The 57,671-nt window shown below is 41.8% G+C and carries 57 protein-coding genes and 1 other RNA gene (2 of these 58 cut by a window edge); 35 read left to right on the top strand and 23 right to left on the bottom strand.

Annotated features, from left to right (window positions below):
* The 4 genes from ACFQ1M_RS00780 to ACFQ1M_RS00765 form a co-directional block, all read left to right on the top strand.
* On the top strand, positions 1-180 hold the final stretch of the coding sequence (locus ACFQ1M_RS00780; protein WP_386402471.1) for a RidA family protein. 195 nt of this gene lie to the left of the window's left edge; the window shows 180 of its 375 coding nt (coding positions 196-375); its start codon lies beyond the left edge, outside the window; the stop codon is at positions 178-180.
* A 60-nt stretch (positions 181-240) separates the two neighbouring features.
* Positions 241-873: a 7-carboxy-7-deazaguanine synthase QueE gene (locus ACFQ1M_RS00775; protein WP_386402469.1), complete on the top strand. Its 633-nt coding sequence runs from the start codon at positions 241-243 to the stop codon at positions 871-873.
* A gap of 4 nt (positions 874-877) precedes the next feature.
* Positions 878-1,330: a DUF1569 domain-containing protein gene (locus tag ACFQ1M_RS00770; protein WP_386402467.1), complete on the top strand. Its 453-nt coding sequence runs from the start codon at positions 878-880 to the stop codon at positions 1,328-1,330.
* 69 nt (positions 1,331-1,399) lie between these two features.
* Positions 1,400-1,939 (top strand): DUF2059 domain-containing protein, encoded by a 540-nt coding sequence (locus tag ACFQ1M_RS00765; RefSeq protein WP_386402465.1) that lies wholly within the window; start codon positions 1,400-1,402, stop codon positions 1,937-1,939.
* Here ACFQ1M_RS00765 and ACFQ1M_RS00760 read toward each other — a convergent pair.
* On the bottom strand, positions 1,923-2,639 hold the full coding sequence (locus ACFQ1M_RS00760) for a class I SAM-dependent methyltransferase (protein WP_386402463.1): 717 nt from the start codon (positions 2,637-2,639) through the stop codon (positions 1,923-1,925). The genes ACFQ1M_RS00765 and ACFQ1M_RS00760 overlap by 17 nt on opposite strands.
* A gap of 83 nt (positions 2,640-2,722) precedes the next feature.
* On the opposite strand from ACFQ1M_RS00760, the gene ACFQ1M_RS00755 reads away from it, so the two are divergent.
* Positions 2,723-3,217, top strand: a complete 495-nt coding sequence (locus ACFQ1M_RS00755) for a YkgJ family cysteine cluster protein (RefSeq protein ID WP_386402461.1) — start codon at positions 2,723-2,725, stop codon at positions 3,215-3,217.
* A gap of 126 nt (positions 3,218-3,343) precedes the next feature.
* Positions 3,344-4,192 (top strand): sterol desaturase family protein, encoded by an 849-nt coding sequence (locus tag ACFQ1M_RS00750; protein WP_386402459.1) that lies wholly within the window; start codon positions 3,344-3,346, stop codon positions 4,190-4,192.
* A 1-nt stretch (position 4,193) separates the two neighbouring features.
* Here ACFQ1M_RS00750 and ACFQ1M_RS00745 read toward each other — a convergent pair whose 3' ends face one another.
* Genes ACFQ1M_RS00745 through ACFQ1M_RS00735 form a run of 3 tightly spaced genes read right to left on the bottom strand, consistent with a single transcriptional unit; the run spans position 4,194 to position 6,191 of the window.
* On the bottom strand, positions 4,194-4,523 hold the full coding sequence (locus ACFQ1M_RS00745; RefSeq protein ID WP_386402457.1) for a hypothetical protein: 330 nt from the start codon (positions 4,521-4,523) through the stop codon (positions 4,194-4,196).
* Between the two features lie 3 nt (positions 4,524-4,526).
* Positions 4,527-4,922: a DUF2721 domain-containing protein gene (locus ACFQ1M_RS00740; RefSeq protein ID WP_386402455.1), complete on the bottom strand. Its 396-nt coding sequence runs from the start codon at positions 4,920-4,922 to the stop codon at positions 4,527-4,529.
* Positions 4,923-4,940: 18 nt separating this feature from the next.
* Positions 4,941-6,191: an exo-beta-N-acetylmuramidase NamZ family protein gene (locus ACFQ1M_RS00735; protein WP_386402453.1), complete on the bottom strand. Its 1,251-nt coding sequence runs from the start codon at positions 6,189-6,191 to the stop codon at positions 4,941-4,943.
* An 8-nt stretch (positions 6,192-6,199) separates the two neighbouring features.
* Here ACFQ1M_RS00735 and ACFQ1M_RS00730 point away from each other — a divergent pair, with 8 nt between their 5' ends.
* The 8 genes from ACFQ1M_RS00730 (at position 6,200) to ACFQ1M_RS00695 (ending at position 17,013) form a co-directional block, all read left to right on the top strand.
* Entirely contained in the window at positions 6,200-7,438 is a 1,239-nt protein-coding gene (locus ACFQ1M_RS00730) for an ABC transporter permease (RefSeq protein ID WP_386402451.1), read from the top strand.
* Positions 7,439-7,607: 169 nt separating this feature from the next.
* Positions 7,608-8,969, top strand: coding sequence for a pyridoxal-phosphate dependent enzyme (locus tag ACFQ1M_RS00725; RefSeq protein ID WP_386402449.1), 1,362 nt, complete (start codon positions 7,608-7,610; stop codon positions 8,967-8,969).
* A 985-nt stretch (positions 8,970-9,954) separates the two neighbouring features.
* Complete coding sequence (locus tag ACFQ1M_RS00720; protein ID WP_386402447.1) at positions 9,955-10,137, top strand: hypothetical protein; 183 nt, start codon at positions 9,955-9,957, stop codon at positions 10,135-10,137.
* Between the two features lie 508 nt (positions 10,138-10,645).
* Positions 10,646-12,427, top strand: coding sequence for a type VI secretion system Vgr family protein (locus tag ACFQ1M_RS00715; RefSeq protein ID WP_386402445.1), 1,782 nt, complete (start codon positions 10,646-10,648; stop codon positions 12,425-12,427).
* A 7-nt stretch (positions 12,428-12,434) separates the two neighbouring features.
* Positions 12,435-13,295, top strand: a complete 861-nt coding sequence (locus tag ACFQ1M_RS00710; RefSeq protein ID WP_386402443.1) for a hypothetical protein — start codon at positions 12,435-12,437, stop codon at positions 13,293-13,295.
* A gap of 30 nt (positions 13,296-13,325) precedes the next feature.
* On the top strand, positions 13,326-13,802 hold the full coding sequence (locus ACFQ1M_RS00705; protein ID WP_386402441.1) for a PAAR-like protein: 477 nt from the start codon (positions 13,326-13,328) through the stop codon (positions 13,800-13,802).
* 7 nt (positions 13,803-13,809) lie between these two features.
* On the top strand, positions 13,810-16,164 hold the full coding sequence (locus ACFQ1M_RS00700) for a hypothetical protein (protein ID WP_386402439.1): 2,355 nt from the start codon (positions 13,810-13,812) through the stop codon (positions 16,162-16,164).
* Positions 16,165-16,239: 75 nt separating this feature from the next.
* Positions 16,240-17,013 carry a hypothetical protein gene (locus ACFQ1M_RS00695; RefSeq protein ID WP_386402437.1) on the top strand — a complete coding sequence of 258 codons (774 nt, stop codon included), beginning with the start codon at positions 16,240-16,242 and terminating at the stop codon, positions 17,011-17,013.
* A gap of 58 nt (positions 17,014-17,071) precedes the next feature.
* On the opposite strand, the gene ACFQ1M_RS00690 is transcribed toward ACFQ1M_RS00695, so the two are convergent.
* The 4 genes from ACFQ1M_RS00690 to ssrA form a co-directional block, all read right to left on the bottom strand.
* Positions 17,072-17,725, bottom strand: a complete 654-nt coding sequence (locus tag ACFQ1M_RS00690) for a response regulator (protein WP_386402435.1) — start codon at positions 17,723-17,725, stop codon at positions 17,072-17,074.
* Positions 17,722-19,593 (bottom strand): tetratricopeptide repeat-containing sensor histidine kinase, encoded by a 1,872-nt coding sequence (locus ACFQ1M_RS00685; protein WP_386402433.1) that lies wholly within the window; start codon positions 19,591-19,593, stop codon positions 17,722-17,724. The genes ACFQ1M_RS00690 and ACFQ1M_RS00685 overlap by 4 nt, the downstream gene beginning before the upstream one ends.
* A 218-nt stretch (positions 19,594-19,811) precedes the next feature.
* Positions 19,812-20,963 carry a lactonase family protein gene (locus ACFQ1M_RS00680; protein ID WP_386402431.1) on the bottom strand — a complete coding sequence of 384 codons (1,152 nt, stop codon included), beginning with the start codon at positions 20,961-20,963 and terminating at the stop codon, positions 19,812-19,814.
* A gap of 281 nt (positions 20,964-21,244) precedes the next feature.
* Positions 21,245-21,646: a transfer-messenger RNA gene (ssrA, locus tag ACFQ1M_RS00675) on the bottom strand.
* 208 nt (positions 21,647-21,854) lie between these two features.
* Between ssrA and ACFQ1M_RS00670 the strand changes: the two genes are divergently transcribed.
* Together ACFQ1M_RS00670 and ACFQ1M_RS00665 are read left to right on the top strand one after the other, a co-directional pair.
* Positions 21,855-23,057 carry an NAD(P)-dependent oxidoreductase gene (locus tag ACFQ1M_RS00670; protein WP_386402429.1) on the top strand — a complete coding sequence of 401 codons (1,203 nt, stop codon included), beginning with the start codon at positions 21,855-21,857 and terminating at the stop codon, positions 23,055-23,057.
* A 110-nt stretch (positions 23,058-23,167) separates the two neighbouring features.
* Positions 23,168-25,237, top strand: a complete 2,070-nt coding sequence (locus tag ACFQ1M_RS00665; protein ID WP_386402427.1) for a tetratricopeptide repeat-containing sensor histidine kinase — start codon at positions 23,168-23,170, stop codon at positions 25,235-25,237.
* Positions 25,238-25,328: 91 nt separating this feature from the next.
* Here the strand turns inward: ACFQ1M_RS00665 and ACFQ1M_RS00660 are convergent, their stop codons facing one another.
* From ACFQ1M_RS00660 to ACFQ1M_RS00630, 7 genes are all read right to left on the bottom strand, one after another.
* A complete protein-coding gene (locus ACFQ1M_RS00660; protein WP_386402425.1) occupies positions 25,329-26,147 on the bottom strand; it encodes an SPOR domain-containing protein in 819 nt (272 codons plus the stop codon).
* A 75-nt stretch (positions 26,148-26,222) separates the two neighbouring features.
* Positions 26,223-26,870 (bottom strand): DUF1361 domain-containing protein, encoded by a 648-nt coding sequence (locus ACFQ1M_RS00655; RefSeq protein WP_386402423.1) that lies wholly within the window; start codon positions 26,868-26,870, stop codon positions 26,223-26,225.
* A 1-nt stretch (position 26,871) separates the two neighbouring features.
* Positions 26,872-27,186, bottom strand: coding sequence for a hypothetical protein (locus ACFQ1M_RS00650; RefSeq protein ID WP_386402421.1), 315 nt, complete (start codon positions 27,184-27,186; stop codon positions 26,872-26,874).
* A gap of 80 nt (positions 27,187-27,266) precedes the next feature.
* Positions 27,267-28,640 (bottom strand): cell envelope integrity protein CreD, encoded by a 1,374-nt coding sequence (gene creD, locus ACFQ1M_RS00645; RefSeq protein WP_386402419.1) that lies wholly within the window; start codon positions 28,638-28,640, stop codon positions 27,267-27,269.
* Between the two features lie 4 nt (positions 28,641-28,644).
* Positions 28,645-29,100, bottom strand: coding sequence for a hypothetical protein (locus ACFQ1M_RS00640; RefSeq protein WP_386402417.1), 456 nt, complete (start codon positions 29,098-29,100; stop codon positions 28,645-28,647).
* Positions 29,101-29,151: 51 nt separating this feature from the next.
* Positions 29,152-29,442: a winged helix-turn-helix domain-containing protein gene (locus ACFQ1M_RS00635; protein ID WP_386402415.1), complete on the bottom strand. Its 291-nt coding sequence runs from the start codon at positions 29,440-29,442 to the stop codon at positions 29,152-29,154.
* 5 nt (positions 29,443-29,447) lie between these two features.
* Positions 29,448-30,056 carry a hypothetical protein gene (locus ACFQ1M_RS00630; RefSeq protein WP_386402412.1) on the bottom strand — a complete coding sequence of 203 codons (609 nt, stop codon included), beginning with the start codon at positions 30,054-30,056 and terminating at the stop codon, positions 29,448-29,450.
* Positions 30,057-30,085: 29 nt separating this feature from the next.
* Here ACFQ1M_RS00630 and ACFQ1M_RS00625 point away from each other — a divergent pair, with 29 nt between their 5' ends.
* A complete protein-coding gene (locus ACFQ1M_RS00625; protein WP_386402409.1) occupies positions 30,086-30,517 on the top strand; it encodes a DUF1801 domain-containing protein in 432 nt (143 codons plus the stop codon).
* Between the two features lies 1 nt (position 30,518).
* Here ACFQ1M_RS00625 and kdsA read toward each other — a convergent pair whose 3' ends face one another.
* Complete coding sequence (gene kdsA, locus ACFQ1M_RS00620; RefSeq protein WP_386402406.1) at positions 30,519-31,337, bottom strand: 3-deoxy-8-phosphooctulonate synthase; 819 nt, start codon at positions 31,335-31,337, stop codon at positions 30,519-30,521.
* Positions 31,338-31,583: 246 nt separating this feature from the next.
* On the opposite strand from kdsA, the gene typA reads away from it, so the two are divergent.
* The 6 genes from typA (at position 31,584) to ACFQ1M_RS00590 (ending at position 37,961) form a co-directional block, all read left to right on the top strand.
* Positions 31,584-33,383: a translational GTPase TypA gene (typA, locus tag ACFQ1M_RS00615; RefSeq protein WP_386402404.1), complete on the top strand. Its 1,800-nt coding sequence runs from the start codon at positions 31,584-31,586 to the stop codon at positions 33,381-33,383.
* Between the two features lie 119 nt (positions 33,384-33,502).
* Positions 33,503-34,258 carry a TylF/MycF/NovP-related O-methyltransferase gene (locus ACFQ1M_RS00610; protein ID WP_386402401.1) on the top strand — a complete coding sequence of 252 codons (756 nt, stop codon included), beginning with the start codon at positions 33,503-33,505 and terminating at the stop codon, positions 34,256-34,258.
* A 47-nt stretch (positions 34,259-34,305) separates the two neighbouring features.
* Positions 34,306-34,539 carry a uroporphyrinogen decarboxylase gene (locus ACFQ1M_RS00605; RefSeq protein ID WP_386402398.1) on the top strand — a complete coding sequence of 78 codons (234 nt, stop codon included), beginning with the start codon at positions 34,306-34,308 and terminating at the stop codon, positions 34,537-34,539.
* A 51-nt stretch (positions 34,540-34,590) separates the two neighbouring features.
* Complete coding sequence (locus ACFQ1M_RS00600) at positions 34,591-35,565, top strand: GNAT family N-acetyltransferase (protein WP_386402395.1); 975 nt, start codon at positions 34,591-34,593, stop codon at positions 35,563-35,565.
* Positions 35,562-36,662 (top strand): DegT/DnrJ/EryC1/StrS family aminotransferase, encoded by a 1,101-nt coding sequence (locus ACFQ1M_RS00595; RefSeq protein WP_386402393.1) that lies wholly within the window; start codon positions 35,562-35,564, stop codon positions 36,660-36,662. The genes ACFQ1M_RS00600 and ACFQ1M_RS00595 overlap by 4 nt, the downstream gene beginning before the upstream one ends.
* Positions 36,663-37,961, top strand: a complete 1,299-nt coding sequence (locus tag ACFQ1M_RS00590; protein ID WP_386402390.1) for an O-antigen translocase — start codon at positions 36,663-36,665, stop codon at positions 37,959-37,961. It begins immediately after the preceding gene.
* On the opposite strand, the gene ACFQ1M_RS00585 is transcribed toward ACFQ1M_RS00590, so the two are convergent.
* Positions 37,932-39,086, bottom strand: a complete 1,155-nt coding sequence (locus ACFQ1M_RS00585) for a glycosyltransferase family protein (RefSeq protein ID WP_386402387.1) — start codon at positions 39,084-39,086, stop codon at positions 37,932-37,934. The two genes, ACFQ1M_RS00590 and ACFQ1M_RS00585, sit on opposite strands and share 30 nt — an antisense overlap.
* 165 nt (positions 39,087-39,251) lie before the next feature.
* Between ACFQ1M_RS00585 and ACFQ1M_RS00580 the strand changes: the two genes are divergently transcribed.
* Complete coding sequence (locus tag ACFQ1M_RS00580; protein ID WP_386402384.1) at positions 39,252-40,352, top strand: glycosyltransferase; 1,101 nt, start codon at positions 39,252-39,254, stop codon at positions 40,350-40,352.
* On the top strand, positions 40,346-40,759 hold the full coding sequence (locus ACFQ1M_RS00575; protein WP_386402381.1) for a sugar 3,4-ketoisomerase: 414 nt from the start codon (positions 40,346-40,348) through the stop codon (positions 40,757-40,759). Before ACFQ1M_RS00580 ends, ACFQ1M_RS00575 begins: the two co-directional genes overlap by 7 nt.
* Here ACFQ1M_RS00575 and ACFQ1M_RS00570 read toward each other — a convergent pair.
* Positions 40,742-41,668 (bottom strand): glycosyltransferase family 2 protein, encoded by a 927-nt coding sequence (locus ACFQ1M_RS00570; RefSeq protein WP_386402378.1) that lies wholly within the window; start codon positions 41,666-41,668, stop codon positions 40,742-40,744. The two genes, ACFQ1M_RS00575 and ACFQ1M_RS00570, sit on opposite strands and share 18 nt — an antisense overlap.
* Positions 41,669-41,880: 212 nt before the next feature.
* On the opposite strand from ACFQ1M_RS00570, the gene ACFQ1M_RS00565 reads away from it, so the two are divergent.
* Positions 41,881-42,600 (top strand): glycosyltransferase family 2 protein, encoded by a 720-nt coding sequence (locus ACFQ1M_RS00565; RefSeq protein WP_386402375.1) that lies wholly within the window; start codon positions 41,881-41,883, stop codon positions 42,598-42,600.
* On the opposite strand, the gene ACFQ1M_RS00560 is transcribed toward ACFQ1M_RS00565, so the two are convergent.
* Positions 42,601-43,284, bottom strand: a complete 684-nt coding sequence (locus tag ACFQ1M_RS00560) for a cell division ATP-binding protein FtsE (RefSeq protein WP_386402372.1) — start codon at positions 43,282-43,284, stop codon at positions 42,601-42,603.
* A 189-nt stretch (positions 43,285-43,473) separates the two neighbouring features.
* On the opposite strand from ACFQ1M_RS00560, the gene ACFQ1M_RS00555 reads away from it, so the two are divergent.
* From ACFQ1M_RS00555 to ACFQ1M_RS00540, 4 genes are all read left to right on the top strand, one after another.
* Positions 43,474-46,500: a tetratricopeptide repeat protein gene (locus ACFQ1M_RS00555; RefSeq protein ID WP_386402369.1), complete on the top strand. Its 3,027-nt coding sequence runs from the start codon at positions 43,474-43,476 to the stop codon at positions 46,498-46,500.
* A 106-nt stretch (positions 46,501-46,606) separates the two neighbouring features.
* Positions 46,607-48,385 carry a TonB-dependent receptor gene (locus tag ACFQ1M_RS00550; protein WP_386402366.1) on the top strand — a complete coding sequence of 593 codons (1,779 nt, stop codon included), beginning with the start codon at positions 46,607-46,609 and terminating at the stop codon, positions 48,383-48,385.
* A 278-nt stretch (positions 48,386-48,663) separates the two neighbouring features.
* Positions 48,664-50,280, top strand: a complete 1,617-nt coding sequence (locus ACFQ1M_RS00545; protein ID WP_386402363.1) for an amidohydrolase — start codon at positions 48,664-48,666, stop codon at positions 50,278-50,280.
* A 3-nt stretch (positions 50,281-50,283) separates the two neighbouring features.
* Positions 50,284-50,787 (top strand): endonuclease V, encoded by a 504-nt coding sequence (locus tag ACFQ1M_RS00540; protein WP_386402360.1) that lies wholly within the window; start codon positions 50,284-50,286, stop codon positions 50,785-50,787.
* Between the two features lie 4 nt (positions 50,788-50,791).
* Here the strand turns inward: ACFQ1M_RS00540 and ACFQ1M_RS00535 are convergent, their stop codons facing one another.
* Positions 50,792-51,604, bottom strand: coding sequence for a methyltransferase domain-containing protein (locus ACFQ1M_RS00535; protein WP_386402357.1), 813 nt, complete (start codon positions 51,602-51,604; stop codon positions 50,792-50,794).
* Between the two features lie 234 nt (positions 51,605-51,838).
* The gene (locus ACFQ1M_RS00530) at positions 51,839-52,384 is read right to left on the bottom strand and encodes a DUF2911 domain-containing protein (protein WP_386402354.1); all 546 of its coding nucleotides are present in this window, start codon (positions 52,382-52,384) and stop codon (positions 51,839-51,841) included.
* 291 nt (positions 52,385-52,675) lie between these two features.
* Here ACFQ1M_RS00530 and asnB point away from each other — a divergent pair, with 291 nt between their 5' ends.
* Entirely contained in the window at positions 52,676-54,343 is a 1,668-nt protein-coding gene (gene asnB / locus ACFQ1M_RS00525) for an asparagine synthase B (RefSeq protein ID WP_386402351.1), read from the top strand.
* An 83-nt stretch (positions 54,344-54,426) separates the two neighbouring features.
* Here asnB and ACFQ1M_RS00520 read toward each other — a convergent pair whose 3' ends face one another.
* On the bottom strand, positions 54,427-54,705 hold the full coding sequence (locus ACFQ1M_RS00520) for a hypothetical protein (RefSeq protein ID WP_386402348.1): 279 nt from the start codon (positions 54,703-54,705) through the stop codon (positions 54,427-54,429).
* 201 nt (positions 54,706-54,906) lie between these two features.
* Between ACFQ1M_RS00520 and ACFQ1M_RS00515 the strand changes: the two genes are divergently transcribed.
* From ACFQ1M_RS00515 to ACFQ1M_RS00500, 4 genes are all read left to right on the top strand, one after another.
* Complete coding sequence (locus tag ACFQ1M_RS00515; RefSeq protein WP_386402345.1) at positions 54,907-56,190, top strand: MFS transporter; 1,284 nt, start codon at positions 54,907-54,909, stop codon at positions 56,188-56,190.
* Between the two features lie 51 nt (positions 56,191-56,241).
* On the top strand, positions 56,242-56,682 hold the full coding sequence (locus tag ACFQ1M_RS00510) for a hypothetical protein (RefSeq protein ID WP_386402342.1): 441 nt from the start codon (positions 56,242-56,244) through the stop codon (positions 56,680-56,682).
* A 36-nt stretch (positions 56,683-56,718) separates the two neighbouring features.
* Entirely contained in the window at positions 56,719-56,928 is a 210-nt protein-coding gene (locus ACFQ1M_RS00505) for a YwbE family protein (protein ID WP_386402339.1), read from the top strand.
* Between the two features lie 79 nt (positions 56,929-57,007).
* Positions 57,008-57,457 (top strand): doxx family protein, encoded by a 450-nt coding sequence (locus ACFQ1M_RS00500; protein ID WP_386402336.1) that lies wholly within the window; start codon positions 57,008-57,010, stop codon positions 57,455-57,457.
* On the opposite strand, the gene ACFQ1M_RS00495 is transcribed toward ACFQ1M_RS00500, so the two are convergent.
* A protein-coding gene (locus tag ACFQ1M_RS00495) for a DEAD/DEAH box helicase (protein ID WP_386402333.1) crosses the window boundary here: on the bottom strand, positions 57,439-57,671 show its 3' portion. 892 nt of this gene lie beyond the right edge of the window; the window shows 233 of its 1,125 coding nt (coding positions 893-1,125); the start codon falls outside the window, past its right edge — the gene reads right to left on this strand; the stop codon is at positions 57,439-57,441. The genes ACFQ1M_RS00500 and ACFQ1M_RS00495 overlap by 19 nt on opposite strands.

The following is a 57,671-nucleotide window of genomic DNA, read 5'->3' as shown; positions in this document are numbered from 1 at the left end:
GGTAGCTCTTTGGGCAAGGTGGTAAAATGTACAGTAATTTTAAGTGATATCAATGATTTTGCTGACTTTAACGAAGTATATACACAATATTTCCCTAACAGACCAGCACGTACCACTTTTGCAGCAGCCGGATTGGCGGTCGGTGCCAAAATCGAGATCGAAGTAGTTGCGGTGAAGTAGATCATAAGAAAACTGTTGACCTTCAATTGAAAACTGCCAACTAAAGAATATCTTTGCCCCATGATCAAAACAGAGACACAGACGTTGGTAGCGAAGGGACTAGTATTGCCATTGATGGAAGAGTTCTATACCATCCAAGGAGAAGGATATCACAAAGGAACTGCTGCTTATTTTATTCGGGTGGGTGGTTGTGATGTTGGCTGCCATTGGTGTGATGTGAAGGAAAGTTGGAATGCCGAGACACATCCACCCACAGCTGTCGAACACATAGTGGAGAACGCAGCCAAGTATTCGGATACGATCGTTGTAACCGGTGGTGAACCCTTGACCTGGAATATGGAGCCGCTCACATCACAGTTAAAGGCGAAAGGCATGCAAACTCATATCGAGACCTCGGGCGCCTATGCCGTGACCGGACATTGGGATTGGTTTTGTTTGTCTCCTAAGAAGATGAAATTACCCGTAGAACAAGCATATAAGGTTGCAAATGAGCTAAAAGTGATCGTTTACAATCATCATGACTTTCAATTTGCTGAAGAGCAGGCTTCCAAGGTTGGGAAAGACTGTATATTGTACTTGCAGCCAGAATGGAGCAAACGAGATAAAATGATTCCAGCAATCGTCGATTATGTTATGGAGCATCCAAAATGGAAAGTATCGTTACAAACGCATAAATATTTGAATATCCCTTAACAATATGGCCAATTATCTTGTTGCGATTGAAAGGCTGATACCTGAATGGAAGAAAGAGAACCCCGCAGTTTCTAAGGTATCTGTCGGGTGGCATCTAGATCATAGTTTGAAGGTGGTCATCGGGGTGTGCAAACAACTTGAAAGGGCAAATCCGAAAGACTATAGACCCAAGTTTTCGTTTTTGGGAGCAGCGATCATGACGATTGGTAAGATTCCACGAGGTAAAGGCAGGGCACCCAAGGCGAGCAGAACAACCGACGAAATTACTCAGGAAACACTGTCTCGACAGCTTGAAAAGGCTCATGAAGAACTATTGAAATTCGATAATTTCCATTCCAATGCCTTTTTTGAGCATCCTTATTTTGGTCATATGAACACAAAGAAGGCCAAAAAGTTTCTAAAAATACATACCGTTCATCATTTGGCTATTGTAAATGATATCTTATCCAAAGAATAAAATTGTTCACGTCTGGAATTCAACAGGCTATGGTTTTTTTGTATTTTTCAATTCAAAATTCGAACGTTTATGAAAACGAGATTATTCTTTTTGGTAGCTATTTTACCATTGATCAGCTTTGCACAGACCAACAGTAGCTCTTTTGTAGATAATACACTTCACTATTTAAGGGTCAATGGCACACAAGAACTGTATGAAGATGCCGTAGATCAGTTATTCGTGCTGCTAAAACAGCAATACGCCTCCCAAAATGTGCCCGAAAGTGTTTGGACCGAATTAAAGGAAAGCAAAACGAAATCCGTGAATGATCTGAAGGCCATCATGGTCTCTGCATATAGGGCGCATTTCAACAATGAGGATATAAAGAACATGATCGCATTCTATGAGTCGGATGCCGGCCAACAACTTAAAGCAGACCGCAGTAAGCTAACCGATGAACAACGGCGTGAAGTTGGGGTTTTTTACAAAACAGTGGCAGGACAGAAGATCATCGATACGCAAGCTGAGTTGACCAAAATTGTAGGTCAGATATCTCAAGATTGGAGTAGTGCGCTTTATCGAGAAATGACGGGTCGCTTGAAAGAAAAGGGATTTACAAGGCCTCAGTAAGCCTAGCTAAATAATCGTAGTGATTACCTTCCTCTATAAGTTCGCAATCAAAGCCATTCGCAATGGCAGCATTTTGTAGGGTATTGTAATCGATATACATCCAATCGAAGGGCGGTTCTACATCGCCTTTATACTTCACAATATAATCCAACTCACCGTAATAGGCCATATCGGCTGGAATTAACCGACCACCATCCTCATCTTCGTCAAACATGTAAATGATGTCGGAAGAATCGAGTAATATCTGTCCGTTGGGTCTCAAAAGTCTTTTCAATTGTTGAAGGAAGGTGGAGATGCGATTTAAACGACCGCACAAACCTGCACCATTCATCAATAGTAAGATGGTGTCAAAGGTTTCCCCTTCCATCTGCATCAGATCTTGGTGTCTTGCATCTTCAACACCTCTTAATTTGCAGGTCGCAATGGCACCTTCAGAAATATCAATAGCAGTAACTTCGAGACCTCGCTCATTTTGAAGATACAAAGCGTGGCTTCCTGCACCACAACCCACATCCAACACCTTTCCTTTTGACAGTTGCAAGGCCTGCTGCTCAATCCTTGGCATTTCAGCATAAGCACGGAAAAGATAGGGTAGCGGCAGGTCATCCTCTTCGGAAATGGAGGTTTCGGTCTTTAGGTCCTCGGTATACTTTCCAAGATGGTAGTCCAAGATGGCTTTTCCAAATAGGTCTTTTGACATTTTGATTGAATTGTCATTCCGCACTTGATGCGGAATCTATTAACTTTGGATTCCTGCTTCCGCAGGAATGACAAAATAATTGTATGGAAGAATTTCAAAAAGAGCTCCCAAAGCTGGCCAAAGATAAGCATCCAGAGAACAAGAAATACTTTGCGAAGTTAAAAAAGAAGCCACCTAAGGATTTGGATTATACGATGCAAGAGATCCATGACGAGGAGTTCGAACGCACCGATTGTCTCAGTTGTGCAAATTGCTGTAAGACCACCGGCCCGCTATTTACCAATGCGGACATCGCTCGCATCTCCAAACACTTCAAAATGAAAGAGCATCGCTTTATAGCGCAATACTTGCATTTTGATGAGGACGATCATTATGTGCTAAAAAGCGTTCCGTGTACCTTCTTGGCAGATGATAACGAGTGTATGATCTACGATGTACGTCCGAAGGCGTGTAGGGAATATCCACATACCGATCGGAAGAAATTCTATCAGATCAGTGACTTGACCTTGAAGAATGTTGCTATATGTCCAGCGGCCTATAACATTGTTGAAGAGATGAAGAAGCGGATCCCAAAGTAATTCAGCCGAGGTGACCTTTTCGTTACATTGGAGCAAGATCTCATTGAAATTTGAGAATGATGCATGCAGAATATTTAGAATTTCGTAATTTTCATCATCAAATTGCCGCTTTAAAGGAAATATGCCATGGAGTCAATTATCAACTACTTTGAAACCATCCCTTCTTCTCACCGAAGCTTGATTCTGATTGGAGGAATCACTTTTTTCTGGTTGCTGGAGTATGGGGTTCCCCTCTTTAAATTCGACTACAAGAAATTTAAACATGCCTGGCCGAATATCTTCTTTACGTTGACAACGATCGTCATCAATTTTGGGTTGGCAGCCATCTTGTTCTTTACCAGTGAATGGGTGGTGAACCATAATTTTGGGATTGTTCAGTGGTTAGAGTTACCACTGTGGGCTACAGCCTTGGTCGGGGTTGCCATATTAGACCTTGTTGGTGCGTATACTGCGCATTGGGTGGAGCATCGGACCAAATTCTTATGGATGTTCCATCTCATCCATCACACCGACAATCACGTCGACACCACCACTGCCAATCGCCATCATCCTGGCGAGAGCGTGATACGCTTTTTATTTACTTGTGTTGCGGTTTTCATCGTTGGAGCACCCGTTTGGATGATCATGTTATATCAATCACTATCCGTGGTACTCTCGCAATTCAACCACGCGAATATCAAAATGCCAAAATGGGTGGATAATGCCATTAGTTGGGTCATCGTCTCCCCAGATATGCATAAGGTGCATCATCATAATTTGCTACCGTACACCGATACCAACTACGGCAATATCTTTTCTATTTGGGATCGCCTGTTTGGTACCTTCGCAAAGATGCGAAATGAGGATATCGTTTACGGAGTGGATTCGTATCCGGACATCAACGATAATTCCAATATCGGAAAATTGCTGAAATTACCCTTTCAAGGTTATCGTCCTCCAACCAACGCCCCGGGCTTTGGTCATAAAAAACAGTGACCTATTTTGGCGGCAATGTTAGTACATATTGATGCGCTTTCTCTAAATAGGAAGCCATTAGATCGGTATTGGTCAGTAATTCTTCAGGAATCAACACATAATCCTTCATCACGGCACCATACGACCTAAAAGGACCAGAACTTGGATATTTTTGCATGAACGCTTTGCCTTCGGTTTTGGAAAGTCGGATGCCAATTTCTCCTGTCTTATTCAATTGTGAGAACATATAGCCATTAGCTGAGGTATACGGCATCGTTTTCCCTTTTCGTTCTATCTTCGGGCAAGCAGCCACGATTTGGTCATATATTTTTAAAGCTTCATCCCGAGTCATATGTTATTTCTTTTCTTCTAGATTATCTAAACGTATCGACAAGGCCCGCGTTGATATCTGTACTTCCATCAGTGATAATAATAGGGAGATCATCAAACAAATGAGACTTATCCCAAAGATGGCGTTTGCCCATGGCATCCATTCTACATACAGGAGAAACATGGTCACGACACTGGTGAAAAAACTGATGATAGCGACGGCTTGCATTCCCTTGATCAGTCGTAATCTTTTCCGCAAGTTGTTGATCTGAAGGGAAATATTCTCGGAAGGACGGTTTGTAAATTCGTCGTGCAATTGCCGTATCAAAGCGGCAATGGCCAAATACCGTGCGTTATACGCGAGCATAGTGAGGGAAATTGCTGGAAAAAGGAGCGCTGGAATGCTCATGTTTAGTGTCATGATTCGAGAGTTTTATAGCTATTCATATATCAAATATTTGGCTCGTATTTTTTTATACCTTTCCAGATCAGGTTGCCAGCTTTCCTTTATCTGCTTGGCGGTCCATCCGGCTTTGATCTGCTCTTCTAATTTTTTGGTGCCTGCCAATCTCGAAAAGTACTTTTGGAAGAAGGGGACACCTTTGTTGTTTTGTTCATTGGTTTTGTACCAGTCGATCAACCAATCGAGTCTGATTTCCGAAAGCCATTCGGTCGTTCTCAGATCCTCTCCCCAACATTCTTTTCCTTCGTGTTTGGGATATCTTGACCCTTCGTTTGGTCGTGGTGTAAAGCTAAATGCATGTTTTTCTATCCGATAGTCTGGTGTGCCCAAAACCTGAAATTGCATATCGGTTCCACGTCCGAGACTTACAGGTGTCTGTTCGAAAAAACAAATGCTGGGGTACAGATTGATCGCAACATCGTTGGGGAGATTGGGAGATGGTTTTATCGGCAAGCTGTAAGCTACTTGATGGGTGTAATTCCTTACGGGGACGATATGTAATTCAGATTGAAGACCATCTTGAAGCCACTGCTCGCCATTGATCATCTGTGCATATTCTGCAATGGTCATTCCGTGAACGATCGGAATGGCATGCATGCCCAAAAAGCTTTTGAATGCCTCTTCCATAACCGGGCCATCTACATAATGCCCGTTGGGATTGGGACGATCCAAGATAAGCAGCGGAATTCCTTTTTCGGCACAAGCTTCCATCACATAATGAAGGGTGGAAATATACGTATAGAAACGAGCGCCTACATCTTGGATATCGAAGATCATCATATCCAGATCATCGAGCTGCTCTTGGGTTGGTTTTTTATTTTTCCCATGAAGCGATAATAAGGGCAATCCCGTTTTTTTGTCTAAGCCGTCTTCCACATGCTCACCGGCATCTGCTTTTCCGCGAAATCCATGTTCTGGCGCAAAGACCTTTTTTACATTGACCTTTGCAGCGATCAAGGAGTCTACAAGATGTGTCCAGGTGGTGTCGCTGCTAAAGATCACGCTGGTCTGATTGGCCACTACTGCGACTCGCTTGTTTTCCAACAATGAAAAATATTTGGTTGTCTGGTTTGCTCCAACTATGATATCTTTTTTTTCTAGTGTCACCCTGAGCGCAGTCGAAGGGGTTTTTATGTTTGGGGTGCCTACCTTGAGCTTCTTTCCGCAAGAAACACTGACAAAAACCAACAATAAAAATGTATTTTTGAGCAATTGTAATCCAGACATTCGCGATCTTGAATTTTGAGTTCTTTATAGCAAAACGCATCATCGGCGCTAAGTCGTATAAAAGTAGCATTTCGGCCACAATAATAAAAATTGCCATCTTGGCAATCGCTTTGGGGTTGATCATGATGCTTATCGCCATTGCTACAGGTTTGGGGCTTCAGAATAAGATACGTGAAAAGGTGGCGGCTTTCAATGGTCATATTCAAATCTCGACCTACGACAATAATAATTCTCAAGTTTCTATCAATCCAATCGCCAGAGACCAAGATTTTTATCCAAAGTTCAAGGATATCGAAGGAATCGCCCATGTGCAGGCGATCGCGAACAAAGGAGGTGTGATCAGAACCGAGGAGACCTTTGAAGGCATTGTACTGAAAGGTGTGGGCTCGGATTACGATTGGAATCATATGAAAGAATTTCTGCGAGAGGGACGACTGCCGAATTTTTCAGGGAAATTGAATGCTGAGGTCATGATATCCAGTTATATGGCGAATCGTCTGCTGATTTCTGTAGGTGATAAGGTCAATGCATTCTTTCCGAAGGAAGACCCCGAAAAGTTGCCCAATCAGTTGCGGTTGGAAGTGGTGGGTATCTATGATTCCGGATTCAAGGATTTTGATGAGACCTATGTTTTTGGAGATATCCGTCAGGTGCAACGAATGAACAGATGGGAAGAAGACCAAATAGGCAGTTTTGAAGTCTTCCTCGAGGATTTCGATAGCCTGGAGGAGAAAGGAGCCGAAATCTACCTTAAAACGCTTTCTACACTAGATGCGCAGACCATTTCGGACAAATACTACCATATTTTCGAGTGGGTGAAGCTTTTCGACTATAATGTGGCGATCATTATCGCTGTGATGATCCTCGTAGGAGGAATTAATATGATCACCGCCTTGTTGGTACTGATCTTAGAAAAGACGCAAATGATCGGGATTTTGAAAGCTATGGGCAGCAGTAACGCTAGTATTAGGAAGATCTTTCTTTACAATGCATCCTACCTTATCGCGATCGGTCTTTTTTGGGGAAATTTGATTGGCCTCGGTGCCATATGGCTCCAAGGAAAATACAATTTCTTGAAGTTTCCAAATCCAGAACAATACTATGTGACCGATATCCCTGTGCATATCACTATTTGGCATGTGTTGTTTCTTAACGTCGGAGTGTTGTTTTTGTGTATACTGATGCTCCTATTACCCTCTTATATCATTTCTAGGATCGCTCCGTCCAAGGCCATTCGTTTCGCATAGTTTCAACGCGCTTGACGATCGTGTTTTCTTTAGTTAAAACTGAATTTAGTTGAATATTTTTTTATCATTCTTTCTACTCCTTGCATATAATTCACCATTACCTTTAAATAGTGCTTACTAATTCGTAAATCGTAATTCAAACTGTATCTTTGCAAACTCAAAATAGCATATGGAATACGCAAAAGATATATTAGGAACTATTGGCAACACACCTTTGGTAAAATTGAACAAGCTTACCAAGGACATCGATGCTTTGGTCTTGGCCAAGGTAGAAACCTTTAATCCAGGAAATTCGGTAAAGGATCGTATGGCCGTGAAAATGGTAGAGGATGCAGAGGCGGATGGTCGATTAAAGCCAGGAGGTACCATAATCGAGGGAACTTCTGGAAATACCGGAATGGGGTTAGCGTTGGCCGCGGTTGTAAAAGGGTACAAATGTATCTTTGTCACAACGGACAAGCAATCCAAGGAAAAGGTCGATATCCTAAAAGCGGTAGGAGCCGAGGTTATCGTTTGTCCCACGGATGTAGCACCAGATGATCCCCGATCCTATTATTCGGTCTCGAAACGTTTGGGAGATGAAACTCCAAATTCGTGGTATGTGAACCAATACGACAATCCGTCGAATGCTGTGGCCCACTATGAGCAGACTGGTCCTGAGATCTGGAGACAGACCGATGGAAAGGTCACGCATTTTGTGGTGGGTGTAGGAACTGGCGGGACCATCTCGGGCGTAGGAAAATATCTTAAAGAACAGAATCCTAATGTGAAGGTCTGGGGTGTTGACACTTATGGCTCCGTGTTTAAGAAATATCACGAAACGGGCATATTTGATCAGAATGAGATCTATCCCTATATCACAGAAGGTATTGGGGAGGACATTCTTCCAGAGAATGTGGATTTTGACATAATAGACGGATTCACAAAGGTGACCGACAAGGATGCTGCGGTTTTCACCAGAAAACTGGCAAAAGAAGAAGGTATTTTTGTTGGAAACTCCGCGGGCTCTGCCATTAAAGGTGTATTGCAGCTTAAAGAACACTTTGGGCCAGACGATGTGGTTGTGGTCTTATTCCACGATCACGGTAGCCGTTATGTAGGTAAGATGTTCAACGACGATTGGATGCGGGATAGAGGATTTCTGGAAGAGGAGATCACAACTGCGGCAGATCTTATCAAAGGCCACAAGGATAAACCTTTGGTCACTGTAATGACCGAGGAATTGGTCTCGCATGCGATAGAACGCATGAAGGCATTCAAGATATCGCAGATACCAGTAAAAGATGTTGATGGTTTCGTCGGTTCTGTGGATGAAACGGACCTCTTTCGGGCATTTGTAGAGGACAAGGCGGTGGCCGACAAACCTATAAAGGAGGTCATGGGAGCACCATTTCCAGAAGTTTCCAAAGATGCGACCATCGATGCGGTATCCAAATTGATCACAAGGGATAATGAGGCTGTGCTGGTAAATTTGGGAGCGGGCAAATATCATATCATCACCAAGCATGATATTATCTCTGCAATCCAATAGAAAAATGATGATAGGAATGCTATTATTAGCCTAAACGGCAAAAAAATAATAGTATAAAGCGCTACTTGATGATCGAAGCTTGTCGAATCTCGTTTGCCAAAGTTTTAACCTCTTTACGAGACTTTCTATTCATGTATACTTGGTAGGCTAACGTACAGAACCCAATAATTATAAAGGTTGCAAATAGATAAACGGCACCCGAGTCCGATAGGACGGTTTGATAAATGGATTCCATAAAAAGCAGACTGACAATACTCACTATCAGCAGCATAAGTAGGATTGATGTAGCAAAAAATTTCATTGCATAGGTTGGTTAAGATTTGGATTCAAATGTATTAAATAAGCCCCTGAATTGCAATGATGTGGATAGTTATGTTGTAATGAAAAGTATTTTGCTGTTGAAACGTAATGATGTTGTTGTGAAACCACGAATTATCGATGAAATAGGCAAATAACTCGACAAAGAAGGGTGTTCAACCCCTTGAGAATCAATTTTTTTTCTTATATTTACTATAATGTAACCTGCATGCTGCCCCATGCCTGAAACCAAATATATTAATGTGAAAACCAATAATTATGGGGAAAACTTCTACACAACAAGAAACGTCAAGTTTTTATCTAATCTTTCTTAAAGTATTTACTTTTCTAATGAAGGTATTCTTGCTTATTGTAGCTGCGTCTATAGTACTCAAGGGTCTTGGAGTTTTAGGAGGTAACTAGTTGATATAGAGAGTTAGGAAAAGCCTTGAATAAATCATTAAACTGGTTTGTTCAAGGCTTTATTTGTTTCAAATCAACTGAATTGGGACGCCTCACCGTGTTTTTTTAGTTGGTTCGACTGAATATTTCTCGTTCTACCAAAGTTGCGAAAATATTCATGCTATAGGAAATCATCGTTCGCTTGCCTAAATGGTTCAATTTTTATTTTTAAAGAGACCAGCATTAATTCTTAAAAAGTCGTAGTTTTATTCCCAACTAGTCAATAATGCTTAAAAACTTCATTCAAAAAATTGGAATCATCAACGCGGTGATGTTACTGGTAGTCCTTTCTATCATTATTGTCGCTGAATATGTCTTCATAAAGATAGACAAGATCGACGGTATCTTTATCGGCCTCTGGGCACCGACCATCCTCGGATTTATGAACTTTCTTAAATATCGCAAGTAATGGATATCGTGTTTGTATATTCGGTCATTGTTGCGATATTCTTTATCGTTTGGATGGTATCTGTCATCATTGCCTATAACAAAGTTTATAACAAGGATAAGTAGTCAGACCACCTTCTCTTCGCGACCAAAAATGTCTATAGGTCCTTTGTTATTTAAAAACCTTACAATCAACACCTTAAATTGATCTAGTTTGAGCTTAGCCCTTAGGTGTTCATTTAAAGACGAGCATTGTCAATGGCGAACATGATTTCTATTTTTCAACGAGCTATAACAGTGGTTTTCAGGGGTGCTCTTTTGCAAGGAAACAGGGGCTGTTTTTTACAAGGTATTTCATAAGTTTGAAGATATGGTGAAAGTGAAGCCCAAAAAATCTGTCTTCACTATTGGCGTTTCTTTTGTGCTACAGATATGACCAATCTGGCGAGTTCGGACATTATCCGATCTCTGTACAGAAGGCGAAGTTGCTAAATAACCAAGATGTATAATTATCATAAACCTATAACCCTATGGCACTTCAGTCAAATGTCCAAATTTACATTGGAGGAAGTCAGATACCTGCTTTTACAAACCTCATTCTTGACCAAGAAATAGATGCACATCATACCTTTGAGCTCGTGTGTAGAAGGGATGTACTGGAACAGCACCAAAACGACTTAAATGACGAAAGTAACGACTATCTTGGAAAGATTTTTGTACTCACCATTTCCTCCCTAGATACTATCAATGCTTACAAGGAACTTAAGTTTAAGGGTATCGTAACAGAGGTGACAAGTACCAGGGGTTTCTTATATCAAGGAGGGGACTTCATCACTATCACTGGAAAGAGTTGTTCTATCCTAGCTGACGACGGCCCTCATTTTGCTAGTTTCAGTGACGCCGATCTAGCTTCAATATTGGATAGTAGTTTTCAACCATACGACCGATCCAAATTAAAGAGCACCGTTGCTCCAAGATTTACCCACCCTCTACATTATTGCGTGCAAAACGGTGAAAGTAGCTTTCAATTTGCCAGTAGGTTGGCGGCGCAGTATGGAGAGTGGTACTACTATGATGGTGAAAGTCTTGTCTTCGGAGCTCCAAAACAAGACGCACAAATACACCTAAGCTACGGTCAGGATTTACAGGAATTTTCGAGAAGATTGAAGCCAGAATCAGGGAACTATTCCTTTTTCACCAATGATTATCTATCTGATCAATCTCATGAAGTAACTACACAGGATGTCAGTAGTGGCATTAACGGCTATAATGGTCTAGCGTCGGAAAAGAGTAGTGAGATGTACCCGCAAACGACCAAGGTTTTCGTAAACACCTACAATGACGCGCAAATCAAACAGCGCCTAGATGCCCTAGTGAAAAGCCAAAAAAAGGCGCTTGAGGTGCAGCAGGTGAGTATTACTGGCACCAGTGACAATCCTGGGGTAAGTCTTGGAAAAGTGGTTAAGATAGCCAATGGAGGAGAGAACTACGAATTGCGCATAACCAGAATAAGACATGAGGCTTCCGAAAATGGAAGATACGTTAATTCTTTCGAAGGAATTTCAACACAACAGGAAGCATATCCCAAAACAGATATCTTAAAGTATCCCACGAGCAATAATCAGGTGGCGATCGTTACAGATAACGTAGACCCTGATGGTCTAAGCCGTATCAAAGTTCAATTTCATTGGCAAAAACCTCTAGGACAGGAGACCCCTTGGTTACGATTAATGACGCCACATGCCGGAGGGGAAAAAGGCTTTCATTTCATACCCGAAATAGGGGAGGAAGTTTTGGTAGGGTTCGAAGGCGGCAATGCCGAAAGGCCGTTTGTGCTAGGCACATTGTACAATGGTAGTGCCAATCCACAAAGCTGGAAAACAGATAAGAACAACGTTAAGGCAATTCGAACAAGGAGTGGGCATACCATTGAGTTCAACGATACCGAAGGCGCTGAATTCATAACAATTATAGATAAGAATCAGAACCTTATCAACATCGATACGGCAAGTAATAATATTACGATCACTGCCTTAGAAACGATGTGCTTTAATGCAAAGAACATTGAAATCAACGCATCCGAGAATATAAGTGTAGGGGCTGGAAGGAATATTGGAACCAGTTCTGGAAATTCGACCACACTGATGGCGAAAGATATCAGTCAAATAGCAGATAACGATCTAAAAGTGTTTTCTAAAAATTCAGTGCACAGTGCAGACGAAGTGAAAATTCATAGCAACGCCAATAATCTCACGTTGTTTTCTGGAGCCTCTGTAGATCTGCAAAGCAATGACAAGGTAAAACTCTTTTGATCTTTTTATGATCTTAGATTTGGACATAAATAGTATTGAAGGCGTTCATGATATTGCTCGAACCTCTAGGCGTATAAATCGGGTCTATGGTTGTTCACTGGTTTCTCATTATCAATCATCAGAACAGAGTATTAGCTATGAGATGCACTTGCATACAATAGAGCAGAGATACGAAAGTTCCATAGTTTCGGTTGTGAAAAAGGATGTCCGGGTCAATAATAGTAGGTCTTACAAGAGCATTGATTACCTTGCGGTTCATTGTGCCTCAGTTCTCTATCCGCTTCAATTGTTGATTACTGATAAGTTGGAAATTTTAGATTTGGTGAATCATCAAGAGATCTGCAAAAGATGGGAAATCAAAAAAAAGGAATTGGAAAAAGAGTTTGCCAAGAACGATTTTCTCAAGAGGTATTTATACCAAATGGAGGTTACACTTTTGGATAAAAGGAGTGTTCTAAATTCCATAGCACAAGATCTCTTTTTTCATACGCTTAGGAACTCGATGTACCGTGGCTCAAATAGCGCGCGAAATGAAATTTTGCTACCTATGGTGCCTAATACTAGCCCTATTAGCTACGAAGTATTTCAGAAGTCATCGAAAAGGCTTGACGAGAACAGTCTTTTCAAAATACAGTTAAAAGGAAAAGTGAATGATCCAAGGTCTCCATATGAGATTGCTACGGGCAATCCAGTATCTCTTAAGGAAAACAATGATGAGGTGCTAAAGGGAAGTTATAAGGGCAGCTATCAACTAGAGCCGACGGGAGTGTTAAGACATGCAAAATTCATAGCTTCAGTGCTTCTCCCATTTGATCGATCGCGAACCTTAGAATTCACCTGTTATTTCCTTCCAGAAAAATGTAGATAAGCGTTCAATAAAGCACTAAAAAAAGAAGAAATGTCAAAGGGATTGAAAGGAACTTTAGTTTGTCAAGGGGCTATCTGTTCTTGCACGCTTGCTGCATCTCCCGCAACGATGAAGGTGGTGACCCAACAAAAGCACTACGTAAACGATGCGAGTGGAGGTAGCAAGGCTATTGCAACCGATAAGGAAAGTACAGTGGCATCATTGAATTTTGGTGTATGCAGGCCAGGAACGAAGAGGGCACATCCTTGTGGAGCACAATTAAAATGGAACGGAATGTACACAGCTGTAGAGCTAGAGAATGGTGGAAGCCCACTTCTAGACAGCAGTAGTGCTAAGTGCGGTGCAGATAGCGGCACCGTATCTGTCGTGCATCATGGACAGACTTCAGCGGTCGGCGGACAGCAAGTCAATGCGGCAGATGAGGCAGTACAAGAGCAGTTGAACCCATTGGTGAATTTTGGTGTTGTAAAAAGAAAAATAGAAGTTAAAAACGCATCTTCAATCTAAATCAGTTATGGAGGAGGAAGTAAATCAAGTAGATGTTAGGGAAGGGTATAACCAGGTTTTGGAAGAAAATCTTAAACTAGATCAAAATGTAAGTCATCCTTCCATTGACCTCGCAAATTCCAAATCCATTTTCTTTGTTGAGGGCGATTATAATAAGCCACAAATCGTTCGTGTAAATATAGAAAGTGAAGGATATCTCACAGTCTTCGTAAAAGATGGTGGTTTTGGTCCTATGACCACTGAAGTACAAAAACAAGCGCTTCGCTGGATATATTCGCCAAAATATCAACAACAAGATTTTACTGCCGAGGATGCTTCCTTTACTGGTCCTACTATCAAAGTAAATGTTGAAAGGCATCTATGTGGTACTGGATTGATCTGGTGCGAACCATTCATACATGAACCCATTAACAGACTGCCAGGGGGTTTCTTCGTCAAAGGTGTTTGTGAGACAAAGATCCTTGAGGCCAATTGGGTAGAATATTCCTTAGACAATTCTGGACGTCCACTTCAGAGTCATCACAGAGCAAGGTATGGAGACATTGTTCAGTTTCGTATAAAGACTGAAGGACTCAATGGCGACATCATTTCCCTTCAGTTTATGGAGGATGAAACCCAGAGTCAACTAGAATTTGTCGCCGAGCGTACCGTAGATGGAGAATTACTCATTGATTTTCCTGTTAAAATGGAATGGCAAGCGCGTTTTTTCTCTACCATAGAACAGGCATTCAATGATTATTTGCGTATAACACCTGTCATCAGGTATAAGAATCTGCGAGGTGAAGAAGTCGCAGAGGAAGGGCCGCGACTAACTATAGAAAATCAACGATCTACGGTGGATGCTGCTAAGGGAGATGTGGTCCCCGTTGGCACAGAACAGGTAGAGATCACATCAGCGGCTTATAATCCTTGTCGATTTCTCGAGGTGATCTTTAAAAATAAGGACAGGGATTACGTATATTTTAGCCAAAATGAAAGCGTCAGCGGGGAACCTTATCATATGATATCGGGCTCTCGGGACAATAAAAAGGAGGTGTTGATAGAGGCTTCCGACCTCGATGTCAGTGAATGCGAGTTGGTCTCCGATCAACATAAAGAAGATAAAGTTTCTTTGACCTATATCGACTTTAATGGCGATACTCAAAGTGAAGAAGCCGCGGTCGTACAGGGAGATACCGTAAAGCACGAAGTACTTTCCAATCTTTCCGAAAATACGTTCCATATCTTTTATCAAATATGGCCAGAAAGTGATGACGCAGCCAGGCTTTATAGCTTTGCGCTTCAGACATGTAGACACAAAGAAGATGTACCGTTATATGTGCATTCAGATATTGAATGGAAAATAGCGTTCAAATGGAATTATAGGGCACCCTTGGCATATGCTTGGAGTCATACGATGCAACCATACTCGCTCAATCGGGGAGCCATAAGAAATCTGGAAGTAAATCGGTCCATGTTTGTGCGACAAGACGAAGCACTTTCCAATTTTAATTTAACGGTACTGGCGAGTTGGGATGGTGGCGACTCGGTTGAGGTAGGACGCAATTTTGCAGAAAAGGTTCGACGTACTTTAGGGCTTTTTAATCGGGTGCGAAACCTTGTGAACGATATTAGTGGAGAGTTCACTCCCTCCGAGAATTCACCCGTAAGAGCTTGGCCTATCGAATTTAGAATCGATGCTCCATCTATTGGGTTTGCAACTTCCTATAAATTGCAGGAAATGACCCAGGAAACTCCCGAGTATGTGCATCAAGTGGCTACGGTGGGAGAGTTACAACTAGCGGCTAGCCCCTTGATCGGTGCGCAGATCAAAGTTGATCTGGTACAGGCTGCGGCTAACTTAGGGTCCCCTGCTTTTGGGCGTGTCATCGCTTGGGTGCGAGGGCGTGCTAAAGACCATTTAGAGATCAATTTTGAAATAGCATTAAAAGGGAAGGTCAATGTCTCTGCAAATATGACCATTCATACGCGACAAGAGTTGTCTGATGAAAACAGCGGCAATGTCAGTGCAGATGGGGAACTTGCTTTAGAGATAGAATTATCGGCAAAAGCAGGAACTGGAGATGTGGCTGGTGGTGTTTTTGAAGCCGACGTAGAGGCTGGGATCTCTGGTACAACGGACGTGAGTATCGGACTGGAGGTAGGCGCGGATAAGAAGGGAGTCTACGCACTTCCAAAGGCAGCATTCGGAGGTTTAGTGGTATCTTACACCTTTAGAGGAAGTGTTCGATTTGGGTTCTTTAAAAGAAATTGGGACCAAAGTCCGGAAGACTCTAGACTTTTAAGAGCCCGTGAGTTGCCGATAGAAAAAGAAGATTGCTATATAACCGGTCAAGATGAAGAGAATGCTGCGAACCCGTAAGGCGCTTTTGGAGTTTTTATATAAAATCTTGTTAAGATAGACCTGGGAGTCAACTAGAGAACATAATAGTATCGAATGCAAAACACGCAAAATTTTTATTCACTTAAATTTAGTGGTGCCAATTGTCACTACAGCCTATTGGTAAATGATATGCCTGTGTTTCACTTTTTTGATCGCGGTATTATGGCAACAAGATTTCCCATCAATCATTTGATACTAAAGTCTGGGGAACAAGCGGTTAAAATTCAGGTGTATCCACAAAGTGAAGAATATTTATCGCGCGGGAGTCGCTTGGAAGTTATGGTGGAAGAGTCTAGCGGTAATAATTACGAGATAACGGAAATCATAGCTGGCCATAAGACACCAAGCTTTGAAAAGAAAGAGAAGTTTTACGAGTATTCCTTTACTTTTGACGCTCAAGTTCCGTATGAATTGCCAGGATGGTCTAAATCGGAGATCTTGAAATACCCAGAAAAAACATTTCCTAAGATCGTAGAACACTACAGGTATTTGCATGCCGTACTCAAAAATAAGAGGTTTGACCAATTTTATGAGCTGCTCGAGAAAAAGAACCAAGAATTTGATATTGCCTACAATTCAGATAGCGAAACCTCTAGAAAAGAATGGTTGCAAGTTATAGATCAAATAGAAGATTCAAAGATGCAATTAGCCGATTTCCCAGAAGACCTCGATGTTCAATACTATGCCAACGGTAGGGTGGTTGCGCTATTCCAGAAAAACTTTAAGCCAGTGCTTTTTTTTGAAAATAAGGAGGAGGGGACGACCTATGATATGTATTTATATCTACAAAAAGTCCCGAAAGAAATGCGTTTCGAGATCATTCGCTAAAGGGGATTGGTCTGTAAGGATTGTAATTGTTGCAATCGATGAGGCTCTACAGAAATTATTATTCTACCAAACCATGCTTTATGGCATATTTTGCCAGTCCCACGACGTTCTTTACCTCCAGCTTCGACATAAGACTCGTACGATATCCTTCGATGGTATATTTGCTTAAGAAGAGTTTATCGGCAATTTCCTGTGTGGTATATTCTTCAGAAATGAGCTTCAGTATCTCCTTCTCGCGTTTTGTGAGGGCGACAGGCTTTGCTTTCTTTTGCTCAAAGATACTCTTGGTATACGCTTCTTTGATCGATTTCGAAAAATAGGAATTGCCATCCAGAATGGTCTCAATGGCTAATAACAGTTCCTCCTTTTGAGCATTCTTTGGGATATAGCCATTCACTTCATCTTGAATCAATTGGTATATCTTGTTTGGATCGGACAGCATACTTACCACAAGGGTCTTTATAGAAGGGAACTGTTTTTTAACGTAACTATTCAAAGCTACACCGTCCATCTCAGGCATATTGAGATCCATGATCACAAGGTCGATCTTTTCGTCTGGGTTGATTGTCAAGTATTTTTTTACAGTTCGGCCATTGTTCGCTGTCATCACTATTTCATAATCCGATTCGTAACGAAGAATGCTTTGAAGACCATCGAGAAACATCTTGTGGTCGTCTGCAATGATCAATCGATATGGAGATAGTTGGCTCATGGAGCAGTGGGTATTTCGATCCGTATGGCAGTGCCGCGGTTTTTAGCTGTGTCAATGTCCATTTTCGCCTCGAGCATGCGAAGCCGCTTCCCGATGTTGGATAGGCCAATTCCTTTAGAGGTTTTCTTGGGTTCAAAGCCTACCCCATCATCTTCGAACAGTATTTCAATACTGTCGTCATAGGCATTTAGGCAAATTTCAATCACCTTGGCCTTGGCATGTTTCAGCGCATTGGTGAGTAACTCTTGCAGTATTTTGAAGATTTCAGCTTTCTGGTTCTCATCTATGGCGTTTACCCGTTCCACTGGGTGTGGAATAAAAGTGATATCTGGTGCCGAAACATTTTCGATGTTCTTTATATAGTCACTGATATAGCTGGTAAAAGCCGTCTGACTGATCTTCTTCGGGACAAGGTCGTGTGCTATTTCGCGAACCTGCTCGTAGGTGTCATCCAACTGTTGGATGATATCTTGCTTCATATTGTCATCATGATTCATGTCTACCATTTGCAATTTGATGGCGGCCAAATTTCCGCCAATGCTATCATGTAATTCCCTTGCTATTCTATCGCGCTCTTCATTTTGTGCCAAAGCATAGGTGTTGGCCAGTTGAAGTTCTCGCTCTTTGAGGAAAGATGAGATACGTTCTTTGTGCATTTCTTCTTTTTGTTCATTGTATTTATTCCTTACCTGTAGTTTCTGATAATAAACGTAAAGCAATCCTATGATAGGTATCAATATGATAAGAAATCCGATGAAGAATACTTTTTTGAGCAGTCGCTGACGTTTGATCTCCTCGCTTATCATCAGCTGGTCCTCTTTAAGCTCCAATATCTCTTTCTCCTTGGTGGCAGTTTCATATTTTACCTCAAGCTCAGTAACCTCTTTTTCTTGTCTCAAGTTCGCGATAGAATCTTTGACGATATGAAAATTCCTAAGAGCTTTGTTCGCTGCTTTGTAGTCATCAAGATCGCTATAGATAGAAACTAAACGTTCATGTATTCTTTTTTGAATTTCTAAATTGGAAAGCTCTTTCGCATCCTCAAGAGCGTTATTCAAAATAAAAATCGCCTCGTTCGGATTGCCCAGTCCCTGAACTACCTTCGCCTTGTGTACAGAGGCGTTGATACTTTTGTCTTTGAAACCATGATCATCGGCAATTTCTTTACTCTTATCAAAATACTCCCCTGCTTTTTTAAGATCTTTTTTTTCGTAAAATACATCTCCAATATTTAAGGCGAGCGTCGACGCTACTTTTGGGTCTTTTTCTAGGGGCGTTAACTCAAAGGCCTTCATAAAGTACTTTTGGGCGTTGTCTAGATCACCTTTGTAGAAATAAAGCACACCGATATTTACGTAGTTCCCATACACCGCCTGATCAGTTTCCGCAGCCTCAATGCTCTCATGTAAAAACTTCAATGCTTTATCATATTCCTTCTTATTTACATAGTGGATCCCAAGATCAGACTTGGTAATTGAGATCATCTCCTTATATTGAATTTCTTCAGAGATCTTCAGGCTCTCGTATAAGAAGTCCAGCGCCTTATCTATTTTGCCACTTCTACGATAACTAGATCCTAAAATTCGGTAGGCTTTGGCAATATGTTTTTTTTCATTTAAGTGGAAAAGTGATCTTTGGGCATAAAAAATGGCTGAATCAACGACTCCTATATTGTTAAAATAACTTCCTAGATGTAATCGTGCCGTCGCTCTTAGTTTGTCAGAGGCTGTCCTATCGTTCGAAATTTCGGACAATTGAAGATATGAATACTGCGGATTTGTGGTAAGAGAGTCCAAAGCCCTGTCCAATTTAGGGTCATTGATGTCTTGGGCATATGACAAATGACCCAAGAGGAAGAAGATGAGCAAGACTAGCTCATTTCGTATAAATATGTTTACAATGTATTTCAATTTCGGTTACTGATTGTTTTCTGAATGGCTAAAATACGTATTTGGTCAATATTATTTATTTCTATTTAAATTATTGATATATAATTATTTATAGGGAATTCTCGTTTCGAAATTCGAGCAAACTTGTATCTATGGGCCTTTAAAAAAATGGAGCTAGGACCAACTTGGATTTTTTTCTAGTTATATGTCGCCGTCTGTAAGCTCGAGGGATTGGCTATCGTCAGCTCCTGGGGAAGCTTGCTGAGTTTTCCGGTATCGAGGTCACGTTTAAAGATAACGACATTGTTAGAGAATTGATTGGCTACTAACAAGAATTTTCCAGATGGATCAATGACAAAATTTCTCGGATGGTCACCATAAGTCGGGGTGCGTTCAACTAACTTAAGATCACCATTGCCTTGGTCAATAGCGAAGACCGATATGGAATTTTCCTTTGGACCTCTGTTAGATGCATAAAGAAATAGACCATCTGGAGAAATATGTATATCCGCTGCTCTGTAGATAGCTTGCTTATTGGCATATGATGGGTAATCTTGTTGGAATGTGAGGATTCCGTTCGAATAACGATACCTTGAAATTTTACCGCTCAATTCCTCGATACCATATCCAAAGTTACCCTTGGGATGAAAGGTAAAATGTCTGGGTCCACTTCCTGGTTTTGTCTTCAAGCTCAACCCTACAGCTGGTTTTAGAAAATTTTCTGTTGTAGTGCCAACGGCGAAAGTGCGAATCTTATCGGCACCAAGATCTTGCGCGAACATAAAATTTCCATCTGGTGAAAAGTTGGTCGAATGAATATGGGCTTCATCTTGGCGTCCTTTTACAATGCTGCTGTCTTTAAATCGAAGAAGCTGCGAATAGGCTTCAAGACTTCCATCCTTTTCTATTTTGAAACAGGAGATACCTGCATCGGTATAGTTGGAATTGATAAGATGGTCGCCATCCTTGGAAATGGACAAGTGTACTGGGTTTCTTCCTCCAGCGGGTTGCTCATTGATCCGAGTAAGCTTTCCAGTAGATGGTTGAACTTTAAAAGCAGCGATGCTTCCATGGGTTTCTAACTGACTTTTAGTTACAGCATACAGAAAATCTCCATTAGTGGATATTTTTAGAAAAGAGGGATTTACGATACTATCTTCGGTATATAGCGCTCTGAGCTTTTCGCTCTCATGGTCTAGCTCATATATATAGATGCCAGTGGACGGGACACCTTCAGTATAACTCCCAATAAAAAGTAGGGTTTTTGGATTCTGGTCCTGATGACACGCAATAAATGAAAATGTCAATAGTGTGAAAGCGATGAAAAAGGTCGGAAATTTTGGTTTCAAGGTCGGTCGATTATGGTTCGAAATGAATTAAATATAGACAATTTTCAAAAAGCATCCATTTCCACTGAAGCCCTCCTTCGCTAAAGCTTCGGATAGGACCGAGCATTTAATATATAAGCGGAAAACCTCTTTTATGCCTGTGATTTAGCTGATAGTGGAGGTGGAGTCGGAGGAGGACCGAGCGTAAAGAAAATGTCCCGAGGACATTTTTAGCCCAGGGGCCAGCGGGCGCACAGGCTCCCGCAGACGGAACGAAAAAAGCCACCTTCGGGTGGCTTTTGAAGTGGAGTCGGAGGGAATCGAACCCTCGTCCAAACAAGCAATTAAAATGCTTTCTACACGTTTAGTTCTAGTTCGTTTTTCGACTTGCAGCTGACCCAGAACCGCCTACTACAAGCTTAGCTTCTTTAGGTTAAAAATTACGCCGAAGCTACGTAATTTCGATGTTGACTTTTATGGTGCCTCTTGGCGGGGCGCCATCAACAAGGGCTCCCCAGAGACATCTCGCTTTCCCGCCTTGCGGGACTAGGCCAAAGACTTACTATAATTCAGTCGGATTAGGCAGCAAGAGCGTAGTTATTCTCGCCATTTAAAGGTTTGAAATAAGAGATTAACGAGCATTAATTCCATAGCTCGACGTGCTTACATCTCAATTCGACTCGCTGTCAAAACCAGTCGACCCCATATTTTCAATGAACATCTAATCATCATTTCATATGACAATATGTTAAAACTAATATCGCTCTGTCACGATGTGGGTTGCAAAGCTAACAATTTATTCGCTACAGGTGGAAAAGTTTGCTTGCAACTTTAAATCCGATTATTTTAGCGCAAAAATTATACCATTTACACTCAATTTCGTTATAATCTGAACAAAATAACCCTTGTCGCATGAAATTTGGAATTATCAAAGAACGAAAGAATCCGCCAGATCGTCGTGTAGTCTTGTCCCCAATGGCTTGTAAGGAGCTTTTAGAACGATTCCCAGGAGCAGAACTTGCCGTAGAAAGTTCTGATATCAGGGTATTTGGCGATGACGAATACCGAGCAATGGGAATAGAGGTCACCGATGATATCTCGGATTGTGATGTGTTGCTTGGTGTAAAGGAAGTTCCCATCGAAGCATTGATTCCCAATAAAAAATATTTTTTCTTTTCACATACTATAAAGAAACAGCCTTACAATAGGAAGCTGCTTCAAACGATCTTGGATCAAAACATAGCGTTGTACGATCACGAGGTCATCACCGATAAAAAAGGGCAGCGCTTGGTTGCCTTTGGTCGCTATGCTGGAATCGTTGGTGCTTACAACGGATTTAGAGCGTATGGTCTAAAGTTTGAAACTTTCAATTTGCCTAAAGCTGAAAAATTGCCTGATCAACGGGCGTTGATCGATGCCTTAAGACGGATTCATCTGCACAATATGAAGATCTTGCTCACAGGTAAAGGACGAGTAGGGGCAGGTGCCAAGGAAATGTTGGATGCCATGAAATTAAGGGAGGTGACTCCTACACAGTATCTGACTCAAACCTTTGATGAGCCAGTCTATTGCAATATTGATGTATTGGACTACAATGAGCGTAAGGACAAGAAACAATTGGGTAAGAAAGATTTTTACAAGAATCCAACACAATACCGGTCTACTTTTATGCGTTATGCTGCTGTAACCGACCTTTATATTGCTGGTCATTTTTTTGGGGAAGGAGCTCCCTTCCTTTTTACAAGAAATGATGCCAAATCACCAGATTTTAAGCCAAAAGTAGTGGCAGATATAAGTTGTGATATCGACGGGCCAGTAGCATGTACGATACGTCCCTCAACTGTTGCAGATCCCATCTATGGCTATGACCCACTTACTGAAAAAGAATTGGATTTCAAAAAGAAACAGGCGATAGCCGTCATGGCAGTTGATAACTTGCCGTGTGAGCTTCCAAGAGATGCCAGTGAGGGGTTTGGAGAAGCATTTTTAACCCATGTAATACCTGCCTTTTTTAACGGGGATAAAGATGGCGTTTTAGAAAGAGCTAATATGACGAAAAACAGGGAGTTAACTGAAAATTACAAGTATTTAGACGATTACGTTAATGAAATATAACCCTCTGAAACACCAGTATTTTGATATCTTGTGCACATATATCATTAGATTACAACAAAATTTTGTCAAAATGCGCTGTTTTTTAAATATTTGTAAGTAGAATAGGTATAATGAGGAAAATCCTACAAATCTTCTTTTTTTGTCAGTTGTTCTTGCTAACAACGGGCATCTATGGGCAGGACAAAGTTCTGGACTCCATCCATGGGGCTATTCTCACCGCAAAAGACTCTCTTTTATTCAATCAGGCATCAACACGAATTGGTGAATTACGGGTCGCGCAAGATTACAAGACTGCGAATTACTACGCCAATATTTTCATAGAGCTTTCCAAGTTGCTAGAATACAATAGCGGCACAGGTATGTTGTATACAAAGAAAGGGGACATCTACCTTGTTTCCGAGCAGTACGACGAAGCGCTGAAAATGTACGATAGTGCGCTGGTCTATCTGAGTGGCGATCATAATTTATTGGAAAGGGGAAATCTCTACAACAACCAAGCTATTGCCCAACGCAGAATAGGTGACTTTGGTGGTAGTTTGATAAGTTTGCAAGAGGCGAGTAAAATCTATGAAAAACTGGGCGACTATAAGTCGATCAGTATGGCACTCAACAACATTGGTAATATTCATAATAATTTGGCGGATTTCGATCTAGCAGAGGATTATTATGAACGTTCGATGAAAATGCGCAAGGACCATGGTATAAAGCAGGATATCTCTCATACCATGAACAGCCTAACGGAGATATACCTGAAGCAACAACTATACGATAGAGCTATAAAGAATGCCCACGAGAGTATTGCCATTAGCAAAGAGTTGAACGATCAACGGGCACTATCGGTAGCCTATGAAGACCTTGGGACAATTTATATGACCATAAAAGAATATGCCAAGGCGAAAGAGTATTATTTGAAATCTTTGAGCATAAATAGTAAAGAGTTTCAAGCTAGTAGCACAGCCGAAAGATTGAATCGACTGGCCGAGATAGAAGTGCTTCGTAATAATCCCGAAGAGGCCAAGGCGTACCTTGATGAAGCGTATCGACTTGCGGATAGTGTTGAAACAAATAAGGTTTTAAGACAAAACTTGTTGGTTCGTTCAAAGCTAGATTCTTTATTGGGTGATTTTGAAAGCGCATATACAAATCATAAGAACTATTATCTTCTAGACAAAGACTTGGTAAAAGAAAGTAATAGCAAGGAAATAGGCAGATTAGAGGCGAAGTTTGAATATGATAGAAAGCAGCAGCTACTACTCCTGAAGCAAAGACAGCAGGAAGCCGAGCAAGATGCACAACTGCGTTGGCAGCGATGGCTCATCTATTCTTTGGTGGGAGCCTTCATAGCGTTGCTGTTCGTTCTTTTTGTGATCTTGCAAAGTAGAAGAGTTAGAAAGAAATATGTGGACCAATTGGACCAACAGGCAAAGGAGCTAATTACTTCCAACATTACGAAGGACAAGTTATTCTCTATCATTGCTCACGATTTAAGGAATTCTATTCATTCTACTAGCGAAGCCCTTAACATGGTGAAGGAAAGTGACCTTACGATAGAGGAACTACAAGACCTGCTTCCAGAGCTCACTCAGAAGTCAAATGAGACATCTTCATTACTTACCAATCTTCTACATTGGTCTAGTTCTCAATTGGATGCTTTACAACCTAAAAAGGAATATTTTGATATCAGGGACGTCATCCAAGAAAAGATCATATTGCTGAAGGGTGAAGCGAACGAAAAGGGCGTTGACGTCAATAATAAGCTCGAGCACATTAAAGTATTTGCTGATCGCGACATGATGAAGATCGTTGTTCAGAATCTCCTTACCAATGCGATAAAGTTTAGCAATTACAGAGATACTATCACTATATATGCCGAAAAGTCTAGCGATAGCATCGATATTTTCTTTAAGGATACAGGTGTTGGAATTAAAAAGGAACATCTAAGAGAACTGTTCACCGAAAGGGCCGTGAGCACTTTGGGGACAAAAAATGAAAAAGGTATCGGCCTTGGTCTGCAAACCTGTAAAGAGCTTGTTGAGTTAAATGATGGTGAGCTAACGGTGAAAAGTAAGGAAAATGTAGGAAGTACTTTCCGAGTAACACTACCTTTAGAGCCTACAAGCAAAGCCAAAAAGCGCAAATCACCTTTTGGTAGAGCCGCATTCTACAACCTTCTAGGATAATTCTTCAATTTATTGATTGTTAGAAAATACGCTTAGTAAGCACTATACCTATAGCGACAAGCTCGATATGCCGTCTATATAGTACGCTTTTCTATTTACAATTATAGATTTTTCGCCTTTCGTCCCAAACGGGGTTGGGACACCAAGTATTTAGTCGAACAATATACGCATCACCATTCATTTTTTCTTTTACTTCAAAAAGCATTTTCAAGGCGTCAGAATCATAGTTGTATCTACCAATGCATGTACGGTAAGATCGATTTCTATACCAAATGCCAACATTTTTGAACCCATACTTTTCGGCCCTTGACTTTTCGTATTTGGCACTTTTCAAATCCGTATCTGCTCCGGCGACGATCGTCCAAACAAATGTTCGCTCTTTTCTTGTTATTTTCGAGGTATTCACTCTTGTTTTGGTGTTGGGTTTAGCCGCCGGGTTGGGGGTTGTGGATGGAGCTGGGTCAGGTGAAACGACAGGTTCGCTTACAGCGGCCACTTCTAGGGAATCATCTTCTACCAGCTTGTCTAGGTCTTCTGTCAACAAACGTTTTTTTCGTATTTCGGCTAGCTTTGACGAATCAATGGTCAATAGGTCATTCTGTTGGAAGGCCATAAGCATGTTAGAAAACTCCTCATAGCTCTCGCTCTCGGCTGCTTTTAAGAGTAAGGAAGATTGAAATTTCTTATCCTCCAAGGCGATCTGCGCCTTGCTATCAAAATGATTAATGACAATTCCGGTGATCAGTGTAAGCAACCCTCCAACGATCGATAGGATGATTGGAGTGGCGACCCGTTTGCTCTTCTGCTCTTGCATGCGAAGATCCAACTCTTTTTTTCTCAAGGCCAGCTCTTCCAGCTTTACCTTTTGTTCCAATTCAAATTTCTTAACTTCTAGCTCTTCGGGAGACATGGGCTTATCTTGTTGGTTTTCAGAGCCTAATTTACTCTTAAGCGCTATACCTCCCTAGGTGAAAAGTACCCCTTTTTAATGTGACGCACTTTCGTTGATCGAAAAGAAACGAGAACAGATCGCTATCAAGGTCCCAAATCCAAGTGTTATTCCCCAGGCCTGAACATTGGACAAGCTCTCTGCGATAGAAAGAAGCAGTTCAAATGGGTGACCTATGACATCCCAGCTATTCCAGCGCAAAAAGCGACCTAAATAAATTCCATACCCGCATAAGAAATATACCAAGCCCATAAGCATCGAGCTTTGAAAGCTACTGAAATGCATACGTAAGAGTTGTTTCATCTGTGACATCGATGCCAGTCCGAGGAGCAAACCCATCAGCGAAAATGCGCTAAGCATCAGCGCATCGAACCATGTCGGCATGGTTGTCCGCAATCTCAAATGCATCAGGTCGGTAAGGATGTAGGGAGCATTGGGTAAAAATAGGAGCCAAACAACAAAACTTCCCAAAAATAACCATCGGTTGTTCTTCCAGCCGATGTTGGCCTTCAAAAAAGTAGTGATCACAAAAGGAATGGATGCCAGAAATAAGTTCCACAGCAAGAAGGTAAAATAGAGCGATTGAGACCATTTTATGCGAATCAGCAATAGCGCCATACAGAAAATTGCGAAATGAATGTAGCTTGCATACGATCTTATATATTTATAAAAAACTGTTTTCATACTAGAAAAAGATTACAATGAATAGATATAATATGGCCACGGGAATATTGAGCAACATTCCGAAGGCGCATTTCAAGAGATAGCTTCGTCTGTAAGGGACAAGCGCTACAATAACAAGGCAAAATATAAAGTAACTGATGTTGGCTATGATCAACCATCCCAGGGTTGGTAATGAGAATGAAATGATACATTCACGATCATCGAATAGGAAAGAAGACAACAACAGATATCCTCCAATGATAAAAGAGGCAGCAGCAAGGGTCAAAGCGCCATGTGCAATTTGGACGACCCCAGTTGATCGAATAGGATTTTTCATTTTAAACGGTATGAATTAAGAGGAGTGATGCTCCGAATTGGTCTAAGCGATCACTCCTCTTAGCATTATTTGTGCCCAATTTATTGTTGCCAATCAATTTTTCTAGAGACGAACATCACCATGGCTAGAATAAAGAATAGCCCTAGGCTTCCTACCAGCAATGCGTAGTTCTCCAACTGGATGATCACAAAGATGAAACTGTACAAGGCGATCAAGGATAGGGCGATAAAAAGGGGAAACTTAAAATTCTTTAAAATGGACCTGCTATATAGGGTGATCAGCAACACCACCGCGCCTCCAGCAACCAGATATGCCTTGAGATAGCTGCTATGTTCTGAAATAGAGATCAAGAGGGTGTAAAACATCACCAAAGCGATACCTATCATGAGATACTGAAAAGGATGAATGTTTATTTTACTCAGGGTCTGTATCAAGAAGAACACCAAAAAGGTCAATGCGATGACCAAAAAACCATACTTCGCCGTGCGCTCGCTTTTTTGATATTGATCGACCGGTACAATAAGGTCCGCTCCGAAAGCAAATTCACTAAGATCGGGCAACGAACCAAAAAATTGTTGCTCAAACTGACGGTTGGTTTGAAGCACTGTCCAACTGGCCTTAAATCCATCCTGGTCTACACGATCATCGGCATTGTCATTTGGTAGAAAATTACCCATAAAACTTGGTGATGGCCAGTTTGAAACCATGTGGACTTTCGTCTCTTTTCCCAAGGGGACAAAACGAATGCGTTCACTCCCATTGACATTGAAGTCAAAAGCGAAGGAGACACTTTCACCGTTTGTTTTATCCCAAGCAATGGATCTGCTTGTCAAATTATGCTGCACGATCCTGCTGAAGTTATAATTATCGGTATTTTGATATTTTGGTATAAGTGGAAATTGAGCCTCATTCAGTTGAATTCGTACCTCGTCTCTTATACCTTTAAGATTGGAGGTTTTGATCAGCACTGTCGCTTTGCTCCAAATAATATCTTCGGGATCGATATCTAGTTCTTGAAAATTGGGCGTCGTAAAGCTGCCTTTGCATTTCAATTTTGCAGTATATACGATGGTCTCATAGATACTTCTATTTTTTGGTTGTGCGTCAATGCTGCCATCGATATTCAGTTCGTCTGGAAAGAAGTAGGCAGCTTTTATCTCTACTTGTCTTTCTTTTATGGAGCGACCTGTCTTTTGATCCAGTTTCACCGTTTCTCTATAGGTGCGGTATGGGATTCTTAAGATCGGTCCAGAAAATAGGAGCTCGTTGCCCCACTTTTCATTGATCTCGCTGATGACCTCGTTCTGCCTTTGAGCGCGTTCTCGGATGAGCTCTTTTATGAATATCAGAGGGATAAGAAGGATGAGGATCAAAAAACCTACCATCAGCATTCGTGCGGTGATCGAGGTTCGTAACCAATTTCCAAATCTGTTGTTTTGCGTGGTATTTTCCATAGTGTTAAAAAATTAAATATGTAGTTCTTATTCGTTTGAGCGGTAGCGATAGCATTTTGGAAAAGTCGAGATGATAAAAAGGGAGCGCCGTTTTGCCTTTTCTGTAGGCGATTCTAAAATGCTTGTATTTGTCTGGATACATGAAGGTGCCAAGGAATATTACCAAAAACATATAGGTGCTTCTCTTGCCATTCCCAAGGAGATAATACTGCATGCTTATCTCATCTGTAACGCTTATTCCCGTGTTGGTCAAGACGTGAAACACATCGTGATCTTCCAACTTTGGTTGAAGGTCAAAATCGTATTTCAATAGAAAACAAGCGAGATGAAATCCTAGGCTATTCATCGGCAACTTCAAAAGATCAGTTGTGCTATGCTTCCAGGGTTGCTGCTTCTTGAACCATTTTTGGTAAGGTCGTTTGCTCCATTCATAAAACGTTTCCATCAAAAGGTCTCTCATACTAATAATTATAAAGTACTTTGAAATTCAAAGTAAATAGATAAAAAAATATTATTTCCCTATTAGCTTTTCTAAAGCTTCAATGTGTTTTTTGAACTCGACTTTTCCCAAGCTGGTCGCCGAGTATCTTGTATTTGGTTTTCTTCCGATGAACTGTTTCTCTACCTTGATATATTCGGCTTGCTCCAACGCTTTGGCATGGCTGGCCAGGTTACCATCGGTGACATCAAGCAGTTCCTTGAGTGTCTTAAAATCAGCATATTCGTTGACCATCAGAATTGACATGATGCCCAAGCGAATGCGGTGGTCAAAGGCTTTGTTTATGTTATTGATGAGTCCCACTGGCGTTAACTCCTTTCGTGTTTAAAATACATCAAACTACCATAGATGATATGAAGCACTCCAAAGCCGATCACCCAGAACCAAAACCCATAGCCTGGGTAGATGGCACATATCAAACCAAGGAGAACTTCGGCCAATCCTAAGTATCGCACATGGCCAATGGTATATTTGCTAGCATTTATTAGTGCCAGACCATAAAAAATTAGCATCAATGAGCCGGTAAGACCGTAATGATGACTGTTCAGCTTGATCAAAATGTAAATGCCTCCTGTGATCAGTGGAATCAAAAAATTGATCACCAAACGTTTGGATGATGCATCCCAGATCTTCTCACCATTCTTCCTTGCCCGTTTTGCAGTGAGAAAATAGGCCGTAAGGACACTCAGAAAGGCGACAACTGCAAGATCCAGCAAAATCAGATTGAATATGCGGCTGTCAAGAACGAGATACGCCCTCCCACTTGTTGCCACCAGCCAATAGGCCGCACCAGCACCGATCAGCGCATAAACTCCTGCCATGACCCCCGAAAGACCACTTAGCGATATAAATCGTGAGGAGCGATTCATCATATTCTTTATCTCGGAGATATCGTCTAGATACTTTTTTGATTCCATAATATAAAGTACTTTGAAATTCAAAGTAAATGAATCGAATCGAATTGACAAAGAGTTTTTTTTATTTTTTTAAGGTTTGCTGTATTTTTAACGTGATGAATCCAGCAGAGATCTATATTTTAGAACAAAGGGAACCTTTTAAAGGAATCTTATTGCATTTACAGGTAATTATAGAGAATACGATACCCGAACTTGTCTTAAAATATAAATATAAGATTCCTTTCTACTATTTGAACGATAAGCCGTTCTGCTATTTAAATGTTCCAAAGAACAAGAGCTATGTCGATGTCGGATTCTGGAGTTCAGTACATCTTAGCGTGCATCTAGATGAAATGGTGACCGAAGGAAGAAAAATGATGCGATCCCTTCGCTATGGTACCGTAGAAGACATCGATCAGGAAATATTGGTAGCGGTGCTCAAAGACGCCGAATCTGTTGCCGATAAAGGATTTTGGAAATGATTTAGAGGCTGTTTATCGTCTTTCTGATAGCGACCAATCTTGTCAATAAACCTTCCAATAAAGCTAAATCTAACATATTGGCGCCATCGCTTTTTGCGTTGGCCGGATCAAAATGTGTTTCCATAAAGAGACCATCAACTCCTGTTGCAATTCCGGCTCTCGAAATGGTCTCGATCATTTCCGGTCGGCCTCCGGTAACACCACTAGACTGATTGGGTTGTTGTAGCGAATGCGTCACATCTAAAACAACGGGTGCAAATTGTCTCATGGTAGGAATTCCCCTAAAGTCTACGATCATATCCTGATAGCCAAACATGGTACCGCGATCGGTGATCCAAGCCAACTCGTTGCCCGAATCTTTTACTTTCTTCACCGCATGTTGCATGGATTCTGGACTCATAAATTGTCCTTTTTTCAAATTCACCACCTTCCCCGTCTTTGCCGCAGCTACCACAAGATCGGTCTGTCTCACCAAAAAGGCGGGTATTTGCAATACATCTACGTAGGCCGCAGCTTTGTCGGCATCGCTTACCTCGTGAATATCTGTGACGGTAGGCACATCGAACGTTTCTGATACTTTCCTTAAGATCTTCAAGGCCTTTTCATCGCCAATCCCTGTAAAACTGTCTATTCTGCTACGATTCGCTTTTTTAAAACTTCCCTTGAAAACATACGGGATGCTCAACTTGTCGGTGATAGCCACCACTTTTTCTGCTATGCGCAAGGCCATTTCCTCTCCTTCAATGGCGCAAGGGCCAGCCAATAGGAAGAAGTTGTTCGCGTCGATATGTTTTAACTTAGGGATAGACGATAATTGCATAGTTCACTTTTTTACCGCTGCAAAGGTACATCTTTAAAGAAAAAAAGATTACGTATCGATGAGATTATCTACGTAAAGAGCGTAGTAGCCAAATAAATAGGAGTAAATTGCCTCAAGGACAAGCCCATGACGCGTTTATTGAAAACCATTTTGATTTTAGGGCGAGCCTTGGCGCATTTAAATCTCGATTATCGAGTAAATCCAGAAATAACAGTTACCTTTGCCGATCTTTAAATCCTATGTCCTATGACATCTATTAAAAATATAGCGATAATCGCACACGTTGATCACGGAAAGACGACCTTGGTCGATAAGATCATGTATCATTGTCAGTTGTTTCGCGAGAATCAAAATACTGGAGACCTGATCTTGGATAATAATGATCTTGAAAGAGAGCGTGGAATCACCATTACCTCCAAGAACGTTTCTGTAGAATATAAAGGGACCAAGATCAACATCATTGATACTCCTGGTCACGCCGATTTTGGTGGTGAAGTAGAACGTGTTCTCAACATGGCGGATGGTGTATTGTTATTGGTAGATGCTTTTGAGGGACCCATGCCGCAGACCCGTTTTGTGCTACAAAAGGCCGTTGATCTTAAATTGAAGCCGATCGTGGTTGTCAATAAGGTGGATAAAGAGAACTGTACCCCAGATGAAGTACACGAAAAGGTATTCGACCTCATGTTCGAGCTTGGTGCTGAAGAATGGCAGCTCGATTTCCCCACGGTATATGGTTCGGCAAAGAATAATTGGATGTCCGAAGATTGGCGGGAGCAAACAGATAATATAGAACCTTTGTTGGATATGGTGCTCGCACATGTGCCAGAGTTCAAACCCGAAGAGGGAAGTCCGCAAATGTTGATCACCTCATTGGACTATTCATCATTTACCGGAAGGATAGCGATCGGACGTTTGCAGCGCGGCATTTTAAAAGAAGGAATGCAAGTTTCTTTGGTGAAGCGCGATGGGAAGGTCATCAAAACGAAGATCAAAGAATTGCACACTTTCGAAGGTCTAGGACGTAAAAAGGTTGGTGAAGTAAAAGCAGGAGATATTTGTGCCATCGTAGGTATGGAAGGTTTTGAGATCGGAGATACCGTCGCGGATATCGAAAATCCAGAATCGTTGCAGACCATCGCCATCGATGAGCCTACCATGAGTATGCTGTTCACGATCAATGATTCGCCATTCTTTGGAAAGGATGGGAAATATGTGACTTCGCGCCATATAAAAGAACGATTGGAAAAGGAGTTAGAGAAGAATTTGGCCTTGCGCGTCCAAGAAACGGATAGTGCCGATAAGTTCTTGGTATTTGGTAGAGGCGTATTGCACCTTTCCGTACTCATAGAGACCATGCGTCGGGAGGGTTACGAACTACAGATAGGACAGCCTCAGGTGATCATCAAAGAAGTTGACGGCGTAAAATGTGAACCTTTCGAAGAATTGACCATCGACCTTCCAGAGGAAGTTTCTGGAAAAGCCGTAGAAATGGTCAGCTTGCGTAAAGGTGAAATGTTAAGCATGGAAGCCAAAGGCGATCGTATGATCTGTGAATTCGTAATCCCATCTAGAGGTATCATCGGATTACGTAATCAATTGTTGACCGCCACAGCGGGTGAGGCGATCATGGCACACCGCTTTATAGAATATCGTCCGATCAAAGGTGGTATCCCTGAACGTTTGAACGGATCGTTGGTCTCCATGGAAAAAGGAACGGCGATACCATATTCCATTGATAAGTTACAAGAAAGAGGACGCTTCTTTATCGATCCAGGAGAGGAGATCTACGAAGGTCAGGTGATCGGCGAGAACTCTAGACAGGATGATATGGTGGTTAACGTAACAAAAACAAAGAAATTGACCAATGTACGTTCGGCAGGAGCAGATGATAAGGCAAAGATCGTTCCTGCGATCAAATTTTCCTTGGAAGAGGCTTTAGAGTATATCCAAAAGGATGAATATGTAGAAGTGACACCCAACCATCTTCGACTTCGAAAAGTACTGTTGAAAGAAGTAGATAGAAAGCGCAGTAAGGCGTTATAGATACATTATTTATATCAATACAGCCGCTAACATACCAAAAAAGTGTTAGCGGCTTTTTCTTTTAAGGATATTGAATAAGCATCAAATATGCTATTTTTACACTTCGAAGCACGCTACCAATGAGCAAAGACATCCGTACCAAAGACAATTTCTCCGATAAAGAGTTGAACCGTAGACAAAAAATGATGGGGCTCTTTGATAAGAATCCGATCCCTAGTGAAGAGGTACTGGGGAATCTAGGACTTTTTATACCAAAGACCGAATTCTCCAGAATGCTCTACCTTCACGAACTCTATCAGAAACAGTTGGCCGTACCTGGAGTCATCATGGAGTTTGGGGTGCGCTGGGGACAAAATATGGCACTCTACGAGGCTTTTAGGGGTATTTATGAACCTTTTAATTGGACACGCAAGATTATTGGGTTTGATACTTTCGAGGGATTTCCTTCGGTCGCCAAAGAAGATGGCGATGCGTCGATCATCGCAGAAGGTAGCTACGGAGTTACCGAAAATTATCAAGAATATCTTCAAGAATTATTACAATTAAGGGAGCAAGAAGGTGTGCAGCTAGAGAAGGCGCGCTTTCAATTGGTCGCTGGCGACGCTTCGGTGACGATAAAGGAGTATCTACAAGAACATCCCGAGACGATCATCTCCATGGCCTATTTCGATTTTGATATCTACCAGCCTACAAAAGACTGTTTAGAGGCCATCAAGCCGTATCTTACCAAAGGCAGTGTCATCGCCTTCGATGAGTTGAACCATCCTGATTTTCCAGGTGAGACCGTGGCGGTGCGTGAAGTTTTTGGGTTGGACAAGTATAAGCTGATTCATACGACATTTAGTGGCGCCAGATCGTATTTAGTGGTCGAATAGCGGTTTCACTTCTACATTCTTCGTATCATTACACAAATTTTTAAGCAATGGAATTATTGGGTATTTCTATCACCGAGTGGGTCGGCTATCTGGCATCCGCATTGGTACTTTTGTCGTTTTTGATGAAAGCGGTCACTAAACTGCGTTTGGTAAACATGGTCGGATGTGTTTGTTGGGTCATCTATGGATTTATGTTAGACGTCGCTTGGCCAGTGATCATTACCAATGCTTCTATATTTCTGGTAAATGGATATTACCTTTTCAATAAAAAGGTAGTGTAAAATATTCTCTTCAAAATGTCTATCTTCAAGCCTTAAACAGAGAAGCGTCTTTTGAATACTTTTTCCATTAAGCGATATACAAAAGAAGACTTTCTACAATGGAATGACTTTGTAGCGAGGCATCATCGTGCTACATTTTTATTTCATCGTGATTTTATGGATTATCATTCCGATCGGTTTGTAGATCATTCTTTGCTGGTTCATAGAGATAACAAGTTACTGGCCATACTACCCGCAAACCACCAAGGAAATTCAGTGTATTCGCACGCAGGACTTAGCTATGGAGGGGTGCTCATTTCTAGGAAGTGCAATTTTTCCGTTGGTGTGAACATCTATGAGGCACTTCTAAAATTCTTAGAAAATGAAGGCATAGAGAATTTGTACATCAAGGGGATGCCGCTCATATATAATTCTTCCATTGACGAGTCTGAAGCCTTGATCTTTAATTGGTTAAATGCAGATATAGAACGCATCGATACGTATAGCTATATCGATCTGCAGTATTTTTCGGGCCCAAATCGAAATCGAAGTCGCGCCTTAAAAGTTGCCAAGGGCAAAGGGTTGGAAGTTAGGATTTCTCACGATCTTGAAACTTTTTGGAACAACATTCTCAAGCCAAATTTACGATCGCGCTTCGGCGTGAATCCCGTTCATAGCCTAGACGAAATAAGTATGTTGCAAGAGCGTTTCCATGATCAGATACAGTTGTTTGCTGCTTTTCATGGCAATGAAATGAAAGCGGGGGCTATTATCTTTGTAACGGATAATGTCGCCCATTTTCAATACAGCTCGGGGCTGGACGACAGGGCAGAGGATGGTGCCTTGGATCTGCTTTTTTCTGAAGTCATCTCAAACTTCTCTCAAAAGCAATACATCAGTTTTGGCAGTTCAATGGAGAAAGAAGGAAATGCCGTGAACAGAGGGTTGCTTTATTGGAAAGAAAGCTTTGATGCGAAAATGGCCGTTCAGAGATTTTATCACCTTCAAACAAAAAATCATATCCTTCTAAAGAATAGGCTCGTATGATAAAGTTCTTGGACGTACATAAGATCAATGCCCGTTTTGAAGCAAGTTTTCAGAAGGAATTCAAGGATTTCTTAGCTTCTGGAAGCTATATATTGGGCGAAGCTGTTTCAAAATTTGAAGCGGCATATGCATCCTATTGTGGGGTCCAACATTGCATTGGCGTGAGCAATGGTCTGGATGCCTTGCAGCTCATCTTTTCAGGATATCTACATCTAGAAAAGTTAAAGCCAGGAGACGAGGTATTGGTGCCGGCAAATACCTATATCGCTTCGATATTGGCCATTAAGAATGTCGGGTTAGAACCTGTGCTTATCGAGCCCGAAGAGCAGAGTTTCAATATCGCTGTCAGCGAAGTCATAAAACGCATTGGTGATAAGACAAAAGCGATCCTAGCGGTGCATTTATATGGCCAATTAGCCGATATGGCTCCCCTTCAAAAAATTTCAAAAGAACACGACCTACTGCTTATTGAAGATGCAGCACAGGCACACGGTGCCATGAACTTACAAGGGAAGAAAGCTGGGAATTTGGGGCACGCGGCTGCCTTTAGTTTTTATCCGAGTAAGAACTTCGGTGCCTTGGGTGATGCCGGTGCTGTGACCACAAATGACAATGTGCTTTCAACGACTATCGCCAAACTCAGAAATTATGGTTCATCAGAAAAGTACAAGCACGAAATTCTGGGGTTCAATAATAGGCTAGATCCCATTCAAGCAAGAATGCTACTGATAAAACTTCCGTATTTGGACGATGATAACGAGGCACGTCGAAAAGTTGCCAAACGATATCTTTCAGAGATTCACAATTCCAAGGTAACACTTCCTGTCTATCATGGTGGGCAAGATCATGTGTTTCATTTGTTTGTGGTTAGAGTCAATGATCGAAATGACTTTCAGAAGTATCTTAAAAAAAACAATGTAGAAAGTCTTATTCATTATCCTATTCCTCCGCACAAACAGCCAGCGCTAGTCGATCTGAACCAGCACTCCTATCCTATCACCGAGCAGATGCATCGTGAGGTAGTAAGTTTGCCTTTGAGTCCTGTGATGACTACAGAGGAAGTGGAAAGAGTGATAACCGTTGTGAACCGCTATTAAATGAGGCAGCTATTTAATAAGTACATAAAGGAAAACCTGCTGCTCAAACTTACCTCCGCCAATGGTGTTGGGGTGTTGATACGCATGTTCGTTGGTTTTTTGTCTTCTAAGGCCATCGCCATCTTTGTTGGACCAGAAGGCTTTGCGATCGTGGGGTATATGCGCAATGTGATGAACGTTTTGCAACGCCTCCCACTTTTCGGTGCCAATAATGGGATCATACGATATGTTGCAGAACATAAGTTCGATCCCAAGGAATTACGAAAAGTAGTTTCAACCATGTTCTTTTTGGGGATGGGAGGGACACTGATCATCTCCTTGGTCATGTTCTTTGGAGCAAGTTTTTGGAATCGGTTGATCTTTGGGGAACGTGACTTCACCTATATTTTTACGGTAGTTGCAGTGGTCTTGCCATTTTTCACGCTAAATGCGCTAATGGTACACTTTTTCAACGGGCTTAGCCGATATCGAAAATATCTTTTGATCAATGTGGTCGGAGCGGTCATTGCCGCGTTGTTAACGATAGTGCTGTCGTGGCAAATGGGTGTGGATGGTGCACTATTGGCTTTTGTGATAGCGCCTGCTGTCATTTTGATATTCACCTTGTTGCTTTTAGGTGAGGATGGTCACCACTTTAAAGCGATAAGCAGAAAATATTTCTCAAAAGAAGTGGTTTCCAAGATGGGAGGCTATTCATTGATGGCCATCGTTTCTCTGATATCGGTCAATGTGGTCGATATTCTCATCAAAAATCTTCTTCAGGACGCTTTGGGGCTCGATGAGGTCGGTTATTGGGAGGCGATGAAAAGGCTCTCTAATTATTATTTGATGTTCGTCACAAGTCTACTGACGCTTTATGTACTTCCCAAGTTGGCAAAGGATCAAAGCAATACGAACTTTAGAACGGTGGTCTTTGGGTTCTATAAAACGGTAATGCCTTTCTTCGCAATAGGATTACTGCTCGTATATCTCACGAAGTATTATATCGTCGTCATTACCCTTTCAAAGGATTTTCTGCAGGTACAGGAGTTATTTCTTTGGCAACTGATAGGCGACTTCATCAAGGTGGCGGCCTTGGCCATGTCGTATCAGTTTCAAGCAAAGGGCATGGTAAAGATGTTCGTAGTTACCGAATTGTTATCGGTGCTAATCATTTATTTGAGTAGTATCTATTTGATCGATCGTTTTGGATTGGAAGGAGTGACCTTGGCGCATGCGGTGAGCTATTTGTGTTACTTCTTTGTCATGCTGCTGATCTTTAGAAAGGCGCTATTCTTCGGGGAATCCCCAAGCAGCTAGATATTTTTTTGCAACGGCGATATGATCGTGATGTTGATGTATAAAATCCCGAGCTCTTTGGCTCATAGCTTCCATTTCAGCGGGGTTTTCGATCATCTTGGAAATCGCCTCTACCAAATAGTCCACATCTGGTTTAGCTGGAATAAGCGGCATTTCTAGTTCGTCAATTCTATAGGTTTCCTTCCAAAGGTCTCCAGCGCCACTTACGACGATCTTACCGCGGGCCATTGCTTCACGCCCGTTGTAACCCTGATCGTAGCTTAAGCATTGGTCCAAAAGGATATGTGCATCGTCATAGGCATTGATATATTCTGAATATGGCAGATCTCTAGTGACCTTTATTTGAATTTTATTGCCGTATTGCTCTTTCAGGATATCCAAGGCCTTCAAGAAGTAGGGAATACCTTTTGCGTATTGGTTGGTGGTATTAATTCCACAGAAAATGATTATAGGACCTTCGAATTCTAATCGCTTGTAATGTAGTTTCTCAAGGTCCATCGGCGTAGGAATTAGACTTACAACCTTTTCATTTCCGCGATATGCCATGACATAATCACAGTCGATCGGAATGATCTTACGAATGTTTTGGAACACGAAATTGTAATGTTCCTTATATCGCGGTTTCAAATATTTCAATGCGGACGCATAATGTGCTTTTAGTGTAGGGTCTTCGAACATTGGCGTTATAATGGAATACGCTTTATGCTCATTGAACAGATACTCCATCCAGGGCGTTTCTGTCCCGCCCGCGATAAGAAAATGGTCTTTGTTGTTATCAAAAATGTATTCAAGTAATTTTCGCTCTGTTTTGGGCAGACTTACAAAAGGGCAGCTATTGATCAACTGCACGATATCGAAGTTTTTTAGTGTTGGTTTGATCTTGTTGAAGCGATATCGCAATTCAAAAGAGGAAATGTCGATATGGAAAGCTAAATAGAGGGCATTTTTTAACTTTCGCAATAGCCAATATCGTTTGAACCAGATACTGTCTATTTCCTCATCTACCGGAAAGCGTTTAAAACCATCGCGATTGCCAATGACCAAGACCTCATGGCCTAAGGATTCGAGTCCATTCTTTAAAGCATTGTGAAATCCGCTATATTCTCCAACCAGTAATATTTTCATCAAAAGTGCTATGGGAAAATGTTGATCAAAGATAACCAAAGCGCTATCTTTTTCAAGCCGAAGGAGCGGCTTGTTCAAAAAAACGCAACATAATTGCTTCTTTCAAACATAAATGTTGCATTATCTTAGTGGCCAAATGTCTTATCTCAAAATCTCATTCGCTCAATGATCGTTGACAAGGTCCATGTGCCCAAGAACATATGTGTTGTAGTATCGTCCTTGGGAAAAGGAGGCGCCGAAAGATCATCTGCTCTTCTTACCAAAATGCTCGATATGTTGGGTCATCGTGTCTTTCTAGTGACCATGGAAGATAGCATCGATTATATCTTTGAAGGAAATTTTTTGAATGTAGGGGCATGGAAACCTGCAAATGATAATTTTTTGTTCCGTTTTAAAAGAGCACGTTTGTTACGACGCTATCTCCGAGAGCATAAAATTGATCTGGTCATCGACAATCGGGCACGCAATCTTTTTTACAGGGATGTCATATTTAACAAATATGTATACAAAAATATAAAGAAGATCTATGTCATAAGAAGTTTCAAATTGGCGACCTATTTTCCAAGAAAGAAATGGAAAGCCCGCTTTTTATATAAAAATGCCGATGCACTTGTAGGTGTTTCAAAAGGCATTGTGGCACATGTAAAGAATACGTATGGTTTTGAGCATGTTCATTTGATCTACAATCCAGTTGAAAATAAAGGTATGACCCAATCGTCTGATATTCCAAAACCTTTTATCATGACACTCGGTAGGCTTGATGACGGGGTTAAGAATTACCGCTTACTCCTTGATGCCTATGCAGAAACTCAATTGCCAGCGCTGGAAATCCCGTTGTTGATCTTAGGCAGCGGCAAGGATAGACAAATGATAAAAGAGAAGATCGCTTCGCTGAAATTGGAAAAGATGGTAATGATGCAACCTTTCGACCCACATCCGGAACGCCACCTTGAGCAAGCACATTTTGTAACGCTGACCAGTAGACATGAGGGTTTCCCCAGAGCGATCATCGAGGCATTGGCCGTTGGTACGCCTGTGGTTTCGGTAGATTGTGATTCTGGACCCAGCGAGATCATCAAAGATGGAGAGAATGGTTTGTTGGTTCCAAATTTTGACAAGGCCGCTTTGGTCAAGGCGATGAATCGCATGGCACAAGACCAACAGCTACATCTAAAATGTAAACAGCAAGCCAAAAATAGCGTGGCGCATCTTTCCTTAGAAAATATTGCCGTATTTTGGCAGAGGCTTATTCAAAAAGTATGCTAGAAACTACGATTGAAGATATAAAGGACATACAGATTCCCAAGGTTGAAGATTTACGCGGAAATCTTGCCATTGTTGAAGGAGACAGTATTCCATTTGAAATGAAACGTGTTTATTATCTGTATGATGTTCCTAGTTCGGCCTATCGCGGCGGACATGCGCATCGGTCGTTAGAACAGGTGATGATCGCACTTAGTGGCAGCTTTGATGTGATCTTCGATGATGGCAAACAAAAGAAGACGATCACTTTGAACAAACCAGATCGAGGGATTTTGATACCACCAGGCATATGGAGGGAAATGGTGAATTTCTCCTCAGGTGCAGTGTGCATGGTGATCGCATCTGAAGTTTATGACGAAGAAGATTACATTAGAGCCTATTCGGAATTTCAATCACTTAAAAATACTTAGGTATACTCCCTTTATTTCTAAAAATGATTTTATTCTGAATAAGACTCGTAGCAAGGTGGAGGGCAACCTTAGCAGTGAACGCTGTTTTCTTGAGAGCAAGTTGTGATCTAGATACGAGCTATAAAATTCGACTCCCTCCTTATCATTGGCCATTTTACTTCTTAGGGCCAAAGAAAAACGATTGATATTTAGAAAGTATTTGAGTGCCGGATTAGAATCCTCTTCTTCCAACCATTTGAGGTATTTTGGTTTATTCTTAGAATCAAACCTGCTATGCGAAAGGCTGTCACCGATCTGATGATAGTAAACATAGTGTTTCGGGCTAAATACCACTTGATGTTTTAGGCCAAGTCGGATCCAATAATCGGTATCTTGACCGCTAATGATACGTTCGTCAAAATAACCGATTTCGTCTATGATGCTCCTGTCAAAAACAACGCTAGAACTAGTAAGCACTGCCATCTGGGTGCTCGCTTCGAAAAAGTCCAGTGGCTCTGGAGAATCGATGTTTTCGCTATAGCAGGCATTGCGTTGGTAACCGTTGGGATAGGACATCATCACCGCAGTAGCAAATACTTTTTCTTTGGGAAATTCTTGCGTCAACTTGTAGATTTCATTTAAGTAATTCGGGTGCCAAGAATCATCGCCGTCAAGTAGCGCTATATAGGAACCATTGGCGTTTCCTAAACCGGTATTCCGTGCGTTACTGGCACCTTTGTTCTTCTGGGAAATGATCCTCAGTCGTTCATCTGTGAATTGGCTAACGATGTCCAAACTTCGGTCCTCAGAACCGTCATTGACCACGATGATCTCGAAATCCTCAAAGGTTTGAGCAAGGACACTCTTTAAGGTAGATGCAATATATCTTTCTTTATTGTAAAGAGTGATGACCACTGAAAATGTTCTCATGTTGGTATCCAAGCAATTGTTGTCGGTCAATATGGCGTCATTTCTATGATACCGACCTTCGATTCTTTTGTTGTTGTCGTCATGGGTTTGAGCGACGACCGTTTCGTTAAGATTTTAAAGTATCTTTGACTAAAGTACAAAACTAACATCGACACTTACCAACTTTTTAGATATAAAAATCTGGCCGATTGATTACCAACACTACACAAATCATGGTGAGCATCATAATTCCCACCTATAACGACCTGCATAATTTACAACGATGTTTGAATAGTATTAAAGAACAGACATATACGAACTATGAGGTTTGGATTATCGATGGGAGATCTACCGATGGGACCCAAGCATATCTTGAAACCCTTGGCTCACCCTTTAATTGGATATCCGCAGAGGACAATGGTGTATATGATGCCATGAACAAGGGTATTGCGCATTCTAGTGGAGAATGGCTTTACTTTCTTGGGGCAGACGATACCTTTGCCACATCAACGGTCTTGTTTGCATTATTTCAAGAACAAAAATGGAGCACAGACCTGATCCTCGGGGAAATAGTTTACCGATCGAACGGAGACCATAGACTGAACGGAAAAAGAAAACGCTCCTTCTTTTCTTCCAGATTATGGTTGCGCAACAGCATACATCATCAAGGGGTTTTTTATAAGAGCACATTGTTCAACAAAGAAGTATATGATTCGTCCTATGAGATATTGGGTGATTACGCCTTCAACTTAGCGTTGTATCGAAGTGGTGTTTCATATACTAAGACGAATACGTTGATAGCTAATTGTGGAGCTTCGGGAATATCTAAAAATTACGTTTGGGAGATGTACAAAGAAGAAATAGATCTGAAAGTGAAAGCTTCATCAAAGATGCTGCGGCCATTCTTTTTCATTATAGCAGCATTAAAATGGTTGTTGAAAAAATTGACTTAGTTAGACACTCCGCTGTACCACTTCGAATACTTTACTGCCATCACACTTTAACGTCTTTGAAGGATATTTCAGTAACAAGGCATAATCGTGTGTGGCCATTAAGATGGTACGGCCTGTCTTGTTGATCTCCTGCAATACCTTCATCACTTCCACGCTGGTCTGCGGATCGAGGTTTCCTGTAGGTTCATCGGCGAGGATCAATTCTGGGTCGTTCAGCAGTGCACGTGCGATGGCCACCCGCTGCTGTTCGCCACCAGACAACTGATGTGGAAACTTAAAACCCTTCGTTTTCATGTCTACCTTTTCCAGCACTTCCTCCGCCCTCGCTTGCATGGCATCCTTATCTTTCCAACCTGTTGCTTTTAATACAAAGAGGAGATTGTCGTTAACCGTACGGTCGGGCAACAGTTTAAAATCTTGAAAAACGATGCCTAGCTTTCTTCGCAGACCTGGAATTTCCTTTTCTTTCAAAGTGCGGAGATCCAATTCCACGATGCTGCCTTCCCCTTGTTTCAATGGAAGGTCTCCGTACAGTGTCTTCATGAAGCTACTCTTGCCGCTTCCTGTCTTTCCGATGAGGTAAACAAATTCTCCTTTCTCTACACGAAGATTTACTTCGGAAAGCACTAGGTTTTCACGTTGAAAAATAGAAGCGTTTTTTAACTCTAGGATCACATCGGCCATAGCAAAGATTTATCTGTGTAAAGGTAAAAACAAAACACGATTGTACAATAGCAGTTCAACGTATTGCCAATGTATAAATTGTAAGCTCGATGAATCTTAAACTAAATATAAAACATAATTATCCCAAGAATCCTTCGTTATAAAATCGTTGATCACATTATTTTTGAATCAGCTACAAAAAATAGATGTATGAACCATAACCGCATTCTCGCTTTAGCAGTCACCCTTGTTTTTTCTTTCCAAAGTATTGCTCAGCAGTCCAAGATATATACGCACGACCTCAAGGATTTTTCTAAGGCCCTCGAGCTTTATAACAATAAGCAATATCAAGCGGCCCGAACCTTGTTTGCAAAAGTGAAGGAGAACACTTCAGACCAAGAGACCGAAGCGAGTTGCACCTATTATATCGCCAATGCTGCCATAAGATTGAATCAACTTGGTGCTGATCGCTTGATGGAGGATTTCGTAGAAAAATATCCGACCAGTACGCAACGCAACAATGCCTTTATGGACGTCGCCGACTATTATTTTGCCAATGGAAAATATTCGTATGCGCTAAAATGGTACACTAGGGCAGGCGATAGCAATTTGTCGTATAAAGATAGAGAACGCTACAACTTTAACATGGGATATGTGCTTTTTGTAAGTAAGAAGTACAATCAGGCTGAAACCTATTTCAACAAGGTAAACGACTCCCCAGAATATGGTGCTCAGGCCAAATACTATATTGGCTATATCGCATATGAGGATGATAATTACGATAAGGCAAACGAGCAGTTCGACCAAGTGGCAGGAGAGGAGCGATACAAAGAAAAACTAGCCTATTTTCAAGCGGATATGAACTTTAAGAGTGGAAATTTTGAAAAGGCTATCGAATTGGCTTTGGATTATCTGCCCAAGGCCAACAGAAAAGAAATCTCGGAGATCAATAAGATCATTGGTGAGAGTTATTTCAATCTTGAAAAATACAGCGAAGCAATCCCCTATCTTAAAGAATACAAGGGAAAAAGAGGTCGATGGAACAATACAGATTTCTATCAACTGGGATATGCCTACTACAAGCAACAGGATTATGAGAATGCCATTCAACAATTCAATAAGATCGTTGGGGGTGATAACACGGTCGCACAAAATGCGTATTATCACCTTGCTGAATGTTACTTGAATCTTGATAAGAAGCAAGAGGCTCTGAATGCCTTTAGAAATGCTTCCCAAATGGCGTTTGAACCGAGGATCACCGAAGATGCTTGGCTCAACTACGCAAAACTAAGCTATGATATAGGAAATCCTTATGAGAGTGTCCCTTCTGTGCTGACAGCTTATTTAGAAAAATATCCAGATTCAGGGTATCGGCAGGAAATAGAAGAGTTGCTCATCGATTCGTACATCACCTCAAAGAATTATGAGGCAGCGCTAGAAGTGCTTCAACGAAATAATAGCTATAGCAACAAAGCTGCTTTTCAAAAGGTAGCCTTCTATCGTGGGTTGGAGTTGTTCAATGAAGGAAGGTATCAAGAGGCTGAAAACTATTTCGATCGTTCGTTGGAGGAGCAGATCGATCCTATTTTCACCGCCAGGGCCACTTACTGGAAAGCTGAGTGTGATTATACCATGAATGATTTTGACGAAGCATTGGTGGGGTTTAAACAGTATGCACAAAGCGATGCAATGTCGGAAACTACCGAAAACGTCAATCTTAATTATAATCTTGCCTATACCTATTTTAAGCTTAAAAAATATGACGAGGCCATCACCTATTTTAATAAATTCATCCAACAGAACAAGGAGGACAAGATTCGCTTGAACGATAGCTATTTGCGATTGGGAGATAGCCATTTTGTGAATAGTAAGTACTGGCCTGCGATGGAAGCCTATAATAAGGCGATCGCGATGAAAGGTATCGATGCCGACTATGCTGCTTTCCAAAAGGCCATCAGTTATGGTTTTGTCAACAGGAATGATACAAAGATCGAGGAGTTGAACAGATTTGTCACCAAGTTCCCAAAGTCCACCTTACGCGATGACGCCTTCTACGAATTGGGAAATGCCTATGTAAAGGCGAATAATGATGAGAAGGGAATCGAATCCTATGATCGTCTGGTCAACGAATATAGAATGAGTTCCTATGTTTCCAAGGCGCTGTTACGTCAGGGGCTGATACACTACAATGCAGGGAGCAATGAGCTTGCTTTGACGAAATTTAAGACGGTAGTTCGCGATTTTCCAAATACTTCAGAGGCCGTCCAGTCGGTCGCAACGGCGCGCTTGATCTATGTGGATACAGGTAGGGTTGACGAATATGCGGCTTGGGTGAAGAGTCTCGATTTTGTCGAGGTGTCCGATACGGACCTGGATAATGATAGCTACGAAGCAGCACAAAAACAGTATGATCAAGGACGAACAGATGCGGCCATCCGCGCATTTGAAAGTTATATCGAACAATTCCCAAATGGTTTACATTCGTTGAAAGCTAATTTTTATTTGGCTGAGTTGTACTTCGGAAAAGGAGAAAAAGAAAGAACGACCAGACATTATAGCTTTGTGATCAATAAAGAGCGCAATGAATTCACCGAACAGGCATTGGCCAGATTGTCACAAGTTTGGCTGGAATCTGGAAATTACGATCGTGCAATTCCCTTATTGCAAAGACTCGAGACTGAGGCAGATTTTCCACAAAATATCACCTTTGCACAGAGCAACCTGATGAAAGCTTTCTATCAGACACGTGATTACCAGCAGGCGGTGGCCTATGCCGATAAGGTGCTAGAAAATGCCAAAATAGATAACAGAATAAAAAGTGATGCACAGATCATCATCGCACGATCCGCCATAAAGACCGGCGATGAGGAGAAGGCCAAGCAAGCTTATAAGGAAGTTCAAAAGATCGCCACGGGGCCATTGGCTGCCGAGGCATTGTATTATGACACATATTTTAAACATAAGGAAGGCAATTATAAAGCTTCGAACACGGCGGCTCAGAAACTTGCGAAAAACTATGGTAGTTACCGAGAGCTTGGCGCAAAGGGACTAGTGGTGATGGCGAAGAATTTTTATGCGCTGGACGACGCCTTTCAAGCAACATATATTTTAGAAAGCGTTACAAAGAATTTTACAGATTATCCGGAGATCGTTGCAGAGGCCCAGGCCGAATTGAGAAAGATAAAGCAGGAAGAGGCCAAACGAAATAGCTCTGTGGACCCAAATGAAGGGAATTAAAGCAAAAGTGATAAGCCCAACCTGCAAGGTCTCCAAGAAGACCTTGTAGGTTTATAACATAGGATGGACCTAGGCTTAAATAAAAAAGTAAAACATCAATCATCATATGCGCAAGCAAATCAAAAACATCTTTTTATGTGTAATGGCAGTTTCCAGTTGGGCCGGCCTCGCACAAGATAAGAAAGACGAAAACAAAGTGGATCCCTTGGGGACTGAGGTGGTAAACGTCGTAAAAGCATATACTCCTACTATCTCAGATGCCTTTAAAGTAAAGGAAAACCCAACCTTGGACGATTCCATCACTACCCAAAAGAAGGATGTGCTGTATAAGATCAATTCAGTGCCCGTTGCTTCGACCTTTACACCAGCAAAGGGTGATGCGGCGGCAGTTCAAAAAGAGCCAAATGAAACACTTTACGATAGCTACGTCTCACTTGGACTTGGAAATTTCGTCAATGCCGAACTCGATTTTTATACGAGCCGAGCGCTAAACAGAGACGAGACCTTAGATATATCAATCAATCACCATTCTACACAAGGTGGTATCGAAGAGGTGCAACTAGACGATAAATTCTTCGATACCCGTCTCGACGTTTCCTATAAAAAAGACAATCGCCGCGATCTCGATTGGGGCGCCGATATTGGGTATCAGAATCAGTTGTACAATTGGTATGGACTCTATGAGAATAGTTATGATCAAGCGACCTTGAATGGGATAGACGAATCACAGACCTATCACAGTGCCTATATTTCGGCCAACGCCAGTATCGAGGATTCCTATTTCGAAAAAGGGAAGGTGACCTTTAGAAGAACTTGGGATGCTTTTGGCTCTTCAGAAAATCATTTTCTGTTACAGCCATCATTTCAGATTCCGATTGCCGATGAGTATATTCAGACCAATGTGAGATTGGACTATCTAGGTGGCGGTTTCGACCAAGGCTTTGATGATAATTTTGAAATAAAGCACAACTATCTGCTTTTTGGAGTAAATCCAAATTTGCAAATTCTTAGAGATGATCTTACGGTGAATCTGGGGGCTTCACTTTATTATGCAGGAAGTTTTTCTAGAGAGTTTGGAGGAATAAATGCAGGAAGTGATACCGACTTCTTTGTCTACCCAAAAGTGACCGCTTCCTACCGATTGGTAGATGAATATGTGATCGCCTATGCCGGAATCGAAGGCGACCTGATACAGAATACCTATTATAACTTGGTCCAAGAGAATACATTTGTCTCACCCAGTTTGTTGATCGTTCCTACCGATCAAATGTATGATGGTTATTTTGGGTTGAAGGGAAAATTCTCGACCAATGTGGGGTATAACATTCGGGGTTCATATAAGGCCGAAAACAACAAGCCACTCTTCAAACAAAATAGATCATTGATTCCGACTTTTGCTAGTGAAGAGTTTCAGAAGCCTAGTACTTTTGGTGTAGTGTATGACGATGTCACTACACTTTCCATCTTTGGCGAATTGAATTTTGACATCAATCGCAGTTTTAAGTTGAAGCTACAAGGAGAATATTTTAATTATGATACAGAGGTGGAGACCGAACCTTGGAATCTACCAGAGTTGACGTTTTCGGTATTTGGTGACTATCAAATTGATGAACACTGGTATGCAGGAGCGCATGTGTTCTACGTTGGAGAACGACAAGACGAGTTTCTATCCCCCGATAATGGAATAGATCCATTAGTGGTAACATCTGTAACCTTAGATAGTTTTATCGATATCAATTTAAAAGCAGGGTATCGCCTTAACGAGCAACTATCTATCTACGCAAAGGTGAATAATATTGCCAGCCAAAACTATCAGCGATGGGCCAATTATCCAGTACAAGGCTTACAGGCTATGGCAGGACTTACCTATAAGTTCGACTTTTAATCAGGCATAATACTTGTCATCAACTTCGTTGAATCTTTGATTTCCTGCGCACCTGTCTGTCGGCAGATAGGGGCAGGAATCTATTCTCTAGAACGAAGTAGTGTTTTCCATGCTCTTTCTTGCTAAGGGAAGTGGATCGATGCAAAGCATCAAGACAGGGTGGTGATCGATATTTTTCACTCATTCAAGCACTCATAATTTCCCCACTTCTTAAGAGGAAGTGTCACAAAGTGACGCAGCGGTTATTTTTATTATTTTTATGCATCAAAACCATCCAAATGAAAAAATTACTTCTCATTATTCCGTTGATCATTCTCTCATGTGCCAAGAAACAACAGGCCGACCTTATCGTTACCAATGCCAATGTTTATACGGTAGATGAAGCTTTCAGTAAGGCGGAGGCCTTTGCTGTAAAAGATGGCAAGTTCCTAGCAGTGGGCACATCAAAAGAGATCAGCGATACATTTGAGGCGCCCAAGCAAATCGATGCCAAAGGGAAGACCATAACTCCCGGTTTAATTGATGCACACTGTCATTTTTACGGTCTAGGAATGAATCAGCAGGTCGTGGATCTCGTCGGAACTAAGAGTTTTGATGAGGTCATTCAACGGGTGTTGGCCTTTCAGCAAGAAAAGCATAGCAACTTCATCCGAGGTAGAGGTTGGGATCAGAACGATTGGGAGGTCAGAGAATTTCCGTCCAAAGAACGATTCGACGAATTGTTTCCAAATACTCCTTTGGCCATAGAGCGTGTGGATGGACATGCCTATCTGGTAAATCAAAAGGCCTTGGATCTTGCAGGAATTACAGCTGCGACCAAGGTTGATGGGGGTGAGATCGTCCTTAAAGATGGTGAGCTCACAGGTATCCTGATCGACAATCCGATGGCCCTCGTAGACAAGGTGATGCCAAAACCTACCGTGGAAACCCAGATACAAGCCCTGAAGGATGCACAGAGCATCTGTTTTAGCTATGGTCTGACCACCGTCAATGATGCCGGGCTTTCAAGAGAAGTGATCGAATTGATAAAAAAACTTCAAAAGAAGGGAGAACTGGACATGAGAATTTATGCAATGATCAGCAATTATCCAGAAAATATTGACCATTTTTTAAAAAGAGGGATCATCAAGACCGAAAAATTGAACGTGCGATCCGTGAAGGTGTATGGCGATGGGGCCTTGGGATCGCGCGGTGCGGCCCTAAAAGATGAATATAGCGATAAATCAGGTCACTTTGGAGCGATGGTCACCCCAGTACAAGATATCTATGCGTTGGCAAAGCGTATTGCAGCTACGGATTACCAAATGAATACCCACGCCATCGGAGATTCTGCCAATGTGGTGGTTCTTAAAGCCTATCAAGAAGCGTTGAAAGGAAAAAGTGATCGCCGCTGGAAAGTGGAACACGCTCAGGTGGTTGATATAGCGGATTTCGATTATTTCAAAGAGGGAATTATTCCATCGGTGCAACCAACCCACGCCACAAGCGACATGTATTGGGCAGAAGATAGGGTAGGACCCGATCGAATCAAAGGTGCCTATGCTTTTAAGACACTCTTAGAAAAGGCCGGCATCGTCGCTCTTGGAACCGATTTTCCGGTAGAGCAGGTGAGTCCCTTTCTCACCTTCTATGCGGCTGTTGCAAGACAGGACACCAAAGGGTATCCAGAAGGAAGTTTTCTTCCTCAAGAGAAATTGACGCGAGAAGAAACCTTAAAAGGAATGACCATTTGGGCAGCATATTCAAACTTTGAAGAAAAAGAAAAAGGGAGTATTTCGGTGGGTAAATTTGCTGATTTTATCATCCTAAATGAAGACATCATGACGGTTGCTGAGCAAAAAATTCCAGATACCAAAGTGGAACAGACATTTATAGGAGGGAAACAAGTGTATTGACCGATGGTCCTTAGCATTGATGTTCATTATAAACCTACCTATGCGAAAGCGGTTGGGCTCTTATTCCGTGATTGGCAGGACAAAGAACCCACTTCTGTATTCTCAGAACGTATCAATGAGGTAGAACCTTATATTCCAGGGCAGTTTTATCAGCGAGAGCTTCCGTGTATCATGGCGCTTTTGCAAAAAGTCGATCTAAAGGCGCTTGCATTCATCCTAGTAGATGGTTTCGTGTTCTTAGATGATGTTGGAAAACATGGACTTGGTGGGCATCTTTATGAGAGACTTGATAAGGAAATTCCAATAATCGGAGTAGCTAAGACAGGTTTCCATAGTATTAAAAACTCGGTTCAGGAAATCACCAGAGGAAACAGTAAAACCCCACTTTATGTGACTGCTGTTGGAGTAGATTTGGCAGTAGCTGCGACGTATGTCCTAAACATGCATGGTAACCATCGCATTCCAACACTCTTGAAGGAAATGGATAGGCTCACAAAGACTGAGTAAAAGGCTAGACTTTTTTGGCGATCACTTCGATCATAAGGGGACAACAAATAGTGGCATTTTCATCGTGCTCCATTTCGTATAAGTCTTTCAGCGCTGCGCTCACCTCCGCCTCGCTTAAATAGCCCATATCCTTTACTCGTGGAAAATAACTATGATAAAAGGATCGTGGCCATATCCAGTCGGCATCACTTGGCCGTAATAATTTGATCATGGGACGGGTGTGGGTAACGGTCATTCCCATATTGGCAAGCATATGTGGGAGTTTGCGACCAATGTCTATCTCCCATGGCGAATCCTTAAAACTCTGCAGTGCAGCATCGATCGCCTTTTGTAAGGCAACTTGATGAGGGCGTATTTGGTGCGTAGACCAATCATAATACTCTTGAAGGACGACCACACCTCCCGGTTTCAATGCCTTATATACCTTTTCCAAGATCTTTTCGGGCTCTGGCAACCATGCGAGGGCCCAACGACAATACATCCCATCAAGGCTATCGGATTCTAGATGGATATCGTCAAAATCGGCATGGATGGCCTCTACTCGTAGCCCTTGAAGTGTTACCACTTTTTGAAGATGTTCGATAAAATGCTCCGACTTATCTACAGCTATGACTTTTCCGTGTTCTCCAACGATGAATGCGAGTTCCTTGGTGCAAAAACCAGGCCCACAACCGAGGTCCAAAATGGTCTGTCCTCGTTTAAATCCTGCCAGTCGCCAACCGCGCTGGGCTTCTTCTGCCCATGCTTGGTGTTGAATGCCCAAACGAAATAATTCTGTTTGATCGGTTCCTAGGATATATGCATTTTGTTCTTTCATGCAAGCTGAAAATAATTGAAAATACTGTAAAAAAGGTGTCTTAAAATTACAGATTTATCATTTGTTGACACTCAAAAAGAAAAGAAATCAACTCTTTTAAATATTTGCCAGCATAGTTCAGCGTAGTCAAGAAGTTACACAGGGAGTATACTCTTCGATCCAGTTTTGATCGAACGACTTAAAAAAACCCGCGGTTTTGCCGCGGGATTGGGTATATGAATAGGTTCAGTTAAATTACATGCTAATAGGAATGGCGACTCTCGTCTTGTCCCATCCTAAGACCATGTGTGCACCATCAGAAACTTTTTTGAAAGCGATAGCGAATGCTTCAATGGAGTCATTGTCGGTGCCTGCAGGTACGGTGACTGTGACCACATCGTTACTGGGGTCATGTTGATAGGCCCCCCATTGGTGCAAGTCACTATTCAATATTACTTTCCAGCTCTTTTCTCCTGGAACGGTGAATAGAGAATAGGTGCCAGCCTTTACGGTCTCTCCGCCAAATTTTACATCTTGGTAAAAAGTGACCTCTGTTGCCTCATTGGCGCCAGTGCGCCAAACCTTTCCGTAGGTAGCAAGATCACTACCCACCTTTCTTCCCTTTAATTGAGGGCGACTGTAGATGACCTTCACGGCTGGAGCGGCATTTCTACTAGTCCGAAAATAAACGATATCTGCCGGGCTCTTGTCCAAGCCAGAAAATTTTTGGGCAGTAATTTCATTGGTGAATAGCATAACAAATGCAAATGCTATGGTAAATAGTGTCTGTCTAGTTCTCATATTGAAAAGCGTTGAAATAGTTATTGATTTATTGGATATAAAGCTACGCCCAATTCTTCTTATGGTTTTGTTAAACTTCATAAAGTAATCGTTAAAAAAGATCGCAGCTTACAGATGTTCGCTTTTTAGAATAAAATTCATCGAGATTCTTCAATTTTATTTGTAAAAAAGATTTTATTGTTTCAAATCATAATTATTAATACATTTTTTGTTTTTAAATTGAAACTTCATGTACATCTTTGCTTCAGAATCAATAATAAAAGAAGAGTACTTCAAAAAAGATATAAAGTTATGTGCGGAATAGTTTGTGCGTTCGACCTAAAGCAAAAGTCAGAAGATCTGAGACCTCAATTATTGGAAATGTCTAAAACGATAAGACATCGCGGGCCAGATTGGAGCGGTATATATAGCGACGAAAAGGCCATATTGGCACACGAGCGTTTGGCTATTGTAGACCCAGCTTCTGGAAAGCAACCCTTATTTAGTGCAGATAAGAAATTGATTCTTGCTGCCAACGGTGAGATATACAATCACCGAGAGTTGCGAAAGCAATTTGAAGGGAAGTATGAGTTTCAAACACAATCGGATTGTGAGGTGATATTGGCACTGTATCGAGAAAAAGGAACTGATTTTGTCGATGACCTCAACGGCATTTTTGGCTTTGCCATCTACGATGTTGAAAAGGACGAATATTTTGTAGCTCGCGATCATATGGGCATCATTCCGCTTTATATGGGTTGGGACAAGTTCGGGACGTTCTATGTAGGGTCCGAGCTGAAAGCTTTGGAAGGGGTCTGTACCAAGATAGAATTGTTTCCTCCTGGGCATTATCTCAGCAGTAAGGATGGTGAGTTGGTACAATGGTACCAGCGCGATTGGATGGAGTTTGACAATGTGAAAGACAATGATACGAGTATCGAAGCATTACATGATGCTTTGGCCGACGCCGTTCACCGTCAATTGATGAGTGACGTGCCCTATGGCGTATTGCTCTCAGGTGGTTTGGACTCTTCAGTAACTTCCGCCTTGGCAAAGAAATTTGCGGCGAAGCGTGTTGAGAGCGACGATACACAGGCAGCATGGTGGCCACAGCTTCATTCGTTCTCTGTAGGACTAGATGGGTCGCCAGACTTGGCCGCCGCTAGAAAGGTAGCCGATCAAATTGGTACCGTACACCATGAGATCAAATTCACCATTCAAGAAGGATTGGATGCCATTAGAGATGTCATCTATCAATTAGAAACTTACGATATTACGACCATTCGTGCCTCAACTCCGATGTATTTGATGGCAAGGGTGATCAAATCTATGGGAATTAAAATGGTGCTTTCTGGCGAGGGAGCGGATGAGATCTTCGGAGGTTATTTGTATTTCCACAAAGCGCCTTCAGCAAAAGACTTTCATGAAGAGACCGTACGAAAGTTAAGCAAGTTACATATGTACGACTGCCTTCGTGCTAACAAGTCCTTGGCGGCATGGGGAATCGAGGGGCGCGTGCCATTCTTGGATAAAGAATTTATGGATGTGGCGATGAGGCTGAACCCGAAGGACAAAATGATCACTCCAGAACATAGTATGGAGAAGTGGGTGGTTAGAAAGGCCTTTGAGGACTATCTGCCTGAAAGCGTCGCTTGGAGACAAAAGGAACAATTCTCTGATGGTGTAGGCTACAGTTGGATCGATACTTTGAAGGAAGTGGTGGGGCAGGAAGTGACCGATGAGATGATGCAAAATGCACATTTCCGTTTCCCTATCCAAACACCTCAAAACAAAGAAGAATACTATTACAGAAGCATTTTTGAGGAGCATTTCCCAAGTGATGCGGCTGCTTTGAGCGTGCCTCAAGAGCCTTCGGTAGCCTGTAGCACGAAGATCGCTTTAGAATGGGATGAAGCGTTCAAAAATATGAACGACCCTAGCGGTAGGGCCGTTGCAAACGTCCATGAGGAAGCGTATTAATAAGAGGCGACATCAAAAAACCCAATGGGTTTTTTGATGTCGCCAGTCCAATAGACCCCGCAAGAACAGCGGGGTTCTGTCAACTACTTCTTATTGGTTACGATATACACCTTTTTGGTTGGAGGCCAACCTCCACCAGGACTGGTATCACCCGAATAGGAGATCAATGCGTTGGCATCGCTAACCTCGAACGAGTCAATGGGTACATCGCCTACGATAGTTACTTTATAGGGAGGTGCGCCGGCTGGTTCAAATTGAGCAAATTGTCCTGCTTGTAAACTTCCTTCAACTTTTTGGCCTCCGCTTTCCACGGAATAATTGAGTGCGTAAGGTCCAATAGTGTCTACATTGTTGATGATCATAAAGAATTGTTTTAAAGGGTTTCAATTTATTTCTCCCAAAACTATGGAAGTGGATCAATTGACAATAGCGTGAAAACACGCGTTTTAAAATCCGCGTATTTATTGAGTTTGCAGATTTTCAATGAAATGCCTTGCACCTTTTTCGATGCCAATTAAATTTTAACTAGCTTTAACGCAGCCATGGTCCCATGACAGCAAATTATGAGTGAAACTCCTAGAGTAAAACAGTCTTTTTATATCATCCTATTGCTGATCTTGGCCGGAGAAGCCGTTTTCATCTTGCCTTTTGTTCTAGCTCGTGTCTTTAGGCCTACCTTCTTGGACGTTTTCAGTTTTAACAATGTTGAATTGGGCTACTGCTTTTCCATCTATGGGGTTGTGGCACTGATGTCATATCTGTTTGGGGGTGTTTTAGCGGATCGATTCCAGCCAAAGAACCTGATGGCCACAGCGTTGCTTTTAACCGCCGCTGGAGGATTGGTCATGGCTTCTTTTCCATCTTATCTTACGATGAAAATACTTTATGGCTATTGGGGTTTTACCACCATCTTTCTGTTTTGGGCGGCCATGATCAAAGCAACCCGAACCTGGGGCGGAGTCGCGCAACAAGGAAAGGCTTTTGGATTTTTGGATGGTGGTCGAGGATTGGTGGCAGCTTGTTTTGGACTTTTAGGGGTGCTGGTCTTTTCTTTCTTTATCAATGTAGATTTGGAACAGGCAACTTTGGTTCTGCGGAAACAAGCCTTTAGATATGTGGTCCTAACCACAACGGTGATCGTGGCCCTTGTAGGTGTTTTGGTATTTTTCTTTTTGAAGACCGATACGGACGAGGAGATGCCTGATGTCCCGAAGAGTGAACATTCGCTCGAAAGGATAAAATTGGTGATGAAAATTCCATCGGTCTTACTGTTGACGATCATTATACTTTGTGGCTACGTAGGGTACAAGGTAACCGATGTGTTTTCGCTATATGCAAAAGAAGTGATGCTCTATGATGAGGTCGATTCAGCCAAAGTGGGCACTTTTTTGCTTTATATCCGCCCAGTTGTTGGAGTACTTATAGGATTCTTGGCCGATCGCACCAAAGCCTCCGTTTGGTTGATCATCGGTTTTACGACCATGTTACTTGGTGGGATATTCTTCGCCTCTGGGATATTAGCTCCTAGCATGAATATGCTATTCTTGTTGTCGATATTCACTGCAGCGACGGGCATCTATGCCATTCGGGTACTTTATTTTGCAGCGATGCACGAAGGTAAGATCCCTCTGGCGCTCACAGGGACCGCCGTTGGGCTGATGTCCCTGATCGGTTACACGCCAGATATCTTCATGGGACCCGCGATCGGCTATTTGCTGGATAATTCACCTGGGGAAGTGGGCCACCAACATGTGTTTGTTTTGCTCTCGGTTTTTTCGGTGATCGGCCTCTTGGCATCTATCATTTTTTATCGACTTGCTTTAAAAAAGAAACTTCAATCAGGCTGATCTGGTATCGTTTTTGATGCTTCCCCCAAAACCAATATACTTTACAGCCTGATGAGACCACTAATTCAAAATTTTTTAAAATCGTTACTTCTCTGTTCGTCATTTTTATATTTAGGATGTTTTGACATAATCGATTGTATCGGAGGTGCAAAACCAGAACTCGAAAATAAAATGTTGGTAAGTGGACGTCAAGGAGAGGAGTATTATGAATCAATATTGGCATCCATCGACAACGATCCCTATGATAATGACTATTACTATGATTTTCATTTTTATGGAGATTTGCCCGAGGGATTAAACTATGAAGTATATGGACGTTATTTTGAAATTTTTGGCGTTCCATCAGAACGAGGAACTTTTCACTTTTCGATAACTTTGGAGGTGGACGCGCCCGAGATCGAATACGATGAGGAAGATATTTGGTCCGACGGCGATCGACTTTGCTTCGGCAGAGACACCATCACAGAGGATTTTTTCATCACCATCTATTGAAAGCGAAAAACATAGAAAATTAATACAAGAAAAAGTATGGGTTCAGAAGAGTTTGCTGGCAATTTTAGAAAGAATATTGAACTTGGTGGGCTTGTTTTGGTCGTACAAAAACAGCATCAGCGCACTGGAACTTTAACGGAAGGCTCCGTTAAACGTATCCTAACCAAATCGGCCAACCATCCCCACGGCATCAAGGTGATGCTAGAAAGTGGTATCGTGGGTCGAGTGAAGCAAATTTTGGATTGACACTTCAGTAAAAATGATATTTATCATTATTTGGCAATTGGTCAAGTAATAATTTTCCGCTTCAACCGATTTCTTATTTATGAAAGAACGAAGCATCAAATTAGCAAGAAGAATTGCTGGCAATAATATTTTGGCCATAAGTATCGGCGCTATATACCTTTGGTTTGGTTTGTTGAAATTCTTTCCCGGTGCGAGCCCTGCAGAAGGATTGGCACAAGAAACGGTGAGCCAACTTACCTTTCAATTGATTTCCCCATCTGTTTCTATATTGCTGCTGGCAACTTGGGAAGTAGTTGTAGGATTATTTCTGTTGATAAATATTTTTAGAAGAACCATTCTGCTATTCGCTTTTCTGCACATGCTCTGCACATTTACTCCGCTATTTTTCTTTCCAGAAAGCGCTTTTACGAGCGTGCCATTCAACTTCACCCTCACTGGGCAGTATATTGCCAAAAATGTCGTCATCATCGCGGCGTTGTTCACCCTATACAAAGAAAGCGGAAAATCGTATCAGACTTCCCGGACCTGACTAAAGCCTATGTTCAACTTCTTTTCGTAAAAACGTATCTGTTTTACTTCAGCCGAGGTACACAATGCCAAAGAAAGCCCTTTTTTTCCAGCTCGAGCGGTACGCCCACTGCGATGGGTGTAATACTCGTCTTTATCAGGCAGCTGATAATGTAGAACAAATGCTAGGTCCGAGATGTCCAAACCGCGGGCAGCCAGATCGGTGGCGATTAAAA

The organism is Sungkyunkwania multivorans, assembly GCF_042675645.1.
In the GTDB taxonomy this organism is placed as follows: Bacteria; Bacteroidota; Bacteroidia; order Flavobacteriales; family Flavobacteriaceae; genus Sungkyunkwania; species Sungkyunkwania multivorans.
The sequence above is the reverse complement of the archived record's forward strand: the minus strand, read 5'-3'. Positions and strand labels throughout refer to the sequence as shown.

Excerpts from the sequence above, each read along its gene's own strand:
- ACFQ1M_RS00660 (WP_386402425.1), bottom strand. The coding sequence starts at position 26,147 with ATGTCTCCCGAAGAGCTAGAAGTTAAGAAATTTGAATTGGAACAAAAG.
- creD (WP_386402419.1), bottom strand. The coding sequence starts at position 28,640 with ATGGAAAATACCACGCAAAACAACAGATTTGGAAATTGGTTACGAACC.
- ACFQ1M_RS00565 (WP_386402375.1), top strand. The coding sequence starts at position 41,881 with ATGGTGAGCATCATAATTCCCACCTATAACGACCTGCATAATTTACAA.
- ACFQ1M_RS00770 (WP_386402467.1), top strand. The coding sequence starts at position 878 with ATGGCCAATTATCTTGTTGCGATTGAAAGGCTGATACCTGAATGGAAG.
- ACFQ1M_RS00505 (WP_386402339.1), top strand. The coding sequence starts at position 56,719 with ATGGGTTCAGAAGAGTTTGCTGGCAATTTTAGAAAGAATATTGAACTT.
- ACFQ1M_RS00570 (WP_386402378.1), bottom strand. The coding sequence starts at position 41,668 with ATGAGAACATTTTCAGTGGTCATCACTCTTTACAATAAAGAAAGATAT.
- ACFQ1M_RS00720 (WP_386402447.1), top strand. The coding sequence starts at position 9,955 with ATGCTTAAAAACTTCATTCAAAAAATTGGAATCATCAACGCGGTGATG.
- ACFQ1M_RS00760 (WP_386402463.1), bottom strand. The coding sequence starts at position 2,639 with ATGTCAAAAGACCTATTTGGAAAAGCCATCTTGGACTACCATCTTGGA.
- ACFQ1M_RS00515 (WP_386402345.1), top strand. The coding sequence starts at position 54,907 with ATGAGTGAAACTCCTAGAGTAAAACAGTCTTTTTATATCATCCTATTG.
- ACFQ1M_RS00595 (WP_386402393.1), top strand. The coding sequence starts at position 35,562 with ATGATAAAGTTCTTGGACGTACATAAGATCAATGCCCGTTTTGAAGCA.
- ACFQ1M_RS00650 (WP_386402421.1), bottom strand. The coding sequence starts at position 27,186 with ATGAAAAATCCTATTCGATCAACTGGGGTCGTCCAAATTGCACATGGC.
- ACFQ1M_RS00520 (WP_386402348.1), bottom strand. The coding sequence starts at position 54,705 with ATGATCATCAACAATGTAGACACTATTGGACCTTACGCACTCAATTAT.
- ACFQ1M_RS00530 (WP_386402354.1), bottom strand. The coding sequence starts at position 52,384 with ATGAGAACTAGACAGACACTATTTACCATAGCATTTGCATTTGTTATG.
- ACFQ1M_RS00540 (WP_386402360.1), top strand. The coding sequence starts at position 50,284 with ATGGTCCTTAGCATTGATGTTCATTATAAACCTACCTATGCGAAAGCG.
- ACFQ1M_RS00640 (WP_386402417.1), bottom strand. The coding sequence starts at position 29,100 with ATGAGAGACCTTTTGATGGAAACGTTTTATGAATGGAGCAAACGACCT.
- ACFQ1M_RS00555 (WP_386402369.1), top strand. The coding sequence starts at position 43,474 with ATGAACCATAACCGCATTCTCGCTTTAGCAGTCACCCTTGTTTTTTCT.
- ACFQ1M_RS00625 (WP_386402409.1), top strand. The coding sequence starts at position 30,086 with ATGAATCGAATCGAATTGACAAAGAGTTTTTTTTATTTTTTTAAGGTT.
- kdsA (WP_386402406.1), bottom strand. The coding sequence starts at position 31,337 with ATGCAATTATCGTCTATCCCTAAGTTAAAACATATCGACGCGAACAAC.
- asnB (WP_386402351.1), top strand. The coding sequence starts at position 52,676 with ATGTGCGGAATAGTTTGTGCGTTCGACCTAAAGCAAAAGTCAGAAGAT.
- ACFQ1M_RS00550 (WP_386402366.1), top strand. The coding sequence starts at position 46,607 with ATGCGCAAGCAAATCAAAAACATCTTTTTATGTGTAATGGCAGTTTCC.
- ACFQ1M_RS00575 (WP_386402381.1), top strand. The coding sequence starts at position 40,346 with ATGCTAGAAACTACGATTGAAGATATAAAGGACATACAGATTCCCAAG.
- ACFQ1M_RS00710 (WP_386402443.1), top strand. The coding sequence starts at position 12,435 with ATGATCTTAGATTTGGACATAAATAGTATTGAAGGCGTTCATGATATT.
- ACFQ1M_RS00750 (WP_386402459.1), top strand. The coding sequence starts at position 3,344 with ATGGAGTCAATTATCAACTACTTTGAAACCATCCCTTCTTCTCACCGA.
- ACFQ1M_RS00700 (WP_386402439.1), top strand. The coding sequence starts at position 13,810 with ATGGAGGAGGAAGTAAATCAAGTAGATGTTAGGGAAGGGTATAACCAG.
- ACFQ1M_RS00765 (WP_386402465.1), top strand. The coding sequence starts at position 1,400 with ATGAAAACGAGATTATTCTTTTTGGTAGCTATTTTACCATTGATCAGC.
- ACFQ1M_RS00735 (WP_386402453.1), bottom strand. The coding sequence starts at position 6,191 with ATGTCTGGATTACAATTGCTCAAAAATACATTTTTATTGTTGGTTTTT.
- ACFQ1M_RS00610 (WP_386402401.1), top strand. The coding sequence starts at position 33,503 with ATGAGCAAAGACATCCGTACCAAAGACAATTTCTCCGATAAAGAGTTG.
- ACFQ1M_RS00590 (WP_386402390.1), top strand. The coding sequence starts at position 36,663 with ATGAGGCAGCTATTTAATAAGTACATAAAGGAAAACCTGCTGCTCAAA.
- ACFQ1M_RS00545 (WP_386402363.1), top strand. The coding sequence starts at position 48,664 with ATGAAAAAATTACTTCTCATTATTCCGTTGATCATTCTCTCATGTGCC.
- typA (WP_386402404.1), top strand. The coding sequence starts at position 31,584 with ATGACATCTATTAAAAATATAGCGATAATCGCACACGTTGATCACGGA.
- ACFQ1M_RS00715 (WP_386402445.1), top strand. The coding sequence starts at position 10,646 with ATGGCACTTCAGTCAAATGTCCAAATTTACATTGGAGGAAGTCAGATA.
- ACFQ1M_RS00510 (WP_386402342.1), top strand. The coding sequence starts at position 56,242 with ATGAGACCACTAATTCAAAATTTTTTAAAATCGTTACTTCTCTGTTCG.
- ACFQ1M_RS00775 (WP_386402469.1), top strand. The coding sequence starts at position 241 with ATGATCAAAACAGAGACACAGACGTTGGTAGCGAAGGGACTAGTATTG.
- ACFQ1M_RS00605 (WP_386402398.1), top strand. The coding sequence starts at position 34,306 with ATGGAATTATTGGGTATTTCTATCACCGAGTGGGTCGGCTATCTGGCA.
- ACFQ1M_RS00630 (WP_386402412.1), bottom strand. The coding sequence starts at position 30,056 with ATGGAATCAAAAAAGTATCTAGACGATATCTCCGAGATAAAGAATATG.
- ACFQ1M_RS00745 (WP_386402457.1), bottom strand. The coding sequence starts at position 4,523 with ATGACTCGGGATGAAGCTTTAAAAATATATGACCAAATCGTGGCTGCT.
- ACFQ1M_RS00535 (WP_386402357.1), bottom strand. The coding sequence starts at position 51,604 with ATGAAAGAACAAAATGCATATATCCTAGGAACCGATCAAACAGAATTA.
- ACFQ1M_RS00695 (WP_386402437.1), top strand. The coding sequence starts at position 16,240 with ATGCAAAACACGCAAAATTTTTATTCACTTAAATTTAGTGGTGCCAAT.
- ACFQ1M_RS00655 (WP_386402423.1), bottom strand. The coding sequence starts at position 26,870 with ATGAAAACAGTTTTTTATAAATATATAAGATCGTATGCAAGCTACATT.
- ACFQ1M_RS00670 (WP_386402429.1), top strand. The coding sequence starts at position 21,855 with ATGAAATTTGGAATTATCAAAGAACGAAAGAATCCGCCAGATCGTCGT.
- ACFQ1M_RS00740 (WP_386402455.1), bottom strand. The coding sequence starts at position 4,922 with ATGACACTAAACATGAGCATTCCAGCGCTCCTTTTTCCAGCAATTTCC.
- ACFQ1M_RS00705 (WP_386402441.1), top strand. The coding sequence starts at position 13,326 with ATGTCAAAGGGATTGAAAGGAACTTTAGTTTGTCAAGGGGCTATCTGT.
- ACFQ1M_RS00755 (WP_386402461.1), top strand. The coding sequence starts at position 2,723 with ATGGAAGAATTTCAAAAAGAGCTCCCAAAGCTGGCCAAAGATAAGCAT.
- ACFQ1M_RS00665 (WP_386402427.1), top strand. The coding sequence starts at position 23,168 with ATGAGGAAAATCCTACAAATCTTCTTTTTTTGTCAGTTGTTCTTGCTA.
- ACFQ1M_RS00580 (WP_386402384.1), top strand. The coding sequence starts at position 39,252 with ATGATCGTTGACAAGGTCCATGTGCCCAAGAACATATGTGTTGTAGTA.
- ACFQ1M_RS00500 (WP_386402336.1), top strand. The coding sequence starts at position 57,008 with ATGAAAGAACGAAGCATCAAATTAGCAAGAAGAATTGCTGGCAATAAT.
- ACFQ1M_RS00585 (WP_386402387.1), bottom strand. The coding sequence starts at position 39,086 with ATGAAAATATTACTGGTTGGAGAATATAGCGGATTTCACAATGCTTTA.
- ACFQ1M_RS00690 (WP_386402435.1), bottom strand. The coding sequence starts at position 17,725 with ATGAGCCAACTATCTCCATATCGATTGATCATTGCAGACGACCACAAG.
- ACFQ1M_RS00725 (WP_386402449.1), top strand. The coding sequence starts at position 7,608 with ATGGAATACGCAAAAGATATATTAGGAACTATTGGCAACACACCTTTG.
- ACFQ1M_RS00560 (WP_386402372.1), bottom strand. The coding sequence starts at position 43,284 with ATGGCCGATGTGATCCTAGAGTTAAAAAACGCTTCTATTTTTCAACGT.